Genomic DNA, 55,588 nt, shown 5'->3' with positions numbered 1-55,588 from the left:
CCCGAGGTTTGTATGGTCTGCTTTCTCTGCTTTGCGTCGTTCCGCTTCTTCATACGTCATATGATACGGAATGCGCTCATCATGTTTATAGACAGCATCGGCACCTTGCTGAATGAAACGTTTTGATTTATTTCGTTTGCCCACACGACATTCCCCCTTGTTCGCCGCTTGTGACGCATATGGCGTCGATGATAGTTTGTTCATGCTTACGTTAAAATACGTGAGGGAATTTTTTATAACTTTAATAATGATTGCAAATAAATAGCGATGCCATCTTCTTCATTTGTTTTTGTCACATCGTCTGCGATCGCTTTTAACGGTTCAATCGCATTGCCCATCGCGATGCCTAACCCGGCCCATTTTAACATCTCAATATCGTTATCTTCATCGCCGAAAGCGATGACGCGCTCGCGCGGAATGCCGTAGTACGAAGCAATTTTTTCAAGACCGACCGCTTTATGAATGCCGGTTCGGACGATTTCAATGACGTGCCACGGGTCTGTCCAACTGCGATGGTCGATGACGTTCGCATGCACTTCCGATAAATATGTGCGAATGCGACCGACGTTTTGTTCGTCAGATAAAATTAAAATGCTTGTCGGTTCTTTGCGTAAAATGTTGCGCAAGTTTCCGATATACACATTCGGATTTCCTAAATTAAACAAATCAAGCAACTGCTCGTCGTGCTCGTGAAAATAAACATCGTCCATCACTTCGGCTAAAATGTTGCGCACGTTATATTTTCTGCTTACTTCAACAATTTCTCTCACCGTTTCTAACTGAAGTGGCGTATGATACATTCCCCAACTGTCATCTTTCGGATGATGAACGAACGCACCGTTAAAATTGACGATCGGTGTCGTTAACTGCAATTGTTCATAATACATTTTACTTGCGCGATACGGTCGCCCTGTCGCAATGACGACGATATGTCCCGCTTGTTTTGCTTTTTGAATGACGTCATATGTACGATCAGAAATCGTTTTATTCTCTTTTAATAACGTCCCATCTAAGTCGATTGCAATTAAATGTTTGTCCATTGTTTGTTCCCCTTTTCGTTAAAATCATACGTTATTAGTGTATCGTTTTTCCAAAATATCTGTCTATATGGTAAGATAATGTTAAAACATAAAATGGGAGATGAGAACATGGTGTCCATTATTCGCGAGTCCATCGCAAACATTCCTTGCTTGCACGTTGTAAAAGAAGATGATACCCATCATATGCGTCCACTTGTCATTTTTATTCATGGATTTACGAGCGCAAAAGAACATAATCTTCATTTCGGCTATTTGCTTGCCGAAGCTGGATATCGCGTCGTGTTGCCGGATGCGCTTTATCATGGAGAACGCCCAAATCCGCTTTCTGACGATGAACTCCATTTGTCGTTTTGGGACATTGTGTTAACGACCATTCGTGAATTAGAAGAGATCAAAAATGAACTAGTCGAGCGAAAACTTGCCGATCCTAATCGTATTGGCGTTGTTGGGACATCGATGGGAGGCATCGTGACGTTTGGCGCGTTAACGCAATATGACTGGATTCGCGTCGCTGGTTCGCTCATGGGCAGCCCGTGCTATCAAACGTTTTTTGATTTGCAATTGCAGTTTGCCGAACGAAAAGGAATAACGTTACCGCTCTCTAAACAGCAACTTGAAACGTTGCGCGACACATTAACGGCATACGATTTATCATTGCAACCTGAAAAATTAAATGGCCGCCCGCTTTTCATTTGGCACGGAAAACAAGATGACGTCGTTCCATTTGATTATACATACGCCTTTTATAAACAAATTGAGCCGTTTCATGAGCCACTTACGATGTTAATTGATGAACATGCAGGGCATAAAGTGACGCGCGAGGCGTTTTTACAAACGGTTCAATGGTTTGTCAAACATTTATAAAAATGTGTGATAAGCGTCACAAAAAAAGAAGGAAAGTAATGATACAATCGAAGATGAAGGAGGGAATATGATGGTTATTCCAAAACAACATGGCGCTTGGGCGATGTTACTTATTCCGTTTTTATTCGGCATCGATATCGGTCAAGCGACGTGGCTTCATCTTCCACTTTTTATCGCATGGTTTTTTCTTTATTTAGCGACATATATATGGACGTTAATTGTAAAAAAGCAAGCGAACGCTCGTCATAAAAAATGGTTTGCAACATATATGGTGATGGCGCTTATTTTTGTCGCGTTACCGCTTGCTTACAAGCCATCGCTGATCTATTTCGGTTTAGCTATCATTCCGTTTTTTATTGTAAATATGTATTTTGCGAAAAAGAAAAAAGAGCGCTCGTTTACAAACGATGTCGCTGCCATTATCAACTTTTCTATTGGCGGACTTGGCAGTTATTACATCGGTACAGGGAATATCGATGAAAAAGCGTGGTTTTTATTTATTGCTTCTGTCTTATTTTTCATCGGAAGCACATTTTATGTGAAAACGATGATTCGTGAAAAAAACAATCCACGCTATAAGTGGGCATCATGGTTGTTCCATATCATCATCATTGTCGCATGTGTGTCAACGGGAAACAGTTGGCTTGCGCTTGCGTATGTGCCAAGTGTTATGCGGGCGATTTATTTTTACGGAAAAGCGATGTCGATTAAAAAAGTAGGGATTTACGAAATTGTAAATGCTGTTTATTTTGCGCTTGTTGTGATGATCGTTTATTAAGCCGACAAATGTGTCGGCTTATTTCATGTTGCATATATCAATGGGGCAGCCTTCACAGCGAATTTCATCTTTTAAAAACTGCACATCGTGAATCGTTATTTTTCCTTTCGTGGCCGAAATGACGCCGCGTTCTTTTAATTCTTTCAACAGGCGGCTAACGACTTCGCGTGCACTACCGCAAAAGTTAGCGAGCTCTTGATTAGTCATTGGGAAATCAATCAACATACCGTCTTCTGTTTCTACGCCATAGCTATTTGCTAACCGAATAAGTGTAGAATAAAGCGCCCCTTTTTTTCCGTGCAAAATTAAATCCCGTATTTTCGTTTGCATTCGTTGCAATTGCAAATGAATCCATTGCATAAATTGCAACGCAAATGCATGATCTGTCAACAATTTTTCTTCGACTTGTTGTTTGTTGATGACGGCTAACGTTCCTGCTTCCATCATTTTTGCACTGATGGTACATGTGCACGTCAACTGGAACGGAACGATCTCCCCAAACGCATCGCCCTGCTCACAAATCCGAAGCAACAGTTCGCGCCCTTCCTCGGTCGTTTTGCTTAATTGTACTTTTCCTTTGCATACAATATATAGCTCGTTTGTCGTTTCCCCTTCGCGAAAAATATATTCTCCTTTTTGTATGTCGATCATATGGTGAGGGAGGGAAAGAAGCTCGGATAAGGAGATCGGTTGAATTGTCATATGCTTAACCACCTTTTATTGCGATCTAATTCCATTAAAAAGAAAAATACATATGGCGTCAATAAAGGAAATGGAAAAATAAAAAAATATTTAAATATACATTTGATTTTATTTTTATGCAGTATTATAATGATAACTAAATTTATAAAATATACAGAAAGTGGGGAACGGTTTGATGAAAGTCTCCATTATTGGAGCGACAGGCTATGGGGGCATTGAGCTCATTCGCTTATTACAGCATCATCCGTACATGCATGTCGCTTCTATCCATTCATCTTCACAAAGCGGTGTTTCGCTACATGATGTATATCCGCATATCGAGGAGCGTTTCGTCTTGCGCGATATCCGAATCGACGAAATGGAAGGAGAACTCGTTTTTTTAGCGACGCCACCTGGCGTATCGAGCGAATGGACGCCAAAATTGCTTGCGGCGGGATATAAAGTCATTGATTTATCTGGAGACTTTCGTTTGCGCGATGGAAGCGTATATGCAAAGTGGTATAAAAAAACGCCACCGAGCGAAGAAATGCTCAAACAGGCGGTATACGGTTTAACGGAATGGAATCGCGAGCGCATTGCAAACGCCAGTTTAATCGCCAATCCCGGCTGTTATCCGACAGCGACGTTGCTCGGATTAGCGCCGCTTGTCATTCAAAAATGGATCGTGCCTCATTCTGTTATCGTTGATGCGAAATCAGGTGTATCAGGTGCAGGACGTGGGGTGTCGCTTGGCGTTCATTTTGCGGAAACGAATGAAAACGTAAAAATATACAAAGTAAATACACATCAACATATTCCGGAAATTGAACAAATGTTACGTGATTGGAACGAACAAATGGGGCCGATGACGTTTAGCACGCATTTAATCCCGATGACGCGCGGCATTATGGCGACGATATATGCGGAAGCGGCATGCATCGTATCGCTTGATAGAATGATAGAGTTATATAAAGAAACGTATAAACATTGCCCGTTCGTGCGTGTTCGGGAAGCAGGGTCTTTCCCATGCACGAAAGACGTGTACGGTTCAAACTATTGCGATATTGGAGTCAGTTACGATGAACGAACGAATCGCATCACGGTTGTGAGCGTGATCGACAACTTAGTGAAAGGGGCGGCGGGGCAAGCCGTTCAAAACGCCAATGTGATGCTTGGATTAGAGGAACAAACCGGACTAACATCGATGCCGATGTATCCGTAAATGGGGTGGAGAAGATGAAGTTGATCGAAGAAAAAGTGAAATATGTCGCAGATGGAACGATTGTCACACCAAAAGGATTTCAAGCTGCTGGTGTGCATGCAGGGTTACGCTATACGAAAAAAGATTTAGGGGTAATCGTTTGCGACGTGCCGGCATCGTGTGCGGCCGTTTACACGCAAAACGTGTTTCAAGCCGCACCGCTTCAAGTGACGAAACAAAGCATTGCGGTCGAACAAAAGCTTCAAGCGGTCATTGTCAACAGCGCATATGCGAACGCATGTACAGGGGAACAAGGGTTAAAAGACGCATACGAAATGCGAAAGTTGTGCGCGGAGGCGTTTGGGCTTCCAGAACATCTCGTTGCTGTTGCATCGACAGGAGTGATCGGTGAATGTTTACCGATGGAAAACATTCGCGCGAGCATCCCAAAATTGAAACCGACGGCACAATTAGATGGAGCGGTTGATTTTCAAACAGCGATTTTAACGACGGATCTCGTCATGAAAAAAACGTGTTATGAAACGGTCATAGACGGTCAAGTCGTGACGGTTGCAGGAGCGGCAAAAGGATCGGGAATGATTCATCCAAATATGGCAACGATGCTTGCTTTTATTACGACGGATGCCAATATTCCGTCAGATGTGTTACAACATGCTCTTCGCTCGATTACAAATGTGTCGTTTAACCAAATTACTGTTGACGGAGAAACGTCGACGAACGATATGGTCATCGTCATGGCGAGCGGATTGGCAGGAAACGACCCGCTTTCTCCTCAACATCCGGATTGGGAAAACTTTTATGAAGCGCTTCGCCAAACGTGCGAACATTTAGCGAAACAAATTGCGCGCGACGGTGAAGGAGCAACGAAATTAATTGAAGCGCGCGTCAAAGGAGCGCGAACGGACGAAGAAGCAAAATGGGCAGCGAAACATATTGTCGGTTCCAACTTAGTGAAAACAGCAGTGTACGGAGCGGACGCAAACTGGGGACGCATTATTGGTGCAATTGGACATAGCGGAGCATTCATAAACCCGAATTGCGTGGACGTATGGATCGGTTCGATTCAAATGTTAAAACAAAGTCAACCGGTGCCATTTTCGGAAGAAGAAGCGAAAGCGGCTTTAATGGAAGATGTTGTCGTCATTACGGTCGATTTACATCTCGGTGAAGGAGAAGGCATCGCGTGGGGCTGTGATTTAACGTACGACTACATTAAAATTAATGCAAGTTATCGCACGTAAGGAGGGGATTTATGTGATTGTCATCAAATGCGGGGGCAGCGTGCTTCATGAGTTATCCCCATCGTTTTTTACAAGCGTGCAACAATTAAGAAACAGCGGGCTTGATGTTGTCATCGTGCATGGCGGAGGACCAGATATTGGACAGTTGTTACATGCGCTCAACATTCCGTCTGAATTTGTAAACGGATTGCGAAAAACGACAAAAGACGTGTTAGACGTTGTCGAAATGGTATTAAACGGAAAGGTGAACAAAACGCTCGTCTCGCTGTTACAAGCAAACGACATTCGCGCCGTCGGTTTGTCCGGTGTCGATGATTGTTTGTTGCAAGCGAAACCAATCGACGTACAAACGCTCGGTTATGTAGGAGAAGTCGTACACGTTCATGCGAAGCTTGTGCATACGTTGTTGCGTCACGGATACGTGCCCGTCATCGCACCGATCGGAATAGATGAGCATGGCCAGACGTATAACATTAACGCAGATACAGCAGCGGCGGCGATTGCACAGGCGCTTTCAGCTGACAAACTCGTTTTTGTGACAGACGTCGCTGGCATTTTAAACAACGGAGAAGTTGTCAAAGAAGCAACCGCTCATATGATTGAAGCGATGATTGCAGATGGAACGATTTCAGGAGGAATGATTCCGAAAGTGAAAGCGGCTCTTCATGCGCTCAACTCGGTCAATGAAGTCGCTATTGTGAGCGGAAAAGTCCCATTTTATAAAGAAGGAACGTGGCATGGAACGATGATGAAGAAAGAGGTGTACGTATGATTTTCCCAACGTATCAACGGTTTCCGATTACGGTTGCTAAAGCGGAAGGAACGAAACTCATCGCCACAGACGGAAAACAATATCTTGACTTTGTCTCAGGCATTGCCGTTTGCAATCTCGGTCACCGTCATCCTGCGGTGCAGCAAGCGCTTGAAGCGCAACTAAACGAAGTATGGCACGTGTCGAATTTATTTCATCTTCCGATTCAAGAACAAGTCGCTTCCCTCCTTGTTCAACATTGTGTTGGCGATGCGGTGTTTTTTTGCAATAGCGGGGCGGAAGCGAACGAGGCGGCAATCAAGCTTGCCCGCAAACATACGGGACGTTCTAAAATCATTACGTGCGAACAGTCGTTTCACGGTCGAACGTTTGCGACGATGACAGCGACCGGGCAAGCGAAAATTCACGATGGATTCGGCCCGTTGTTGCCGACGTTTACGTACGTGCCGTTTAATGATATCGCTGCGTTAGAACGAGAAATGGATGAAACGGTGGCAGCTGTCATGGTTGAAGTCGTGCAAGGCGAAGGCGGTGTTGTTGTCGGAGAAAAGTCATTTTTACAGGCAGCCGAGCAGCTTTGCCAAACGTACGGAGCATTGTTGATCGTCGATGAAGTGCAAACAGGCATCGGACGAACAGGTACGTTGTTTGCTTATGAGCAGTTCGATCTTTCCCCTGATATCATTACCGTCGCAAAAGGATTAGGAAGCGGCTTTCCTGTCGGGGCGATGATCGGAAAGAAACATGTCGTATCGACGTTTAGCGCAGGGGTGCACGGTTCTACGTTTGGCGGCAACGCCTTAGCGATGGCAGCGGCGAAAGCGACGCTTGAAATAATTACTCAACCGCCGTTTTTACAAGAAGTGCAGGAGAAAGGAATGTATTTTAAGAATAAATTAGCCGACCAATTAAAAGACGTTCATATCGTGCAAGAAGTACGCGGTTTAGGGCTCATGATCGGCATCGCATGTAGTGAACCTGTTGCGAATATATTGCCGCATATTCATGAGCGTCGGCTTCTTGCCTTAGCAGCGGGTGCGAACGTCATTCGTTTATTGCCACCGTTAATTGTCACGAAACAAGAGTTGGATGAAGCAGCCGACATATTACAAGAAGCGTTAACATCATATGAACGCGATTTTTTATACGTATAAATGAATAAAAATTCTATTTGTTTAATAAACATTCGTTTGGGGTGTTGAAATGGAAGCGTATTTACATTTGCAAAACGGCAAAACGTTTATGGGGAAATTGGAAACAACACGGACGGGAGATGTTGCGGGAGAAGTTGTCTTTTTTACAGGAATGACAGGGTATCAAGAAGTGTTAACAGATCCGTCATATAAAAATCAAATCATTGTTTTTACGTATCCGCTTATTGGAAATTACGGGATTAACGAAGTCGATTTTGAAAGCAAACAGCCGCATGTAAAGGCGGTCATCGTTTATGAAGCGGAGGAGACAGGGTATCATTACGAGGCGACGTACAGTTTGAAACAATATTTGCAAAAATGGAACGTTCCGCTTCTCACCCATGTCGATACGCGAGCGGTTGTAAAACAAATTCGTGAACATGGGGCGATGCCTGCCGTCATTTCAACAAGTCGGCAAGCGAGCGTGCATATGGAGGAACAAGCGCCTGTTCCGCTCGTGAGCACATCGGACATACAAACGTACGGAAACGGTCATATGCACGTTGTTTTATTTGATTTTGGCTACAAAAAATCAATCGTTCAGTCGTTAATTGAGCAGGGATGTCGCGTGACCGTCGTTCCGTACAATACGACGTTACAAACGGTCGAACAACTTGAGCCAGACGGAGTATTATTATCGAACGGACCGGGGGATCCGAAACAATTGTCCCGTTATTTGCCAAATATTTTAGCGGTCATCGAACGGCATCCAACGCTTGCGATTTGCCTTGGGCATCAACTCGTGTCGCTCGCTTACGGCGGGGATACGGAAAAATTGCCGTTTGGGCATCGCGGAGCAAATCAGCCGGTATATGATGCGAAAACGAAAAAAGTGTTTATGACTTCGCAAAACCACGGTTATGTGGTGAAGGCAGAAAGTTTAGCGCATACGCCGCTTTCCGTTCGCTTTATTAACGTGAACGACGGTTCGGTGGAAGGTGTCGCTCATGAAACGAAACCGATTTTATGTGTGCAATATCATCCGGAAGCGCATCCGGGGCCAAATGATACGCAATTTATTTTTGCAGAATTTGTCGACATGATGAAAGCAGCAAGAAAGGAGCAAGTGTATGCCTAAAGATTCAACGCTTCGTTCGATTCTTGTCATCGGTTCGGGACCGATTGTCATCGGGCAAGCAGCGGAGTTTGACTATTCAGGAACGCAAGGTTGTCTAGCATTAAAAGAAGAAGGATATCGCGTCATTTTGGCAAACAACAACCCCGCGACAATTATGACGGATGAAGTGCATGCGGATGCGGTATATTTTGAGCCGCTGACGGTAGAAAGTATGGAAAAAATTATTGCAAAAGAGCGACCCGATGGGCTATTAGCGACGCTTGGCGGACAGACGGGACTGAATTTAGCGTTCGCTTTACATGAGCAAGGTATTTTACAAAAGTATAATGTCCGCTTGCTCGGCACACCGATTGAATCGATTAAACGTGGCGAAGACCGTGAAGCGTTTCGGGCGTTAATGTATGAATTAAACGAGCCGGTGCCAGAAAGCGAAATTGTGACGACAGTTGAAGAAGCTGTGCAATTTGCGAAACGAATCGGGTTTCCGATCATCGTTCGCCCAGCGTATACGCTCGGGGGAACGGGCGGCGGCATTGCACAGACGATGGAGGAGCTTGTCGACATCGTTACAAAAGGATTGCAAGAAAGCCCGATCACGCAATGTTTAGTGGAACGGAGTGTCGCGGGATTTAAAGAAATTGAGTATGAAGTGATGCGCGACCATACGAATACGTGCATTACGATTTGTAATATGGAAAATATCGATCCGGTTGGCATTCATACCGGTGATTCGATCGTCGTTGCTCCGTCCCAAACGTTGACAGATGTCGAATATCACATGTTGCGCTCAGCTGCCATTAAAATTATTTCGGCGCTCGGTGTTGTCGGAGGATGCAACATTCAATTTGCGCTCGATCCAAAAAGTAAAAAGTATTATTTAATTGAAGTGAATCCGCGCGTGAGCCGATCATCCGCTCTCGCATCAAAAGCGACAGGGTATCCAATCGCAAGAATGGCGGCAAAATTAGCGGTCGGTTATACGCTTGCGGAACTAGTGAATCCAGTGACAGGACATACGTATGCGAGCTTTGAGCCTGCACTCGATTATGTTGTCGTGAAATTTCCGCGCTTTCCGTTTGACAAATTTTCGTTTGCCGATCGTCGCCTCGGCACGCAAATGAAAGCGACAGGAGAGGTAATGGCGATCGACCGTAATTTCGAGCGTGCGTTACAAAAGGCACTTCATTCGCTTGAGTTAGATCATATCGGTTTATATTCACCAGCGCTTGCGAAACAGCCGACGAAGGTGTTAGTAGATATCGTCAAAGCGGGAGACGATCGCCACTTTTTCGCTATACTCGAGCTGCTTCGCCGCGGTATAGCGACAGAACAAATACACGAATGGACGAAAATCGACTTATATTTTTTAACTCGTTTTGCTCAGCTTATTGCGCTTGAACAACAAGCGAAAGAAACGACGCTTCATTCGATTGATGAACAAACGTTTCGCATGCTAAAAGAAAAAGGATTTTCCGATGCGTATTTAGCTTATATATGGAACGTGGATGAAAAAGATGTGCGAGAAAAAAGAAAAGCATATGGCATCGTTCCATCTTATAAAATGGTCGATACGTGTGCTGCTGAATTTTCGGCTGAAACATCGTATTATTATTCGACATATTTTGGCGAAAGTGAAGTGCAAACGAGCGACAAGCCGAAAATGCTTATTCTCGGATCGGGTCCCATTCGCATTGGGCAAGGGATCGAGTTTGATTACAGTTCCGTCCATTGCGTGTACGCTTTGCAACAAGCGGGTTATGAAGCCATTTTAATCAATAACAATCCAGAAACGGTAAGCACCGATTTTACAGTGGCAGATCGTTTATATTTTGAACCGCTCACCGTTGAAGATGTATTAAATGTCGCAGAAGCGGAAAACGTTGAAGCGGTCATCGTGCAATTTGGCGGTCAAACGGCTATTAACTTAGCGAACAAGCTTGAATCGTACGGCGTGTCAATCATCGGCATGAATAGTGAGATCATTGACCAACTAGAAGATCGGGAACGTTTTTATGCGCTCCTCCAGTCGCTTGCCATTCCGCATGTAAAAGGAACGATGGCAAACGACAAAGCAGAATTAATGGAAAAAGTGGAACGTATCGGTTATCCGCTTTTGCTTCGCCCATCGTACGTCATTGGCGGACGTGGAATGCATATCGTTTATGATGAACAACAGCTTGCTTCACTAATCCAACAAGAAATGGTATATCCGGTGTTAATTGATGAATATGTACGCGCAAAAGAAGGAGAGATTGATGCCATTTGCGACGGATATGACATGTTCGTTCCGACAATGATTGAACATGTCGAAAAAACAGGTGTTCATTCTGGCGATAGTTATGCATTATTGCCTGCTCAATCGTTTACGGAAGAAGAAAAAGCGAAAATGATTGATTATACGAAACGAATCACAAAAAAGCTTCATTTCAAAGGGTTAATGAACGTTCAATTTATCGTGCGAGACGGCGAAGTGTACGTATTAGAGGTGAATCCGCGAGCAAGTCGTACCGTTCCGATCGTAAGTAAAGTGACAGGTGTGCCGATGGTTCAACATGCGACAAACGTATTGCTTGGGAAATATTTGTCGGAAGACGTCAAACAATCGGTTTCTATTCCGTACGTTGTCTTAAAATATCCGGTGTTTTCGACATATAAGTTACCGGGGGTTGATCCGCTCGTTGGACCGGAAATGAAATCGACAGGGGAAGGAATTAGCATTGCAAAAACAGTGCAAGAAGCGGCATATAAAGCGTTTTATCCATATCTTGTGAAGAAAAAAGGAGCGTATGAAATATATGTCGATGCACGAGATGAGGCGAAAACGTTGAGTGGGCAAGCGCAACAACAAGGATTAACAATCGTCACAGATGAGCCTTTCGAACAATGGGTGGCGAAAAAAGAAGCGCTCGCATTTGTTAGTTTCATGCGTGATGAACAAAGTGCGCAGCGAAGAAAACAAGCACTCGCTCGCCATGTGCTCGTATTGACGGAAGAAGAAACGGCTCAATTGTTTTTACAAGCGTGTTCTGTCCAAGATTTTTCTGTTTGTTCGATTCAAGATTGGTTAAAAACAATAGGTGAAGTGGTGAGAAAATGAATACGACAGTACCCATTCAATTAAAAGGAAAAGATTTTTTAACATTAGCGGACTATTCGAAGGAAGAAATCGAATATTTGCTTCATTTGGCGCTTGAATTAAAGGAGAAGCAACAAAACGGTGAACGGTACACGCCGCTAAGCGGCAAAACGCTCGCGATGATTTTTGAAAAGCCGTCCACGAGAACGCGCGTCTCATTTGAAGTCGGCATGGTTCAATTAGGCGGTCATGCACTTCATTTAAGTAGCCGCGATTTGCAAATTGGACGTGGAGAAACGATTGCAGATACGGCGCGCGTATTATCGGAATATGTTGATGCGATTATGATTCGCACATTCGAGCATGAAAAAGTAGAGGAGCTTGCCCATTATGCGACGATTCCTGTCATTAATGGGTTGACCGATGACGATCACCCGTGTCAAGCGCTTGCTGATTTATTGACGATTTATGAAGTGAAAGGAAAACTTCAAGGGCTAAAGCTTGCCTACATCGGTGACGGAAACAATATGGCACATGCGTTAATGCTTGCGGCGGCAAAAGTCGGCATGCATTGTGCAGTCGCTTCACCGAAAGGATATGAACCGAAAGAAGCGGTTGTCAAAGAAGCGAAAAGCATCGCAAACGAAAGCGGAGCGACAATCGTTGTAACAAACGATCCGTATGAAGCGATTGCGGATGCAGACGTTGTATACACAGACGTCTGGGCAAGCATGGGGCAAGAGTCGGAAGCGAACGAACGGATGCACGTCTTTGCGCCGTTTCAAGTCAATGAAACGCTCGTTCAACAAGCGAAAAGCGATTTTATGTTTTTACATTGCTTGCCCGCTCACCGCGGCGAAGAAGTGACAGAAGGGGTGATTGATGGAGTGCGTTCATACATTTTCCAACAAGCCGGCAACCGCCTTCATGCACAAAAAGCATTGCTCGTTTCGTTGCTGTAGCATTTGGATATCGATCCGTTATTTCTCATCATCGTTTTGAAACAAAACGGACATATTATGAAATGATCAGACGATGAGGAGGGATACGGATGGGACAAAGCCGACATTTTCGCCCCGGACAAAAAGCGCCAAACAACGGGATATATATTGAAATTGGCGAGACAGGCGACCAAGTGAAAAATCCGAAAAAATTAAAACTAAAAGCAGGTGACCGTTTCCCAGAAACGTCGAATCATAATCGTATATGGACGTACTTTCCAAAACCGTAAGCCATCCTTGCATAAGGGTGGCTTTCTCGTTATAATACGTAATAGATAAAGGTCAAAAAAAGTCAAAGTCAAAGGGGTGAGAACGATGCAAATGACAGAAAAAGTGCAAGAAGCACTTATGCGAGCACAATCGTTGGCCATAGAAAAACAACATCAAGAAGTGGACGTTGAACACGTTTGTGTGGCGCTTCTCGAACAAGAAGATGGGCTGGCTCGGCGCATATGCGAAAAAGTGACCGTTTCCGTCGCATCGTTGTTAGATGAATGGCATAAACAGCTAAACAAAAAGCCACAAGTCATTTCAAGTTCAGAGGCAGGAAAAATATATGTAACAAGTCGTTTGCAACAATGGCTTGTGCGCGCAGAACAAGAGGCAAAACAAATGAAAGATGAATATATATCCGCTGAACATCTGTTGCTTACGCTTGTTGACGATAAAGAAGCGAAACAAATATTGTCGCGCTATGGCATTGACCGAGAAAAGCTAATGCAAACGATTATGGGAATAAGGGGGAATCAACGCGTGGTTAGTCCAAATCCAGAAGCGACATATGAAGCGTTGCAAAAATACGGTCGCGATTTAGTCGCAGAAGTGAAAGCGGGGAAAATTGATCCGGTCATCGGCCGCGATAGCGAAATTCGTCGTGTCATTCGCATTTTATCGCGCAAGACGAAAAACAATCCTGTTTTAATCGGAGAGCCGGGCGTCGGTAAAACGGCGATCGTCGAAGGGCTCGCGCAACGCATCGTCCGAAAAGACGTGCCAGAAGGATTAAAAGATAAAACGATCTTTGCACTTGATATGAGCGCACTCATTGCCGGTGCGAAGTTTCGCGGAGAATTTGAGGAACGGTTAAAAGCGGTATTAAATGAAGTAAAGAAAAGCGAAGGACGCATCATTTTATTTATTGACGAACTGCATACGATCGTCGGGGCAGGGCGGACGGATGGGGCGCTCGATGCTGGAAATATGCTAAAGCCGATGCTTGCGCGCGGAGAATTGCATTGTATCGGGGCAACGACGCTTGATGAATATCGCCAATATATTGAAAAAGACCCTGCGCTCGAACGCCGTTTCCAACAAGTGCTCGTAGAAGAGCCGACGGTCGAAGATACGATTTCGATTTTGCGCGGCTTAAAAGAGCGATTCGAAATTCATCACGGCGTGAACATTCATGACGGTGCGCTCGTTGCGGCGGCGACGTTGTCCGATCGTTACATTTCTGATCGCTTTTTGCCTGATAAAGCGATTGACCTTGTTGATGAAGCGTGCGCGATGATTCGAACGGAAATCGATTCAATGCCGACAGAGTTAGATGAAGTGATGCGAAAAATGATGCAGCTTGAAATTGAAGAAGCAGCGCTCAAAAAAGAACAAGATGAAGCGAGCAAACAACGGTTACATGCGTTATCGCAAGAGCTCGCGAATTTGCGTGAAAAAGCAAATGCGATGAAAGCGCAATGGGAAAAAGAAAAAGAAGCGATTCAACATGTGCGCGCGTTGCGTGAGCAGTTAGAAAAAGCGAAGCGCGAGTTAGAAGAAGCGGAAAACAATTACGATTTAAATAAAGCGGCAGAATTGCGCCACGGACGCATTCCGCAACTCGAAAAACAATTAAAACAGCTAGAAGAAACAGAAAAAGAGCGGCGGTTGTTGCGCGAGGAAGTAACGGAGGAAGAAATCGCGACAATCGTGTCAAAATGGACGGGCATTCCGGTGACAAAACTTGTTGAAGGTGAACGCGAAAAGTTGTTGCGGTTAACCGACATTTTACATGAGCGCGTCATCGGGCAAGACGAGGCGGTACAATTCGTGAGCGATGCAGTGTTGCGCGCACGCGCAGGCATGAAAGATCCGAATCGCCCGATCGGTTCATTTCTTTTCCTCGGTCCGACAGGTGTCGGAAAAACAGAATTGGCGAAGGCGTTAGCGGAAGCGCTTTTCGATAGCGAAGAACAGATCATTCGCATCGATATGTCGGAATATATGGAGAAACACGCAGTTTCTCGTTTAATCGGGGCGCCTCCAGGATATGTTGGCTACGAAGAAGGTGGGCAGCTGACGGAGGCGGTGCGCAGAAAGCCGTATGCGGTCATTTTGCTTGATGAAATCGAAAAAGCGCATCCCGAAGTGTTTAACATTTTACTACAAATGTTAGATGACGGTCGCATGACGGATTCGCAAGGAAGAACGGTCGATTTTAAAAATACGGTCGTCATTATGACGTCCAATATTGGCTCGCATACGTTGTTAGAAGCGGTCGATGCGCACGGAGACATAAACGAAGAAGCACGTGAACAAGTGTTGAAACAATTGCGAGCGCATTTTAGACCAGAGTTTTTAAACCGCATCGACGATATTGTATTATTTAAACCGTTGACCGTACGTGAAGTAAAAGGTATTGTCGAGAAGTTTATCAAACAATTAGAAGAACGGCTAGCGGAGCGTCATATGACAGTAACGTTGACGGACGAGGCGAAAACGTACATTGCGACACACGGGTTTGACCATGTATACGGCGTGCGCCCATTAAAACGATTCATTCAAAAACATATTGAAACGAAGCTTGCTCGTGAAATCATTGCCGGACGTATTGGAGACTACGACACCGTCACGATTGATATCGAAGGCGACGAATTGGTCGTAAAAAAAGGATAAACGGACGTATGCCGTTTATCCTTTTTTAATGATGCACAGGGTCGTTTGGAATGAGTTGTGCAATCAATAAAATGAGAACGGTTGCAATGACTGCCAACGTTGTGCCTGTTTCGAAATGGTACGCCGAGCCGATCATCGAGCTGACGACGTATGTCACCATGTTCACTAATAGAAACGTCCAGAAAAACGTCCAAAAAATACGCATGCAACTCCCTCCTTTACACTCTTTTTTATCTTAACATAAATGGCGAAGAGACGAAAACGAAAAATTGCCACGCCTAGTACACGAAAAAGAAAATCGCATACGATATATTGTACAATGATGTGCTTAAGGTGGACGATTATGACAGAGAAACAACGATTTTTCCAATTTAGCGAGCAATGGTGTGCGATCCATGTTCCAGATCGACCGAACGGATTCGGTTTACTTCTTTTAGGGGACGTCTCTCATTTTGTTGATGATAAAACGAGCTTATGGATGCAACATGTTGGAAAAAACAAGTTGTTGCACGAACTATTACAACATGGATATACGATTTTTTATTCGCATTTATACGGTGCCAATTGGGGAAGTCCAAAAGCGGTGAAACTGGCGAAACAACTCATTCATTACGTGTTGAAAACGGAAATTTTAAATGAACGTATTTACGTGTTGGCAGAAGGAATGGGGGCGCTTGTCGCCTTGCAATTAATGAACGATTTGCGCGATCACATACGCGCGATTGCGCTATTAAATCCTTGTTTATCTTTACAGGCACAACTGCAATACGAAAAAGAGCATAAGTTTTTTTATAAGCGGATGTTACGTCAATTAAAGCAAGCGTACGGAACAACGGAAGAGGAATTGGATCTCCCTCCTTATGCTCCGACTGTACCAATGAAAATTTGGCAAGTGTCAGGAGTGAATCCATATCCTCCAACGATTCATGCAAGAGCGTATGCGCAAGCGTTTGGCGTGCCTGTTTCATATCATTTGCCTGAAAAAACATATACGTTTGCGCAAGCCATTCATGCGTTTTATGAACAATATAGCGATGTATAGTCCCCATACCCATGGGGATTTTTTCTTTACCGATAGGAAAGGAAGCAAGTAAAATAAAAAATGAGACCGAAAAAGGAGTGTTGCATGTTGATGAGGCGATATACGTATTTTATTTTTGCACTACTTTTTATTTTATCTTCTTGCGCTCCTGCAAAATTATCATCGGGGAATGTACAAAAAGTTGGTTTGCTCGTTTCGGATACGATCGATGATCAAGTATGGGGGACGAAAGGGTATAAAGGTTTGCTTCGCATTCAAGCGAAGTTTGGTGCTGAAGTGTTTTATCGAGAAGGTGTGAACTCGAAAGCGGCTACAAAACAGGCGGTAAAAGAGTTTCATCAAAAAGGCGTCAAGTTAATTTTCGGGCACGGAAACGAATATGGAGAATATTTTGATGACATCGCGGAAGAATACCCGAACATACATTTTGTATTTTTTAACGGAGAGGCGAAAAAGAAAAATGTAACGAGCTTCAATTTTGCTGGGCATGCGATGGGGTTTTTTGGAGGGATGGTCGCAGGGCATATGACGAAAACGAATAAAATTGGTGTCATTGCCGCATTTGAATGGCAGCCGGAAGTAGACGGCTTTTTCGAAGGGGCGTTGTATGAAAACAAAAACGTCCATGTCGATGTGGAATATGTACAAAGTTGGGATGACATTGATACAGCTATAGCCATTGCCGAACAAATGATTGCTGAAGGGGTGGATGTCATATATCCAGCTGGCGATAAATTTAGCGTTCTAGTAATTGAAAAGATGAAAGAACACGGACTTTATGCGATTGGTTACGTAACGGATCAAGCAGATTTAGGAGAACGAACGGTACTGACGAGCACCGTTCAACATGTCGATGCGCTATATGAGCTTGTTGCGAAAAAATTTATCGATGGCGAATTAACGTCTGGAACGACATATGTCGATTTTCAAGACGGTGTCGTCGAACTCGGAACGTTTAGCCCGCTTGTCGATAAGCCTTTCCGACAAAAAATAAAAAAAGCGATTGAACGATATAAAGCAACAGGAAAATTGCCGAATGAGTAGGGGGGAGGGTGTGAATGAAAGAGGAATTAAAAAAGAAAATTGATGGTTTCTTTATCCAACTTTTTGAGGTGTTAGATGGGATAAACAACGACCAGCAAGAAGAAGAGGCTTTGCAATATGTGGAATGGATGTTGAAAAAAGCTCAATTGCGCTATAAAGAAAAAAACAAAAAGCATAATTTCCCCATTCTATATCGTCGAATTTACTGGGCGCACTTAGGAGTCAATGTTGGACATGAAGAAGACAAGCATCGTCCTGTTTTAATTATTCGCTCAGAAAAAAATTCTCCGTTATGTGCGGTCGTTCCTTTAACGACGCAAAGGCTGAATGATGGATTTTGGTATCATATTGATTTAGAAGGGTTAAACAACACCGCTTTAGTGGAACATTTCCGTGTCATTTCAAAAGATCGAATCGATCGCCCATTGCGTAAAAGAGGAGATTTTGCAACAGTCTCAAATAAAGACATGGATAAAATTTTAACAGAGATTAAACGACTTTATACTACTTCCCCTGCTTTGAGAAAGTAATCGTACATAGATGAAAACTTGACATACATGTTACAAAACCATTATAATGAGAATACATTACATGTTCGTAACGGTTTGTTACGTGTATCATTACGCATTCCGAGAGACAGCCTAGTTCGGTTGTCTCTCGTTTTTTATTCCCCCATTATTTAGAAAAAATGCTTATGCAAATATTTAACGAATGTGCATATACTATATATACATTACGCAATCCGCAGTTTAACGCTGCGTATATGATGACGCATGCGGGCTTGAAAATAAGCCCGCATTTTTTTATTGCATGAAACGAAAAAAGAAAGTAAAATTAGTACCAAGTAATAAAGTTTGATAATAAAAGGAGACGATATTTCCGTGAGTGCAGGAATTATTGGAATTGGACGATATTTGCCGGAACGTATTGTGACGAATAAAGAATTAGAACAACGAATGGATACGTCCGATGAATGGATTCGGACGCGCACAGGCATTGAAGAGCGGCGCATTGCTTCAGAAGATATCGATACGTCCGATATGGCTTACATGGCAGCAAAGCGGGCGCTTGATGATGCAGGCATTTCTCCTGAACAAATTGATTTCATTTTAGTGGCGACGGTGACGCCAGATCGCGCCTTTCCATCTGTCGCATGCATGTTGCAAGAAAAGCTCGGGGCGGTGCATGCAGCGGCACTTGACGTGAGCGCGGCATGTGCAGGGTTTATGTATGCGATGGTAACCGCGAAACAATTTATTGAAACGAATACGTACAAATACGTGCTTGTCGTGGGGGTAGAAAAGTTATCAAAAATCGTCGATTGGAGCGATCGAAATACAGCGGTGTTGTTTGGAGACGGCGCAGGAGCAGTTGTCATGGGGAAAGTTGCAGAAGGGCGCGGCATCGTATCGTTTGAACTTGGGGCAGACGGTACGGGGGGAAAATATTTATATCAAGACGACCATATTGTCATGAACGGCCGGGAAGTGTTTAAGTTTGCGGTGCGCCAAATGGGCGAGTCATGCATTCGTGTGCTAGAAAAAGCAGGATTGACGAAAGCGGACGTTGATTTTTTAATTCCGCATCAGGCGAACATTCGCATTATGGAGGCGGCGCGCGAACGGCTCGAACTTCCTGTTGATCGTATGTCGATTACCGTGAATAAATACGGAAATACATCCGCTGCATCCATTCCGATTTCACTTGTTGAAGAAGTGGAAGCTGGACGCATTCAAGATGATGACCTCATCATCATGGTCGGCTTTGGCGGTGGATTAACGTGGGGCGCTATTGCATTGCGCTGGGGCAAATAACGATGGTATGATGAAACAAAGGAGTGATGAGTGGTGAAAAAAAGACGAGTCGTCGTCACGGGATTAGGGGCTGTCACACCGTTAGGAAATGATGTTGAAACGACATGGAAAAACATCGTTGCTGGACAATCCGGCATCGGTCCGCTCACACGATTAAATGCGGACGATTTTCCTGCGAAAGTAGCAGCGGAAGTGAAAGATTTTCAAGTGGAACAATTTATCGATAAAAAAGAAGCGCGCAAAATGGACCGATTTACGCAATATGCGGTCGCCGCTTCCATGATGGCCGTAAAAGATGCGAATTTACAAATTACAGAGGAAAACGCGCCACGCATTGGCGTATGGATCGGTTCGGGCATCGGCGGGATGGAAACGTACGAAGAACAGCTGAAGACGTTTTTAGAAAAAGGATATCGTCGCGTCAGCCCGTTTTTTGTTCCGATGATGATTCCGGATATGGCGGCAGGGCAAGTGTCGATTATGCTTGGGGCGAAAGGAATGAACTCATGTACGGTCACCGCTTGTGCGACAGGAACGAACTCGATTGGCGATGCGTTTAAAGTCATTGAACGTGGCGATGCCGATGTGATGATTACAGGCGGAACAGAAGCGCCAATTACGCATATGGCGCTTGCAGGATTTAGCGCCGCAAAAGCGCTCTCGTTTAATCCGGACCCAAAAACAGCGTGTCGTCCGTTCGATCAACATCGCGATGGATTTATTATGGGCGAAGGGGCTGGCATTATTATTTTAGAAGAACTAGAACATGCGTTAAAACGAGGTGCGCGCATTTATGCGGAAATCGTTGGCTACGGTGCGACAGGCGATGCGTATCATATTACCGCTCCAGCACCTGGCGGGGAAGGCGGCGTGCGTGCGATGCGTCAAGCGCTCCATGATGCAAATATGCAGCCTGAGGAAATCGACTACATTAACGCGCACGGCACGAGCACAGAGTATAACGATAAATATGAAACGATGGCGATTAAAGAAGTATTTGGTGAGCACGCATACAAACTAGCCGTCAGCTCGACGAAATCGATGACGGGACATTTGCTTGGTGCAGCGGGTGCAATCGAAGCCATTTTCTCCGTTTTATCGATTCACGATGGCGTCATTCCGCCAACGATTAATTACGAAACACCAGACCCAGAATGCGACTTAGATTACGTGCCGAATGTGGCACGGAAACAAAATGTGCGTGCGGTATTAAGCAACTCGCTCGGCTTCGGTGGACATAATGCAACGATTATTTTCAAAAAATATGAAGGATGAGGTTCGCCTCATCCTTTTTCACATTTTCCTTTCGTTTATCGTACAATGCGATAACGAAGGGAGGGAATGTCATGGGAGTAATAAATACGAAAGATTGGTTTATAGATGATCGATGGCGAAAAAAAATAAAAGAAGATGTGCAACGTCACTTATTTGCGCACGGCATGGCGCGGCGCAACCAACATGATACGATGAAACAGCTCGCAGAAAAAAACGTATGGGCGTTTGTCGCAAAAAAGTTTACAGAACTCCAAAAAGAGTGGGATGGCCCAGATGTGCCTATATTTATTTTCCCTGCTGATGCTACAAACCGTTCGCTGCAACGTGAATTTGGTGGAAAATCAGGCGTCGCTTTTCGCGATCAACTATTTTTATTTTTGCTTCCTCACGTATCGAACGAACATATTTATGCCCTCCTCATTCACGAATATAACCACGTTTGTCGTTTGCATGCTGATCCGAAAGATGAGCGCGACTATACGCTTCTTGATCGGATCGTGATGGAAGGATTAGCAGAACATGCGGTGTACGAGCGGCTCGGAAGCGAATATGTCGCAACATGGACGACATATTATACAGAGGAACAACTAACGCCATGGATGAAAAAATGGATAATCCCAAACCTCTCTACTCGACCAGACGATGCTCGTTATCGTTCGCTTTTATACGGTTCTGCCTTTTATCCGCGCATGCTCGGCTATGCGGTCGGATATGCGGTTGTGAAGCAGGCGCTAGAAAAAAAGACGATGATAGAGCTACTTTCGATGAAAGCTGAAGAAATTTTTTTTACGTAACGCATCGTTTGCATGCTTGTTCATACATATAGTAGTGGACAAGGGGGACTGACGAATGCGTTTCTTTTTTTATTTGCTTGGGTTTGGGATGTCGGTCATTGGTGGAACGACGATGATTGCGTATTTAAACATTATGGCATCGCGTTCAGATTGGAAAGAATATCTCATGTTTATTAGCACAAAAGTGGAATGCTACTTCTTGCCGATCGGTTTGTTTATGACGTGGCTAAGCATTTTTTTCCCATTTCACGATGATGGTTAAATTTAGGGTGAAATGGAATAAAATGAACGACCTCTGACCATACTGTGAACAAATCGTTTGAAGTGAGGGGTTATGCATGTTATATCTTCACGATGTTTGGGTGAATTGGTTTGAAGGAGAAGAAAACGGATATAACGTTTGTCACTTTTATGAGTGGAGAAAAGATGATGCCATTGAGCTGTTAGATCAAGTGCCAGTATTGAAAGTGAGCCCACAACTGTTTCACTACTTAGAAAATAGCTTATCAGAGATTCCGAAAGCTTTGCTTGAAGATGTGTATCAAAAAGCGTACGTGCGCAAAAATCATGAGCGCATCCAGCTTGATTATTGTTTTATTGCCACAGATGGCTATGGCATCGTTGCGATTGATACGATTGGCTATCATATTCCGATTCGAAAAAGTCGGCTCATTCCACGGCAAGAACAGCTCGTTTATGAGATGATGAAAGAGCAAGATGTGCGCATATATCCGTTTCAACAAAGCGAAAAAGAATATCATATTTTATCGCCCCATCCTGCGCTCATGAGCGGATTGACGCGCAAAGAGCGGCAATTGAAGCAACTGTTATTTATGGCGCTTGATCAATTGTACGGAACGAAAAATGTTGCTGAAGTGCGCTATTGGTATACGGAGTGGGCGCCAGAAAAGTATGCATACATTCAACAAATGTCGTTTGAAGAAGCGTGGAACGGCTTGTATGAAGAAGCGAAATACGGATGGTCAGAGCGTCATGTGCATTTATGCGAACGGCTCGTGAAAGGACAACCGTTTTTTGAAAAACTGTGGGAAATGGAACAAGAGCCGAAAGTGAATTAAAAACTCAGCCCGCGTGGAGCTGAGTTTTTTATCGTCTTTTTCTTCCTAAACCGATGGCGTTTTCCATTTTCTTTAACATTTTGCTTGCGACGCGGTTTGCTTTTTCGGCACCTTCGTCTAAAATGTCATCTAGTTTCGAGCTTTCCATGAGCTCATAATATTTTTCTTGAATTGGCGTTAATGCGTCAATAATGACTTGGGCGACATCGGCTTTAAACTCCCCGTACCCTTTCCCGGCATAACGTTCTTCTAACTGTTCAATCGGTTTGTTCGCTAAAATGGAGTAAATGGTCAATAAATTGGATACGCCCGGTTTATTTTCTTTATCGTAACGAATGATGCCTTCGGAGTCCGTCACGGCACTTTTTACTTTTTTCTCGATCGTTTTTGCATCGTCAAGCAACGTAATGTACGATTTTTGGTTCGGATCAGATTTGCTCATTTTTTTCGTCGGGTCAGTGAGCGACATAATGCGGGCGCCGATTTTCGGAATGCGCGCTTCTGGGATCGTGAAAATGTCCCCGTATCGTTTATTAAACCGCTCCGCTAAATCGCGCGTGAGCTCAATGTGTTGTTTTTGATCTTCACCGACAGGGACGATGTCTGTCGAATAAAGTAAAATATCAGCTGCCATAAGCGGCGGATACGTTAACAACCCAGCGCTGACCGCTTCTTTTCCAGCCGATTTGTCTTTAAATTGCGTCATGCGCTCTAATTCACCAATGTAGGCAATGCATTGTAAAATCCAGCCCGCTTGCGCATGCGCAGGTACTTCCGATTGAATAAATAACGTCGATTTGTTTGGATCGATGCCGACCGCTAAATAAAAAGCAGCTAAACTGCGAATGTTTTTCCGAAGCGCCAGCCGATCTTGCGGAACGGTAATCGCATGTTGATCGACGATACAAAAATAGCAGTTGTAATCGTCTTGCAGTTCAACAAATTGTTTCATTGCTCCAATATAGTTGCCGAGCGTAATGACACCGCTTGGTTGAATGCCAGAAAAAATCGTCTTCATGAAATCACTCCTTTTTTTATTTTTCCAAATAAAAAAGGCTCTATCATCTTTAGGGACGATAGAACCGTGGTGCCACCCTAGTTATTGTCTTGAGACAATCACTTTGCCCATGCGTATGCATGGCGCCTTTGTAACGTAAGGCAAACGTTCAAGCCTACTTTTTTCAACTTGAATGCTCGAAAGCCCATTCCATACAACTAGCGGCTTGTTCGCACCGTCCACAAGCTCTCTGAACGCCTCGTCATATGTACTATTCTTTGTCATCGCATCGGTTTTTGAAAACATTATATGTTCTTCCATTTCGATTGTCAATTCATGTATGAAAAAATGAGCGTTGCGCATGTGACGATGAGTCCGGCAAAAAAAAGCGTCGCTCCCCATTGTTTTTTTGACGCGTCGTCGCGTTGTTCATCAGTCATGTATCGTTCAACAGGAGAACGAAACAATCGTTTAAAACTAGAGATGGTGATATCGAAAAATCCTTTTTCATATATGAAGCGAAATCCGCCAATAATAACGAGTGGTTGTGCGAGCAAAAAAGAAGTATTAATAAATGTTAACCATTTGTTTGCAGAAAAAAGTGCAATCGTTAGCGCAGCTAAAAACACGTAAACACTTGTCATGACTGTATTTTTCACCATTCCTCCACCTTTCGCACTTAATCGCTGTAAAGTATTATACTAAAAAAAGTGTAAATTTTCTATTTACAAACGAATAAAAAACAAATAAAATAGTCATCAAGCTGATTTTATCAAATTTGTGAACAAGCCTAACATTTATTTAAAATGTTAGAAAATTTAAAAAAGTTTCAAAAAAATCTTTTCAAGTATACTAATTCGTTATATAATGTCCTTGTGTTTCAAATCTTCTGATAAATCAGAAGATGGAAATAAATACAAATTAATAAAGATGAGGGGGAAACTCGCATGAAGAAAAAGTTATCGATCTTTTTCGTGCTTCTTCTCGTCGCTTCCATGGTGCTAGCAGCGTGTGGCGGCAAAAAAGAAGAAGACAAGACAGCCAATGAAGGCGAAAAGCCGGCTCAAGAAGCGCCAGCGAAAGAGCAAGTATTAAACTTGCTTGAAACATCAGAAATTCCTTCATTAGACTCTACGTTAGCAACTGACAGCGTATCATTCCGCGTCATGAACAACGTATTTGAAGGTCTATATCGTTTAGACCAAAACAACGAGCCAACGCCAGGAATGGCTGAAAGCTATGAAGTAAGCGAAGATGGAAAAGTATACACATTCAAGCTTCGCGATGCGAAATGGTCAAATGGTGAGCCTGTAACGGCAAACGATTTCGTATATGCATGGAGAAAGGCGCTTGACCCAAACACAGGTGCTGAGTATGCGTACATTATGTACGACATTAAAAACGCTGAAGAAGTAAACACAGGAAAAGTGCCTGTTGACCAATTAGGCGTGAAAGCAGTTGACGAAAAAACGTTACAAGTTGAATTGAAAAACCCAATTCCATATTTCTTAAGCTTATTAGCGTTCCCAACATTCTATCCACAAAACGAGAAATTTGTGAAAGAACAAGGGGATAAATACGGTCTTGAAGCAAACACAACTCTTTACAACGGTCCGTTCGTATTAAGCGAGTGGAAACATGAGCAAAGCTTCCAATTAAAGAAAAACGAGCAATATTGGGATGCACAAACTGTAAAACTTGAAACAATTAACTTCAACATTGTTAAAGACGTTGCGACTGGCGTAAACTTATATGAAACAAACAAAGCAGACCGCGTTGGTTTAAGCGCAGAGTTTGTTGATAAGTACAGCAGCGACAAAAACTTTAAAACAAAATCAGAGCCTGTATTGTTCTTCATCCGCATGAATCAAAAGAACGAAGTGTTGAAAAACGTCAACGCTCGTAAAGCGATCGCAATGGGCTTCGACAAAGAAGCGATGGTTGCGACAATTTTAAATAACGGTTCAAAAGCAGCGAACTATTTCGTTCCAGAAGGATTCGTTACTGGTCCAAACGGAAAAGATTTCCGTGAAGAAAACGGCGATTTAGTGAAATTTAACGCAGAAGAAGCGAAAAAATATTGGGAACAAGCGAAAAAAGAGCTTGGCAAAGACAAAGTTACGCTTGAGTTGTTAAACTACGACTCTGAAAGCGCGAAGAAAATTGGTGAGTTCTTAAAAGAGCAACTTGAAACAAACTTACCAGGTTTAACAGTTAACATTAAGCAACAACCATTTAAGCAAAAACTTGATCTTGAAAGCAAAATGCAATATGAGTTATCATTTGCTGGTTGGGGTCCAGACTATCAAGACCCAATGACATTCATCGATATGTTTGTCACAAACGGTGCTCATAACCAAACAGGTTGGTCAAATGCTGAGTACGACAAGCTTGTACAAGATGCGAAAACAACGCTTCTTTCTGACTTACAAGCTCGTTGGGATGCGATGGTAAAAGCTGAGAAAATCTTGTTAGATGAAGCAGTCATCGCGCCAATGTATCAACGTGGTGCAGCATACCTTGAGCGTGAATACGTCAAAGGTATTGTTGATCATCCATTCGGTCCAGACAACAGCTACAAGTGGGCATATATCGAGTAATCGAAAAGAAAGGAGAGTATATGTGCGACAAGCATATACTCTCCTTTTGCCTGCTAATCCGGAAAATTTCAAAAAGTTTTTAATTTTGTAAGGAGGTGTGCAATATGGCACGATATACGTTACAACGTTTTATTTACATGTTGATTACGTTGTTCATTATCGCAACGGCAACGTTCTTTTTAATGAAGCTTCTCCCAGGTTCCCCTCTCCAAAATCAAGAGAAGTTATCGCCAGAACAACAACAAATCATTTTAGAAAAATATGGATTAAATGATCCGGTGCCAGTGCAATACATTCGCTATTTAGGCAACTTAGCGAAAGGAGATTTAGGAGTTTCTTTCCAATATGACAATCGCCCAGTGACACAATTAATTAGTGATCGCATTGGTCCGTCTGCACAACTTGGTTTTCAAGCGCTTGTATTTGGAACAATTGTCGGTATTTTACTTGGTGTCATTGCTGCTGTTCGTCACAATACAGCAATTGACTATACGGCTACGATATTAGCTGTTTTAGGTATTTCCATTCCATCATTCGTATTTGGTGGATTATTACAATATTATATCGGTGTAAAATTAAAACTTCTTCCTGTAGCGTTTTGGGAAGGTTTTGAGTACACCATTATGCCAACATTAGCATTATCGGTATTCGTTATTGCAAGCATCGCTCGTTTTATGCGTACGGAAATGTTAGAAGTGCTCGGTTCAGATTACATTTTAACAGCCCGTGCGAAAGGAATTAGCGGGTTTGGGGTTATTTTTAAACACGGATTAAGAAACGCAATGATTCCAATTATTACAATTCTTGGTCCGATGGCTGTTAACTTAATGACAGGAACGTTAGTGATTGAGCAAATTTTCGCTGTCCCTGGATTAGGGGAACAGTTCGTTCGTTCGATTAACTTGAACGATTACCCTGTGATTATGGGTACGACCATTTTCTATAGTGCGTTATTTATTCTCGTTATTTTTATTGTGGACTTGCTTTACGGTTTAATTGATCCGCGAATTCGTTTAGCGGGAGGGAAAAAATGATGACTGAAAAACAACTATCTCCTGAATTGTTTGAATTAGCGACTGAACGTCAAGGTGATATGGAAAAAATTAATCGTCCAAGCTTAACGTTTTTCCAAGATGCTTGGATTCGTTTGCGCAAAAATAAAGGAGCCGTTTTCGGATTAGTGATGATTATCGTCATTACATTGATGGCCATTTTTGCGCCAATATTTAGTGACCATACGTATAAAGAACAAAATTTAAAACATGCGAAATTACCACCGCGCATTCCGGTGTTGGAAAATATAGATTGGCTTCCGTTTAACGGAAAAGATATGAACGGAATTAATGTGTACGAAAAACGTGGTGTGAAGGAATATTATTGGTTCGGAACAGACGATCTTGGACGTGACTTATGGACACGTACATGGTACGGTGCCCGCATTTCGTTATATATCGGTGTATTAGCAGCAGCGATTGACTTGTTAATCGGGATTGCATATGGTGGGATTTCCGGATTTTACGGCGGCCGTGTCGATAATGTGATGCAGCGAATTATTGAAGTGTTAGTTGGTATTCCGAACTTAATCGTTGTCATCTTATTTATTCTCGTATTTGAACCGGGAATTATTTCGATTACTGTTGCAATGGTTATTACTGGATGGGTAACGATGGCGCGTATTGTACGTGGACAAATTTTAAAATTGAAAAATATGGAATATGTTTTAGCTGCTCGTACGCTTGGTGCATCTGACTCTCGAATTATTGCGAAACATTTATTGCCAAACGTCGTTGGTCCAATCATTATTACGACGATGTTTACGATTCCGAGTGCGATTTTTACAGAGGCGTTTTTAAGCTTTATCGGACTTGGTATTCGTCCACCTCAAGCGTCGCTCGGTTCACTCGTCAACGACGGTTACAAATCGATCCAAACGTTCCCTCACTTAATGATGATTCCTGCGTTTGTGATCAGCTTGCTCATTTTAAGCTTTAACTTATTAGCAGATGGATTGCGCGATGCGCTCGATCCGAAAATGCGTAAATAACGGATGAAAGGGGTGGAATGATGGAAAAGGTACTAGAGGTAAAAGATTTGCACATTTCTTTTGACGTGTACGGTGGTGAAGTACAAGCTGTACGCGGCGTATCATTTGATTTATATAAAGGCGAGACGCTTGCGATTGTTGGGGAGTCTGGTTCAGGAAAATCGGTCACATCGAAAGCGCTTATGCGTTTGTTGCCGATGCCGCCTGCGAGAATTAAACAAGGGCAAATTTTACTAGAAGGCCGCGACCTTACAAAACTTTCAGAAAAAGAGATGCAACGTGTACGTGGTGCGGAAATTTCAATGATTTTCCAAGACCCGATGACAGCATTAAATCCAACGATGACAATCGGAAAACAAATTACAGAAGTGTTGTTAAAACATCAACAAATGTCCAAAGAGGAGGCGAAGGAGCGCGCCATTGAATTGCTTGACCTTGTTGGCATTAAAGAGCCAGCGCTTCGTTTTAAACAATATCCGCATCAATTATCAGGCGGTATGCGTCAACGGGTCGTCATTGCGATCGCGCTTGCGTGCAATCCGAAAGTGTTAATTGCCGATGAGCCGACGACAGCGTTAGACGTAACGATTCAGGCGCAAATTTTGGAACTCATTAAAGACATTCAGAAAAAGACAGGAACGTCGATTATTTTCATTACGCATGACTTAGGTGTGGTGGCAAATGTGGCGGATCGCGTCGCGGTCATGTATGCTGGAAAAATTGTTGAAAAAGGAACGGTCGATGAAATTTTCTACAATCCGAAACACCCGTATACGTGGGGATTGCTTGCATCGATGCCAAGTTTAGAACATGGGGATGAGGAATTGTACTCGATTCCGGGAACGCCTCCAGATTTATTAAATCCGCCAAAAGGTGATGCGTTTGCACCACGTAATGCATATGCGTTAAAAATCGACTATGAAATGGAACCGCCAATGTTTCAAGTGTCAGATACGCACTATGCGGCAACGTGGTTGCTTCACCCGAATGCACCGAAAGTCGAACCTCCGAAAGTCGTTCGTGAACGGATGAAAAAATTCGTTACACTAACGAACAACAAAGGAGGGAATAAGCAATGAGCGAAAAACAAAAACTCGTTGAAGTGAAAAACTTAAAACAATATTTTAAAGTCGGGAAAGGTCAAGTCGTTAAGGCGGTTGACGATGTGACGTTCGACATTTATAAAGGCGAAACGCTCGGTCTCGTTGGGGAGTCAGGATGCGGTAAGTCAACGACAGGCCGTACGATTATCGGTTTATATGAAGCAACAGATGGTGAAGTGTTGTTTAACGGGTTGAGCGTTCATCGGAAAAAGTCAGCGAAAGAAGCGAAAGAATTAAAACGGAAAATGCAAATGATTTTCCAAGACCCGTATGCGTCATTAAACCCACGTATGACGGTTGCAGATATTATTGCGGAAGGAATCGATATTCATGGGTTAGCGTCGTCGAGAGAAGAGCGTATGAATCGCGTGTACGAGCTGCTTGAGACGGTCGGATTAAACCGTGAACATGCGAACCGTTATCCGCATGAGTTTTCTGGCGGTCAGCGTCAACGGATCGGCATTGCGCGCGCGCTTGCGGTTGAGCCAGAGTTTATTATTGCCGATGAGCCAATTTCTGCGTTAGACGTATCGATTCAAGCGCAAGTCGTCAACTTAATGAAAAAGTTGCAGCGTGAAAAAGGATTAACGTATTTATTTATCGCGCACGATTTGTCGATGGTCAAATATATTAGCGACCGAATTGGCGTCATGTATTTCGGAAAAATGGTTGAACTTGCGGATGCGGAAGAGTTGTATCGCAACCCAATTCATCCATATACGAAATCGCTTCTTTCAGCGATTCCGCATCCAGACCCAGAAACAGAACGGACGCGTAAACGCATCATTTACGATCCGTCGCAACATAACTATAAAGAAGGCGAAGACGTGCGCATGCGCGAAATTACGCCAGGTCATTTCGTTTACTGCTCCGAAGCAGAGTACGAAAAATATAAAGCGATGTACAGCTAATCTCTCGAACGAGAGATTAGCTTTTTTCATTTGATGCACTAAAGTATTATATAATATTTTGATTCGTTTGACTATTTTGTTTTTAAAAAAAGCCTCGAGATTTATCTCGAAGCTTTTTTTCCGCCGACTGTTTTCCAGCCGGTTTGAATATGTTCACTCATCGATGTATGTAATCGTTTTTTTCGCCCGCCAAATATGTTTTCACCAATGCCGTTTAAAATGACGCCCATAAGTGCGGTGATGCCGATCACTAAAATGGCGACGATCGTAAAGTCGATAAAAAATTGCGCCATGCGTTTTCCCCCTTTGTTTGCCATGTCTATTTTTATTGTAGAGAAAATTTGAAATGTAAGCAATAAAAAATGAAACCATTTATATCGGACAACCGTATAATATGTTGGGCAAAATTGAAAAAAAGTGTATCTTTCTAAACTTTTTTGTTGTATAATGTACGTTGTAGAGTTTTTTAAAGTCATTTTAAAATAAGATGTGTTTTAATACAGAAAGCGAATAAAACAACCCATAAGGGAGTGATTCATATATGGTGATCGTATATTCATCGCCAAGTTGTACGTCTTGCCGAAAAGCAAAAGCGTGGTTAGAAGAACATAACATTCCGTATAAAGAGCGCAACATTTTTGCCGAGCCGTTAACGATTGAAGAAATTAAAAGCATTTTGCGGATGACCGAAAACGGAACGGACGAAATTATTTCAACGAGATCGAAAATTTTTCAAAAGTTAAACATTCAAGTCGACTCGTTGCCACTGCAAGATTTGTATGAAATTATTCGTCAACATCCAGGCTTGTTGCGCCGTCCGATCATTATGGACGAAAAGCGCCTGCAAGTTGGTTACAACGAAGATGAAATTCGCCGCTTTTTACCGAGAAAAGTGCGGACGTATCAATTGCGTCAAGCACAACAGCTTGTCAACAACAAAGGCTTAGCGTAAATGCTAAGCCTTTTATAGTAGCGGCGAAAGAAGGCGGGCGGTAGATTCCGCAATGCGCATCCAAAGCGGTCGGCGTTTGAACTGATTCATATCAATTTTTGATGAATGCTCGAAGTCGTTTATAAAATCGTTGACAAGCGTTCGTACGCTTGGCGTTTGATATAAAAACGCATTTACCTCAAAATTTAAATGAAAGCTGCGCATATCCATGTTCGCTGTGCCGATTGAAGCGAGTTCGCCGTCTACGACGATAATTTTGCTGTGCATAAATCCTTTTTCATATTCGTAAATGGTCGCTCCTGCTTCGAGTAGTTCAGGAAAATAAGAGCGAGAAGCGTAAAACACAATTTTTTTATCCGGGCGCTTCGGCACGAGAAGCCGCACATCAATACCGCTTAATGCCGCAACCTTTAACGCCGTTAAAATATCTTCATCTGGAATGAAATACGGCGAGGCGATCCAAATCGAGTGCTGTGCTGATGTAATCATTGCAAAAAATAAATGTTTAATGACTTCCCATTTCGTATCTGGTCCACCAGCGACAAGCTGAACGCCTCCGATTGCATCATCAACGGTCGGAGCGTTTAAATAGTTCAGCGTCAATAATTGTTGACCGGTCATGTAATACCAATCTTGTAAAAAAATCAGTTGCAACGTACGAACGGCTTCGCCGGAAACGAGTAAATGCGTATCGCGCCAAAAGCCGAAATATTCGTTTTTCCCTAAATATTCATCGCCAATATTTAACCCGCCAACGAAACCGACTTTCCCATCAATGACGATAATTTTACGATGATTGCGAAAGTTGATTGTATTGTTTAAAAACGGCAAACGAACAGGGGAGAATGGGATCATATCGACGCCTGCTTCGCGCATCTCATGTATGTACGTTTTCGATAGCTTCCAACTTCCGACCGCATCGTATAAAAAGCGGACGTGTACGCCTTTTTTTACCTTGTCGATTAATATTTGTTTTAGTCGTTGACCGATGTCATCGTCGCGCACGATGTAGTATTCAAGATGAATGTGGTGCTCTGCTTTTTCTAACTCCGCAAAAATAGCAGCGAACGTTTCTTCTCCGTTTGTTAACACGCGCGTTTTTGTCGCGGTTGAAATCGATTCTTTCGTCATCCGTCTCGCTAGTTGTAACAACGGCTGTTGATGCGGTTTCATATATAATTTTCGTTCATGATTCGCGTCATTTCGTTCTAGTTTGCGAAATGTTTGTTCATCAAGCAACGCCTTTTTTCGAAAAAGTCGTTTTTTGCGATAGTTTTGACCGAGTAAAAAATAAAAAATAAAGCCGATGAGTGGGAAGCTGCTAAATAAAACGAGCCATGTGAGCGTTTTCGTCGGATGGCGATTTTCTAAAAAGATGACAAATGAAATAAAAATCACTGACAATGTGACAAATAAGCTGAACGTTCCGAGCAGCCAGCCTTCCCAATAATCTTTTGTCGCTACTAAAAAGCCAATGAAAGCAAGTATAAATAGTACAACTTTTAACGCATTTCTCATTTGTTGTTCACCTGACCTTGCGAGAAAAAAGCCGATTTCAATTAGTTGAAATCGGCGTTATGAGTTTGGAAAGTGCTTTGCGATCATCGTTAGCGCTTGTTCTGCGATGACGATTTTCCCGTATTCCTCAAGGCGATGAATCGTCATTTGAGAATCTTGCCCGTATTCAAGCAATATGCTTAACATATTATCAATGTCGCGATCGGCATCTTTTTCTGTAAATTCGACGTATAAGTAGTAGTCGTTTTCAAATGCGAATAGCTTATTGTTTAATGTTGAAAAATCGCGACGATGGGCAAGAGCGATGACGTCTTCAATGTTTTTAAAGCGGATGACGAACTGGAGCGGATTATCAGGTTCTGGCGTCGACGACGATTTAATAATGTTAAAATGTTGGTCTAATATATGTTCAATTTTTTCATCGACAGGTAAGTCTTTAAATCGTTCATCGAGAATAGGCAACTCCAGTTTGCTTCCGTCTTTTGAAATTTGGGCTTTCGTGACGAACACTTCCAATCCTTTTTCAAGCGCATGCACTTGAATCCAAAGCGGTCCTTCTAAATAAATTTCCACTTCTTGATGAATTTCGTCCATCATTTCCCAAAACAATTCTTCGCTCCGCTCGCGATTGTACCAAATTTCTTCGCGATTAAAGCCACGTTCTTCAATATCTCCGTACGATATATATAGCTTCAACGTATATTCATTGATGCGTTCGATTTCCATGTCCCTCATCTCCCTTCTACGATTATCCATTCAGGAAGGGAATTTACCCCTGAGCGTTCGCCCATCATTCCACATCTTGTACTTCTATTGTATGACAAAATGTGAAAGAAGGGAAATAAAAAACGCCTAATTCAATAAATTTAGTTGTTCCCCTATTTTTTGTATTTGTTGCAGGAAAAAAGACGATTTTGGTAGAAAAAATGTGTGGAGAAAGGGGAGGTTGCATGTTTGTCGCATTATTGAAAAATGGAGAAACATGTTCGTTATTAGATGATTGGACGGTTGAACAGCTACATGTATTGCGAGCGACGCAGTCGTTTTTTTGTCCTGTTTGTTTTAGACGTGTGCAATTGAAAATTGGAAAAAAACGAATGTCGCATTTTGCGCATGAAACGAAATGTACGATTGAAACGGAGCGAGAAACATTCGCCCATTTACAAGGGAAACAACAGTTGTATGAATGGCTAATGAATGAGAACATAGAAGCGGAAGTGGAAAAGTATTTACCGCATATTCAACAACGTCCAGATGTATTTGTTCGGCATGAAAAAAAGATGTATGCAGTTGAATATCAATGTTCGGTCATTCCATCTTCTTTATTTGTAAAACGAACGAACGCATACGTCAACGCCCATATTGTCCCGATTTGGCTGCTTCATTCGTCACATATGCGGCGCTTTGGTTTGTTTTTTCAACTATCCTCATTTTCGTGGCTTTTTTTCAATTGTTACGAGATGATTCCGTTTTATTGTCCTCAACGTCGCGAAGTATCGTTTCTTCATCATCTCATTCCGCTATCAAAAACGATAACATACGGAGAATGGACGACAATTCCGCTCGATACGATGTCCTTTTCTTTTTTCCAACAAGCGCCTCAACGAAAACATGATGCCTTGTTTGATGCATGGCAAATGAAAAAGAAACAATGGCGGCTGTCTCCATTGTACTATCGAACGAATCGCGCCTTTTGTCGCATCGTGTATGAAGCGCATATGACCCCGTCGTTATTTCCGCATGAAGCAGGCATCCCCCTTCGCCATTCGTATTGGTTTGAGACGCCGCCGTTTGTTTGGCAAACGTATATGTTGCTTGAAATGATGAATATTCCGCCTCATCTGACGTTTTCGTTTCATCAATTATATGAACGAATGCAATATTTCATTCGTCAAAATTTGATTCATATTCGCCGATTGCCACTTATGACAAAAAGCCACTATTCGTACGCGCTCATGGACTATTTACATGCGCTCGTTTCGCTTCGATTGTTGAAAAAAGTAGGAAAAAGTACGTTTCAGCGCATTCGGTCATGGTCGCTTCCGCACAACATGGAAGAAGCGATTCGTGGAGATGAGCAACTATTGCGACGAATTGTAAGCAAAAAAGAGGATTTTTTCACAAAACGAGAATAATATATAAGTAAACATTTTGATGTAAGAGGTGATGAACATGGCAAAAACGTTGCCGACACGTAAAGACGTTCCTGTAGAGTATACGTGGCGTCTTGAAGATATTTTCGCGACAGATGAACAGTGGGAACAAGAATTTCAAGCTATTCACGCATTGCTTCCGAAATTTTCGGAGTATAAAGGAAGATTAGGGGAAAGTGCACAAACGTTATATGAAGCGTTGCAATATCGCGACCATGTGTTGTTACGACTTGGGAAATTATATGCGTATGCGCATATGCGCCATGATGAAGATACAGCGAATGCCTTTTACCAAGCGCTTGAAACGCGAGCGGAAAGTTTATATGCTGAAGCTGGTCAAGTGATGGCGTTTATCGTACCAGAAATTTTAGCGCTGGATGAACAAGTGTTGCGCTCCTTCTTACAACAATACGAACCGCTTCGGCTGTATGAGCACGAATTAGATGAAATGAACCGCCAACGTCCGCACGTGTTATCGGAAAAAGAAGAAGCGTTACTTGCGCAAGCGGCGGAAGTAATGAACGCATCAAGCAATACGTTTGGGGCGTTAAATAATGCCGATTTACGTTTTCCGACGATTACAGATGAAAACGGAGAAGAAGTGGAAGTGACGCACGGCCGTTACATTCGTTTTCTCGAAAGCGAAGACCGCCGCGTTCGCCGCGATGCATTTAAAGCGGTATACGATACATATCGCAAATATGAAAACACGTTTGCAAGCACGTTAAGTGGGGCGGTGAAGCGCAATACGTTTTTTGCGCGCGTTCGCAACTATCGCTCGGCGCGCGAGGCTGCATTAAGTAAAAATCAAATTCCTGAAGCGGTGTACGACAATTTAATTGAAACGATTCATCGTTATTTGCCGCTTTTGCATCGTTACGTTCAATTGCGCAAGCGGGTGCTTGGATTAGATGAGCTACATATGTACGATTTATATACGCCGCTTGTGAAACAAGCTGATATGAAAGTGACGTATGAAGAAGCGAAAGACATATTGTTAAAAGGGCTTACGCCACTAGGTGATGAATATATTTCGATTGTCAAAGAAGGATTTGATAATCGTTGGGTCGATGTGCAAGAAACGCGCGGCAAAAGAAGCGGAGCGTATTCGTCTGGTTCGTATGGGACGAATCCGTACATTTTAATGAACTGGCAAGATAATGTGAACAACTTATTTACGCTTGCGCATGAGTTTGGTCATTCGGTGCATAGTTACTATACGCGCAAATATCAACCATATCCGTACGGAAACTACTCGATTTTCGTCGCTGAAGTCGCATCAACGTGCAACGAGGCGCTATTGAACGATTATTTATTACAAACGATCGACGATGAGAAAAAGCGGTTATATTTATTAAACCATTATTTAGAAACATTCCGTGGCACTGTGTTTCGTCAAACGATGTTTGCGGAGTTTGAACATATGATTCATGAGATGGTGCAAAACGGTGAAGCGCTGACGGCCCAAGTATTGACGGAAACATATTATGAGCTAAACAAAACATATTTCGGCGACGGCATTGTGATCGATGAGGAAATTGGTTTAGAATGGGCGCGCATTCCGCATTTTTATTACAACTATTATGTGTATCAATATGCGACAGGATTTAGCGCAGCGACCGCATTAAGCAAACAAATTTTAGAAGAAGGCGCGCCAGCTGTCGAGCGATACATTGCGTTTTTAAAAGCAGGAAGCTCGGATTATCCGATTGAAGTGTTGAAAAAAGCAGGGGTCGATATGACATCTCCAGAGCCAATCGAACAAGCATGTCAAGTGTTTGAACAAAAACTCCAACAACTGGAGCAACTATTATAAAAGGCGACTGTGCGTCGCCTTTTCTTAATGAAATCCGCGAAAACGATGGCGGTTGTTGAGGTAAGTAAAAAATGAGAAGAAAGAAAGAAATAAAAAAGGAATGGATATGAATAACGGAAATAACCGCATTAATGCAAAAAAGTGAATAATGAGTGCAACAACGATCCAAACGATATGTACAATGAACATCAAATCCCCCCTTTATTTATTCATAGTAAGCAAGGGAGAAAATAATTATGACAAATTTGTGAACAAGTAAACAAAATACTTGTCAAGACATGAGGTCATTTGTTAATATATAAACGTGAAGTGAATCACAATCAAACAAACTTATACCCCTTTGTTTGACCGTGAAAAATTTCTCCCATCCCCTTTGTTGTCTTTATGACAAAGAAAAAGGACTCGGCATCCCCCGAGTCCTTTTTCTTTATCCGATCCAGCGCCAAAATGAGCCGATTTTCTCCACTTTTTGTTTTAAACGTAACTTTTTTAATTCACATTCAGCTTTGCTGTGCGGGATGTTGTACACCATCGCAATATCATCGGTTGTAACGAACTGAGCGTGATGTAAAAACTGTTCAATTGGTGGGAGCGGAGACGGTTGAGGGTAGCGTCCGAGCATTTCATGGATTAAATCGACATATACGTCGTACGGATAACAGCCCGAAATTTTAATGCCTTCATCTTCAATATTTTCGTTAAAAAAGACGAGCGTTGGAACTTCGCGAACGTCCATTTCCGCACGAATTTTTAAATCGCATTGAAGCGCTTTGACCGCACTTGGCGAAGACAAATCATTTATAAATTCTTGCACATCTAAACCGGCATCGATCGCGCATTGAATAAGCGTGTTTGTCTCTGTAATCGTTTTACCTTGAATAAATACAATGTCTTGTAGTTGACGTAAAAAGCGAATACTTGCTTGTCGTCCTTGCAATTCTGCTGCTTTCACAGCGAGCGAGGCAACATATGGAATCGGCAACGGTGTTTCAAGAAACACTCGGTCTTCACAAGCGATGCCAATGCGCGATGCATGTCGATCAATTCGTTTATAGCTAACTCCATTGAGTCGATCGAGTTGACCGGTTAAGACGTGACGTAACGTAAAATATTGTCCGTATTCGATCCATAATTTTTTTAAAACAGGTTCAAGCGCCCAACAGTCCGGGCAAAGAGGATCGACAAATAAATAAATTTCTAGTTGTTTTGCCGTTCCTTCTTGCTTACCATTCACCTTCATACTCCTTTCGCTCGTCCTCTGGTGTATTAATCATATGTTGAGCAGTTAAAATGAGCCGTTGATACAATTCATCACGAACACGTCCTTTTAGTCCGATAGCATCCATCGCCTCATGCATACACGCCAGCCATGCTTTTGCGCGCGTTGGCGTAATTGGAAAAGGCAAATGGCGCGCACGCAACATTGGATGTCCGTGTTCTGCTGTATAAAGCGGTGGACCACCTAAATATTGCGTTAAAAATTGTTTTTGTTTCCGTGCTGTTTCCGTTAAATCGTTTGGGAAAATAGGCGCCAAGTCAGGATGTTTCGCCACTCGTTCATAAAAAGCATCAACGAGTTTTGAGACAACTTGTTCGCCTCCAATCGCTTCGTAAGGGGATTGAAACATATGAAAAACTCCTTTGCCGAAATATATCAATATTGTAACAATGACTTTGTTTCATCTCAAACGATGTGACTTGTGGAATAGTACGTTTGCATCACTTTTTTTACATAGTTTATCGTTTCACGAAATGGCGGAATGCCCCCATGTTTATCGACATTGCCTGGCCCTGCGTTATAGGCGGCAAGCGCAAGAGCGATATTGCCGTCATACCGATCGAGAAGCTGGCGTAAATATTTTGCCCCGCCTTCAATGTTTTGCTGTGGGTCGAAGGCGTCTTGTACCCCTAACATGCGTGCTGTGCTCGGCATTAACTGCATCAGCCCCATCGCACCGACGCGGCTTTTTGCTTGCGGATTAAAATTGGACTCATGACGAATGACCGCGTAAATGAGTTTCGGATCGACATCGTATTTCGTTGCGGCTTCGTCAATCCATTGATGAAACGTTTTCGTATTCATCGGTGCGCTCGTTTCATTTGTTTTATATGTTGGCGCGTTCGTTTCGTCACTTGTCATCATAGGGAGAGACGGACGTATCGTTTCCGTCTCTTCGTTTGATTCCGTTGTCAACAGCTCGCGAAACAGATCGTGAAACGAGGTTGTCGCTCCTTCTTGTTTTCCTTGTAAATGTTGCAACGCTTGCAGTTCTAAAAGCAATTTGATTTGTTGCACGTTCATAGCGATCGCTCCGTTCCGTATTTAGCTTCGTAAAATCGTTCAATTTTATTTTTCGTTTTTCGTTTCGGGATGTGAAGCGATTCGAGCAGGTGTGTAAACGTTTTTTCGCCTTCTGCTCGATCGCTCGCTTCGTATTCGATTTCATAGTCAGCAACGTTCATATATTCACTATAGTCCAATACGAGCGTGCCGTTTTGATACGGTCGTTCAACGCGGCGAGTTGTTAGCGCACCGAAGCAGACGATTGCTGTTGGATCAATATGAAGCGACTGCAATATGTTTGCCATGTCGCCTTGAAGTGACGTTGCACCTGAAATAAGTGCTGTCGCAGTTTCGTTCGTTAACGGTTCATGTGTTTCTAACAGCCCATCTTCATACGGTTGTTTTAATGTTAATGTATATGTGCCATTTTTGAAACGAATGCGCAATGCGCTTTTTTGTTGCTTCAATTGAAAATCAGGCGTGTCAAAATAATAATTTTGTTGCACGTCCCATTCCTCATCGCGCACCGCAAACGCACGTGTGAAACGAGCAAATTCTTCAGCCGTCAACATATTTTTAAATTCAATTTCAAGTTCGTGTTTCATGTTTTCTTCTCCTTACATCATTCTACTTTTTATTATCAACATGTACACGAAAAAGTGCAACTAGTGAACATCGCTAGGTGAAATGTGGTAAAATAAAGGCGAACATCATGAACGACGGAGGAACAAACATGAAAATATACGTACATACAGCAGAAAAAAAAGAAAATGGATGGTATGTCACATGCGAGGCGTCGCTTCAAGGATTAAAACCAAAACGACATATGCTTGTTGATTCTGATGCGTGTGCGTTTGTATACATATTAGAAGCGAGCGATGCATTCGTTTATGTCATCATGCCAAAAGAAGTATGGGGAGCGATCAAAGAAGCGCTCCGTACAAACGAGCCGATGTTTCTTGTCGGAAGCGATGCAACGATCGAGTTAGAAGGCATTCATGAGGAAGTGGCGTACTTAATTGAAAATATTAAAGGAAATGCAAACTACGGTGAAGAAATGGAACAGGCGGTAACGGCATTTTTCGCATAAGTAGGTGGTTGGATGGAAAAACATTGGGAGTTTTTTTTAGCGCCGTATAAGCAGGCGGTTGAAGAGTTGAAAGTTAAGCTAAAAGGGATGCGCGCTCAATTTGAAATGCAAGGGGTGCACTCTCCGATCGAATTTGTGACAGGGAGAGTGAAGCCAATTGCAAGCATTTTAGATAAAGCGCAAAAGAAAAATATTCCGCTCGATCAATTAGAAGAACAAATGCAAGATATTGCAGGATTGCGTATGATGTGTCAGTTTGTCGATGACATTCAAACGGTTGTAGAACTGTTGCGCAAGCGTAACGATTTTACGATCGTCGAGGAACGTGATTATATTACGCAAAAAAAAGAGAGCGGTTATCGCTCGTATCATGTCGTCATTCGTTATCCGGTGCAAATGATTTATGGTGAGAAAAACATTTTAGTCGAAATTCAAATTCGAACGCTTGCGATGAATTTTTGGGCGACGATTGAACATTCGCTAAACTATAAATATAGCGGCAAGTTTCCTGAAGATATTCGACAACGATTGCAACGGGCAGCGGAAGCGGCATATTTGTTAGACGAGGAAATGTCGAAAATTCGTTTTGAAATTCAAGAGGCGCAAGTGGCGTTTTCGCGCAAGCAAGAAGTAAAAGATAACGAGGGGTGAGGCGTGTGAAATTTGCGGTCATATCTAAAGGGGATGCGATATCAAACGAATGTATGTATAAAATTCGTACATATTTAACCGATTTTCGTTTAACGTATGATGAAGATGAGCCGGATATCGTCATTTCAGTCGGAGGGGATGGGACGTTGTTGTATGCGTTTCATCGTTATCGTAGCCGGCTCGTGCAAACAGCGTTTGTCGGGGTACATACGGGGCATTTGGGATTTTATGCCGATTGGGTGCCTGATGAAATTGAAAAGCTCGTCATCGCCATTGCGAAAACGCCGTATCAAGTCGTAGAATATCCGCTTCTTGAAGTAACGATTCGATATGTGCGCGGCGGACGCGAGGCAAAATATTTAGCGCTCAATGAATGTACAGTAAAAAGCGTAAGCGGCACGCTTGTGATGGATGTTGAAATTCGCGGAGAATTGTTTGAAACGTTTCGCGGCGATGGCTTATGCATTTCGACGCCATCGGGAAGTACGGCATACAATAAAGCGCTTGGAGGCGCCATTTTACATCCGTCGTTAGAGGCGATTCAAGTCGCAGAAATGGCTTCCATTAACAACCGTGTGTTTCGTACAATCGGCTCGCCGCTTATTTTGCCCGCGCATCATACGTGCATGTTAAAGCCGGTCAATGACGTCGATTTTCAAATTACGATCGACCATTTATCGCTATTGCATAAAGATGTGAAATCGATTCAATGCCGCGTCGCCGATGAAAAAATTCGTTTCGCTCGCTTCCGTCCGTTCCCGTTTTGGAAGCGTGTACGAGAATCATTTATTCAGTAGAAAGGGATTTGTATGTTTCAACTTCGTTGGATCGTCACACAACAACAAGATGGGATGCTCGTTCGTGAATTTTTAAAACAACAACATATTTCAAAAACAGCGCTCACCGATATTAAATTTCAAGGGGGGCGGATCGAAGTGAACGATGTGCCTGTGACCGTTCGTTACGTGCTAAAAGCAGGGGACGAAGTGTGCGTGTCGTTTCCACCAGAACAAAAAGGGGGACATATGGTCGCTGAGCCGATTCCGCTTGCGGTCGTGTATGAAGATGATTATGTGATCGTCATCAATAAGCCTCCGCACATGTCAACCATTCCGTCGCGCGAACATCCGCATGGGACGCTTGCGAATGCGTTATTGTATCATTACGAACAACAACAGTTACAAACGACGGTGCATGTCGTTACACGGCTTGACCGCGATACGTCCGGGCTTGTGCTTGTGGCGAAGCATCGCCATGTGCATCATTTATTAAGTGAACAACAAAAACAAGGTCGAGTGAAACGGCGCTACGAAGCGATTTGCCACGGATATGTCACCCCGCTTGTCGGAACGATTGATGCGTCAATTGGACGAAAAGGAGACAGCATCATTGAGCGGGAGGTGCGACCAGACGGTCAGCGGGCCGTGACGCACTACGCCGTGTTACGATATAAAAACGAGATGACGCATGTGTCGATTCAATTAGAAACGGGGCGTACGCATCAAATTCGCGTTCATTTTTCTCATATCGGTCATCCGCTCGTTGGCGATGATTTATATGGGGGATTGCGGGAACATATCGACCGCCAAGCGTTACATAGTTGTGAGCTGACGTTTTTTCATCCGTTTTTTGAAAAAACGATGACGTTTCATGCGCCGCTCCCTGACGACATCGCCCGTTTGCTTTAATCAAACGGGCGAAACTTTTCAGCGACATACGGCATCGTTGATGGAACAGAAACCGTCTCCATTTCCGGATAGCGAAGCGCTGTGAGTTGTCCACCGAATACGCAGCCGGTGTCGATGTTGACGGTGTTGTTTAGCCAGCGCGGCTCTTTGACGGGCGTATGTCCGTATACGATAAGCGCATCGCCTCGGTAATGTTTTGCCCAATCTCGGCGCACAGGGGAGCCGTCCGGATGTTTTTCACCTGTAATATCGCCGTATAACACAAACGTTTTTACTTTTTGATTCGATTTGCCAATATAGTCCCCTCGAATGCCGGCGTGGGCGATCACAAGTTTTCCATCGTCTAAGACGGCATAAAGCGGGGCGTTTTCGTACAGCTTCATAAATTGCGTACGAATGCGTGTTTTTGTTTTTTCATCCGCTTGTTCCCATTCGTCAACCGTCGTTTCAAGTCCGTGTGTCACTTGCACATTTCGACCGAGAAAAAAACGATACAATTTGTCGCAATGATTGCCTGGGACGTACACCGCTTTGTTTTGTTGAACGAGCGAGATGACCGTATCAATGACGCGCAATGACTGCGGACCACGATCGGCTAAATCGCCAACGAAAGCAAGCTTTCGTCCGTTCGGATGAATCGGGATATCGTGTTCCCAAACGTAGCCAAGCTTTTTTGTTAATAACATGAATTCGTGAAAACAACCATGAATATCGCCAATAATGTCGTACATTTTTCCTCCTTTCTACAAAAATAGCCGCATGCAAGCGGCTATCATTGTTCAGCAGAAAACATAAATTTTTGTGTGCGGGAGCGGACGTTTAAGACAAGTCCAATAGCAAGCATGTATGTGGCAAGCGAGCTTCCTCCGTAGCTGATGAATGGAAGCGGAAGACCGGTAATCGGTAGTAACCCGATCGTCATGCCGACGTTTTGAAACACTTGAAACGTAATCATGCCGATGACGCCTGCGCATAAATAACTCCCGAATGGGTCGTGGCATTCTAGCGCAATTTGAATCATGCGGTAAATTAATAAGAAAAAGAGCGACACGACAATGCTTGCACCAATAAAGCCAAATTGCTCCCCGATAATGCTAAAAATAAAGTCAGTATGCGACTCTGGCAAATAGACATCCAAGTTTTTATACCCTTTTCCGTATAACTCCCCTGAACCGATTGCAAGAAGCGATTTAATGAGCTGAAATCCTTGTTCGCTCGCATATTCATACGGATTCAGCCAGCCGTAAAAACGGTTTAATTGGTATTGTTGAATTTTTAATACATCTGGGAAATATAAAAACGCCACGATAAACGATGTCACTCCCACAACGGCGAGACTAGCAATGACTGCGATGATGCGCAAGCGAATGCCGGAGACGAGAATGAGCGAGCCAGCAATCGCCATAAACACCATCGACATGCCCATATCAGGCTGACGGGCAAGTAAAAAAAGCGGCGGAAGTAACGACAAAGCGATTTTTCCGAGCAGTTTCAAATCGTCTTGCAACGTCGGGTCATGGTATTTTTCGCGATGGTTGACGATGATGCGGCTAATGACGATAATCATAAAAATTTTCATGAGCTCAGACGGTTGAAAGTTTCCGCCCGGCAGGCTGTACCAGCTCGTTGCCCCTTTAATCGTTAATGTACCCGGGACGTTTAGTTCTAATCCAAGTAAAAGAATCATCCCGAATCCATATAAATACCAGGCGATTTTAAACAACCGATCGTAATCGACAAGCATCGTTACGGCAATGACGACAGCACCGATCCCATACCACATGAGTTGCTTTTGCGCAAAGTTAATATGTTGCAGTTTAGCAGGGAGCGTCTCGCGCGCGCTTTCGATGGCGATGGCGCTCACGATCGCAATTAAAAATAAAATAAACAGTAAATGATAATCTATTTTCGATTGGACGGTTTTTTCATTTTCCATTGTTGTTCCCCCTGTGTTTCATCGTGCATTCTCATTTTACATCGTTGCTTGCAAGTTGGCAAAGATTCGCGCATAATAAAAAAAGCGATTTTTGTCGAGAGGAGGGGTATCATGTTACAGGCGTTATATGATGAAAAAATGGAAGCGTTTCGCGAGCAATTTTTAAAATGGCATCCGTATGATCGGGCGAAGTTTTACGTTGAACAAAGCCCAGAAGTGAGAAAGCGCATGTACGAATATTTGTCGCCAGCAGAAATGGCGGAAATTTTTGACCATCTCGACATTGAAGAAGATGAATATAAAATTTATTTATCGGAAATGGATCCGTTATTTGTGGCGCAAATGCTCGCGCACATGTATGCCGACAATGCGGCGGACGTATTAAATGAACTTGATAAAAAAGAAGTGGCGAATTATTTAACGATTATGGATGATGAAGCGGCGAAAGATATTCAAGGGCTGCTTCATTATAAAGAATATACGGCCGGAAGCATTATGACAACGGAATATATCGCCATTCACGCCAATCAAACGGTGCGTTCGGCGATGCAAATTTTAAAAAGAGAAGCGGCGAATGCGGAAACGATTTATTATTTGTACGTCATTAACGAACAGCGTCAGCTCGTTGGGGTGTTGTCGCTTCGAGAGCTGTTGACGTCGGATGATGATGAAATGATTGCCGATATTATGAATGATCGGGTCGTTTCTGTGTTTGTTGATGAAGACCAAGAAGATGTGGCGCGCAAAATGCAAAACTACGACTTTTTGGCGCTTCCTGTCGTCGATGCAAACAATCATTTACTTGGGATTATTACCGTCGATGACATTGTCGATGTCATTTCGGAAGAAGCGACAGACGACTATTCGAAACTTGCCGGGGTTCCTGATGTTGATATTCAATACACCCCATTCGAAGCGGCGAAGAAACGATTGCCATGGCTCATTATTTTATTATTTTTAGGGATGATGACAGCAAATTTAATTAGCCGTTTTGAAGATACGTTAGAAAAAGTTGCGATTTTAGCCGTATTTATCCCGCTTATTGCAGGGATGTCAGGAAATACAGGGACGCAGTCGTTGGCGGTCGCGGTGCGTCGCTTGGCGATGGGGGATTTGGGGAAAGAAGGAAAGTGGAGGATGCTTGCGCGCGAGGCGTTAACGGGGCTTTTAATTGGATTATCGTGCGGCGTCGTCATTACGATTGTCGTATATATATGGAAGCAGCAGTTTTTCTTAGGTGTGCTCGTCGGATTAGCGCTATTTGCGACGCTAACAGTCGCGACAGTTGCTGGGGCGCTCATCCCGCTTTTTATGCATAAATTGCGCATCGACCCTGCCGTTGCTTCTGGTCCGTTTATTACGACAATTAACGATTTAATTAGCATTCTTATTTATTTTGGCTTAGCGACGATGTTTATGGATTATTTATTATAAATTCCCTATTTGAAAGTAGGGAATTTTTTGTTATAATCATATTAATACTAGGTTCTAATAACAAATCATAATTTAAGGGGATGAACGAATATGCAATTATCGTTACAAGGAAAGACATATGTCGTGATGGGTGTGGCAAATAAACGAAGCATCGCTTGGGGCATTGCGCGTGCGCTTCATGCGGCAGGAGCGCGATTAATTTTTACATATGCTGGCGAGCGTTTTGAAAATGAAGTAAAAAAATTAGTGGCGACGTTAGAAGATGACAGAGCGCTTGTCTTGCCTTGCGATGTGACGAAAGATGAAGAAATTGCCTCATGCTTTGCGCAAATCAAAGAGCAAGTGGGCGTCATTCACGGTGTGGCGCATTGTATCGCATTTGCGAATAAAGAACATTTAGAAGGCGAGTATATGAACGTCGATCGCGAAGGATTTTTACTTGCGCACAACATTAGCGCCTATTCGTTAACAGCGGTGGCGAAAGCGGCGAAAGAGCTAATGACAGAAGGCGGCAGCATCGTCACATTAACGTATTTAGGCGGCGAGCGCGTCGTGCAAAACTACAACGTCATGGGTGTCGCAAAAGCGTCGTTAGAAGCGAGCGTGAAATATTTGGCGAACGACCTAGGAAAATACGGCATTCGCGTCAACGCCATTTCCGCAGGTCCAATTCGCACGTTATCTGCCAAAGGTGTCGGCGACTTTAATTCGATTTTAAAAGAAATCGAAGAGCGTGCACCGCTGCGCCGCACAACGACACAAGAAGAAGTAGGCGATACGGCACTATTTTTATTTAGCGACTTATCGCGCGGCGTGACTGGAGAAATTATCCACGTCGACTCTGGCTATCACATTTTAGCGCGATAATTTGAAAGCTGTTTGGCATTTGCCGAACAGCTTTTTTCAGTAAGGGGGAATTGGAAAAAACTAGAGATCAAAGCAATGAACCACTGTTTCTATGAAACTTCGACAAATTTTGGGCGGTGAAAGGAAACGAAAAAATATTGTACGTACTTTAATACGTGTTATAATAAAATCAAGGGGAGAGGGAAATGAAGAGTTATTCTTCAAAACAATTAATTAAAATGATACAACAGGACGGATGGTACATAGTAAGAACGAGTGGCAGCCATCATCAGTTTAAACATCCTAGTAAACCTGGTTTAGTGACCATCCCCCATCCTAAGAAAGACCTACCAGCAAAAACGGTAAAAAGTATACTCAAGCAGGCCGGACTACTCTAAACCTGTACGAAAAGGAGGTTAATACCTAATGAATAAAAAAGATCGTTACATTTATCCAGCTATTTTCGATTACGGTAGTGATGGAATATCTGTTGAGTTTCCCGATCTTCCTGGTTGCTTTACTTGTGGAGATACGGAAGAGGAAGCATTTCAAATGGCAAAAGAAGCGATGGCATTGCATCTATATGGCTTGGAACAGGAAAATGAAGAAATCCCTCAACCTTCAAAAGTGTCAGAAATTCAAACAGAAAAACACCAAGTCGTTGTGTTCGTCGAAGTGTGGATGCCACCCTTCCGTCACGAAATGGAGAATAAAGCCGTGAAAAAGACATTAACCATTCCGAAATGGTTAGATGACCTTGCCAAACAATATAATGTGAACTATTCACAAATTCTTCAAGAAGCATTAAAAAAACATTTGGGAGCTACTGACCGATAAGGTGTAAACACAAAAGCCTCATCCGTACATGAAGAAAAAATTCTCCAGGGACTAAATGAAGCATGTTTTAGCACGCTAATTTGAAAGCTGTTTGGCATCGACCAAACAGCTTTTATTATGGCATGCCCTTCTCTTTTTGCGCATATAGTAGTCGTAAAAAGGAGGGGTGTGGGAATGAAAAAACGTGTGGAAAATGCGCCGTTGTTGTATATCGTTCAGCCGAATTTAGGTCCGAAAACGTGTTATATGCAACAGACGTTTCGAACGAAAAAAGAAAAACCGTCGTATCCGCCGCCGTCATTTGCGAATTTTCGCGAGATGGATACGACTGAGCGTATTGAATTTTTGGCGACGCTTCCGAATGAACTACGACCGGTGACGTGTGAATTGAAAACGAAAAACCGCACGTATGAAGGTGTTATTCAAACATACGATAAGAAAAAAGTCGTTTTTGCATTAAGCGATGAAGAAAAAACGATCACGATACCGATCGAACATATTGTATCGGTATCGCTTATTGGCAAATCGTAATATATACACGCTCAAGCTGCTCGGCTGTGTTTGCGAAGGAAAACATCGTTTCCGCTCGTTTTCGTCCTTCGTAAGCAAGTGCGAGCGCTTTTTCTTTGTCGTGCAATAATTCGTTAATGGTGCGGGCGAACGCTTTAGGCGACGCATAGTCGTCAATGACGAGCCCGTTTTCGTGATGTTCGATCACTTCGCTATTTCCGCCGCGGTTTGTCGTAATGATTGGAACACCTGCCGCCATCGCTTCGTAATGCACGCGGGCGAGCGGCTCGTGCCATTGCGAACTGCAAACGAACACATCGCCCATCGTGAATACGTGTGGAATATGTTCAGACGGAATGTAGTTTGTAAATTGAATGCGGTCTTTGTAAGGTTTTGCTAGTTGGTGAAGGAAGCGAACGTATTCGTTTGGGCGGTTGTCGCTAAACCATTTGCCTCCGACGATGACGAGTTTTGCTTTTGGGTGGTGGGCTAATACGTGATTCATGCTTTCAATGAGTACATGTACGCCTTTTGTTCGGCTTAATCGCCCGATAAATAAAATGACGTCATCTTCTTGAGCAATAAAACGTTGGCGCATGGTGGTGCGCATTTGTTTTCCTTCGTCTGTCCATGGCGGCATGTAGCGCGTCGCATCGACGCCGGAGTAGACGACTTGAATTTTATCTTCTGGCACATCGTATCGTTTTGTGACGGTTCGTTTCATATATTCACTTACCGTTGTGATCGCATCTACTTCCGCAATCACTCGTTCGGCAACGTCACGTTTCATTTTCATCGGTGAAAACATATCGTTATGCAAACTTGTGACGAAACGGCTATTTGGTGCTGCTTGTTTGTAAAATAATACGTTTGCGGGACGGTTAAAAACATGAATGACGTCAAACGTGCGCTTTTTTAGTTCGTTTACGATATGTTGTTCGTACTGTTCTTTTGGCACGCGCACGTACTCGTTGCCATCACGTATTTCGTACATCGGAAGCGAAGGGTCAGTAATCGAAAAAATAGTAAGCGAATGTTTAACGGCAAAGATGGGGGCGATGCCATCAATCATGAGTTGAATGGCGCCCCCTTTTATTGCTGGAGACGGCAATTTTTCCGTACAAATGAATGCGATGCGCATAACTACCTCCCATAAAGCGAGCGAATATATTCGACTTCACGACGCAACCCTTCTCGTAATGGCACGTTCGGGGCGTAGGCAAGCATGTTTTCTGCTTTCGAAATGTCCGCCCACGTATGTTTCGGCTCGCCGATCGCTTGATTCATATATTGTTTGTTTGCTCGTTTCCCGATCATTTCTTCAAGTATGGCGATGACGTCGTTAATAGATGCACGCTCTTTTCCACCAATGTTAAACGTTTCGCCAATCGCTTTGTCGTTGCCAAGCACAGCAAGCGTGCCATTGACGCAGTCGGAAATGTACGTAAAGTCGCGCGTTTGTGTGCCGTCTCCGAAAATCGTGATTGGCTCATCAAACAACATTTGGCGAATAAAGCGATGAAACGCCATATCAGGTCGCTGGCGTGGTCCGTACACAGTAAAATAACGTAAAATCGTCATCGGCACGCCAAACTCCGAGCCATATACGTGGCATAAATGTTCGCCAGCAAGCTTCGTGATGCCGTACGGTGAAAGAGGAGTCGGAGTCATGTTTTCATGCACGCGCCCATGTTTTTCCCCATAGACGGATGAGGTGGACGTATAAATAAACTGTTTTGGTCGATGTTGTTTACACGCTTCAAGCAACCGTTGCGTTGCTAATATGTTATTTGTCGTATATAAGTCAAATGACGTTCCCCAGCTTGTGCGTACGCCCGGCATGCCAGCCAAATGATAAATGACGTCGACTTGTTTGACGATGTCGTCAAGCGGCAACGACAAAAGATCGCCTTCGAGCCATGTAAAACGGTCATGTTTTTTTAACGTGTCGATCGTTTTTTCTTTCCATTGTTTTGGCGTCGGACCGGTGAAACAGTCGATGCCGATGACGTGATGGTGCTGTAGCAATGCTTCACATACGTGCGAGCCGATAAAGCCAGCTGCTCCTGTGACAAGTATGTTCATCTGCGCCCCACCCCGATATAGTGTAGTCCTGCGTTCATGATCGCCTCACGAGGCAAGCTATTTCGTCCGTCGATGACGGCGTTTCCGTTCATCATTTGTTTCACTTCTTCCCAGTTTAATTGTTTATACGCATCCCAATCGGTCGCAACGATGAGCGCATCGGCTTGTTGAATGGCTTCGTGTATCGTTTTTGCTTGTTTTACAGCGACATCGTTTGGAACGACAGCTTTCGGATCATGGGCGATGACATCGGCGCCATGTGCGTGCAATTTTTTAATGAGTGAAACGGCAGGCGATTCGCGAATATCATCTGTATTTGGTTTAAAAGCGATGCCAAGGACGGCAATGCGTTTGCCTGAGAGTTCTCCTAATGTTCGTTTCATTTTTTGAATGTACCAATTGAGTTGCGTATCGTTAATCGTTTTTGTCGCTTCTAACATGTACGGACGCACCATTTGTTCATATGCCATTTGTATGAGAGCTGTCACATCTTTCGGAAAACAAGAGCCACCGTAACCAATATCCGCTTGTAAAAAATGCGAGCCGATTCTTCCGTCAAGCCCGATGCCTGTCGCGACATCGGTGACATCGACGTCATATGTTTCACAAAGGCGTGCCATTTCGTTAATAAAGGAAATTTTTGTTGCTAGAAAGGCGTTGGCGGCATATTTTATCATTTCTGCGCCACTTAAACTTGTCACGACGTATGGTGCATGAATGCCGGCATATAATGTTTGCATGACCGAAAGGGAGCGATCGTCATCGTCACGTAAGCCGATGACGATACGGTCGGGATGTAACGAATCGTAAATGGCAGAGCCTTCGCGTAAAAATTCAGGGTTCGAGACGATGCGCACATGTTTTCCTTCGTTTTTTAGTCGGTCGTATATCCGTTCGTTCGTTCCGATCGGAACGGTGCTTTTCATGACGATCGTTTGATGATCGCTTACATGTGGGATAAGCATGTCAATGGCGCGATTGACGTACGAGACGTCTGGTTTTCCTTTTAAATCTGGCGGTGTGCCGACGCAAATAAAAATGACGTCTGCTTCTTGTATATGTTTTTGTTCATTGTGATGAAAAAAAAGCCGACTTTGATAGTCGGTTAACAACTCAGCTAAACCCGGCTCGTAAATCGGAACATTCCCGCGCTGTAAGGCGGCAATTTTTTGTTCATTTTCATCGATGCAATGAACGGTATGCCCAAGTTTGGCGAGAACAGCAGCTGTTGTTAATCCGACATAACCGGCACCAATTATACAAACGTTCATACGTTCACTTCCTTTATTCGTCTTCGTCTTCTATTTTTTTCGTTCCAATTGTTGTTGTTTGTTCGGTTGCTGCAACGAGCGCTTCGGTTGGAAACTCTACTGCGACGATGTCGCGGCAGTTGATCGTAACGGATTTCCCGCCGTTTTCATAAAATGGATCGATGATGATGGTCAATGTTTTCGATGTTGTGTCTAGTTGAACGAGCTGAGCGTTATAATACGTTTCATTTTTCGTATGCACGTGCATTTCTGTCCCTGTTGGAAGTGTCGTTAACGTTGCGCATATATGTTGTATGTGGCGTTGGCGAGCTAAAAAATGTTTGCTGAAAAAAATGTTATACATCGTTTCACATCCTTTTTCGTGAAATCACTCATTGCATTATATGTGGAACAAAGAAAGAGGAATGGGCGAAAGTACTACATGTTTTTTACATCATCAACATAAAGTGAAGCGAGGAGGAGAAAGAATGGATGTTTTTCACTTTTTTTTGTTATGCATCGCTTCATTTCGTTTGACGCGCTTACTTGTGTACGACCGCATTACATCGTTTTTACGCGCGCCGTTTCATGATGAGTTCGAACAAGATGGAGAAACGTATATTGTCGTGAAAGGAACGGGGCTAAAAAAATGGATTGGGGAGCTGTTAAGCTGCCATTGGTGTACAGGTATATGGTGTACAGCAGGGTTGTATGTCGGAACAGTTTATGCGCCAATCATGTTTATGCCACTTGTGTCGGTATTAGCGATTGCAGGGGGGGCGGCACTCATTGAAACGATTGTTCAAAAATGGAGCCAATAAAAAAAGCGGGCGGACGCCTGCTTATTTATTAATAACGATATGATTAAAAGACGATACCCCTTGTTTCAGCTGGCGAAAATAAACGAACCCCTCGACGACAACCGTTTGTATGACGCGCAATTCAAATGACGGAAAGCGCAGTTGTTCATTTGGTAAAAGCGTCGTTTCATCGATTGGTTTTAACCAATATTCCCCTTCTTTCATTTTTTCGCGCCAATTGTCGACCGCAAACGTCCAGCCACCTTCTTCTTGTACATGACGAAATGAAAATTTTCCGCTTAATTGCGCGTGATGTGCAGGGCGAAGACGAAGGCAAATGATCGGATCGTTAAGCGGTGTATTACCAATATTTTCGATAACGAAATCGCCGATGACCGTCGTCGGCTCTTCTTTCTCCTCTGAAATCATGACCGCATACGCAAAATAAGCATGGGCACGTACGATATCTTGTTTCATTTCTTTTTTTCGCTTTTTTTCTTCTTCAAGCGCCACTTCGTAAAAAAGAAGTTGTTGTTTCAGATGTTCGATCGTTCGTTCGTATTCGTCCATTTGTTCTAGCTGTTTTTGGACGTATTGATTGCGTAATTGCTCTCGTTTTAGTTCGGTTTCGGCAAGCTGCAATAGTTGTTTATATTTTGCCACTTCCGAGCGATAATGAATAATTTTTTGTTGCAGTTGAATATGTTGGTTGTTCATCTCCTCCCCCCTATAAACATTCTGGATATCCTTTCCAACCATTTGGGATCATATGGCTTGGTTGAACGATAAACATCGCGCAAATGAAAAATACGATCCATATTTTTTTCGTCAATTTATGCCATCCTCTCCTTTTGTTGTTTCAATATTCATTTTATTTTATCATATGTCATATATACCAAAATAAAGGTGTGATTGAATGAGAACATCTTTTTCTATTTTGACTACAATCGTATTTTTATTTTTTGTTCCATATGCAGCAAGTGAAAAAACAGGTGTGCCATATATGGAATGGACGTTTCTCGTCGGTGTGATGGCCACAAGTTTTCTTTTTTATATACATGGAAGTGGATATATGTGGAATAGGTCTTCAGAAGAAGTGAAAAATACGTGCTATCGTTCTTATTCCTTTTGGATTGCTTGCACATATACGGTAATCAGCTACATGTTGAACATATGAAAGAAGCAGGCTGTATGTGAGCCTGCTTCTTTCATTAATGTGCTGGGAATACTTCTGGGCATTGCGGTGGGAATTTGTCTGTTGGGCAAAGTGTTGCTTCTAAAATTTCTTCGCGCGGTTGGCAGAAGCGTGCTTCGACTTCGATTTTTACGTCTGCTTCCATTTGCACTTCTAAGCATAATGTAATGGATACATCAAGCTGTGAGAAGTTGTCAGTGCAAATTAAACTTGCGTCACATTCGAAAAACGAAATGTGGCAATCGAGCGTCGTTCCTTCTGGTGCGCATAAGATAAATGTTTGTGCCGTCGCAAATGGGATTGGAGAAGATTCGCAAACGACGTGACCGTTCGCATTGACAACTTGCACGACAACGTGACCTTTCACAAGCACTTTTACTTTTTGTAATGTGACTGTATCACCTGATGGAAGTGTGACGTGAACAGGTTGACGTCCATTTGGTTGTAAAATTTCTTGGCAAATGAGGGCGTTGTTGTCGACTGTACGATCAATGCGATTGCCTTCATCGTCTGTTAAGAAGCAGCGAATTGAGAAATCGCCAGCACTTAAACCGTTTGATGAGAAAAATTCGCAAACTGATTGCCCATGGCGTGGACATTTGCTTTCAGGAAAAATATGTTCCAAATCCCCATTTGAAAAACTGCGCAACGGCACATCGACTTGACGAGTAACCCAGTCATACACTTTGCGTGTTTTAATACATACTTTTTCTTTACGCTCTTTATGATGCGTCATGCCTCGTTCCTCCTATTTCAGTTTTTCCCGTCGCATGTATCGGGACTACTGTATAGTATGAGAAAGGTAGGTAAGTGTGCAGGGATAAGTGCGGAATTTTTTTGTCATAAATGAGCGTCTGTTTGAATTGTTATGTAGTAGAAAGGGGTGGGCATATGCAAAATGAGCTAGACATGTTGCGGGCGGAAAATGTGTTGTTAAAAGAGTTAGCGGAGTTAAGCGAGCAGCGTTATCGGGAAGTGAAACGGTTAAAAAAAGAAAACGAAGAGCTAAAAAAGCAAATTGAACAACTGACGAAGCAATTATTTGGGCAAGGAACAGATTCATGGTTTATGCATACGGTCAGGCGCCAACAGGCGTTAAAACAAGGTGGACAGCTGCCGCTTTCGACACCATTTTCATTTGCAGAAAAAAAGAAATAGGGAAAACGCATAGTCGTTCGCTCCATCTTTTTCATATGCTATTGTATCTTACATGTGTGGAGGGTTTGCCAATGGAAAAGAAAAAGCCAATTGTTCTCGGTGGATCGCAAGCAGCGAAAGTATATACGTCTTCACAAGCACCTGTAAAAAAAACAGGCGGTTGTGGATGTGGAAAGAAATTGAAGAAACAATAGCATGGGAGAGAAGAGGATGGAGCGTTTTAAAAATTACGGGCTATGGTTAGCGATCGGTTCGTTTATTCCGCTTTTATTACAGACGTTTGGGGTCGACTTAGATTTAGGAAAATACGAGCAGTTATGGAATGCGTTTTTAAGCATTTTAGTGATGGCAGGCATTTTAAACAATCCGTCGCTTGGGAATGGATTTCGTGATAAACAGTAGCTCCTTTTAGGGGCTATTTTTTTGTATAACTTTGTCATATGAGCGCATGCTATTGTGTGAAAAAGGAAAAGGAGGTTGTCATCATGACCGTTGCCAGTTCTGTCAAACAAACGTTAGCGGGGCTAAAATCAGCGCAGGCAAGTTTTGAAACGTTCGCCTTGCAAACAGAAAATGAAAAAGCGAAGCAATTGTATCAACAAGCAGCACAACAAACGCAAGCTATTGTTGATTTATTATCTCCACGCCTGCAAGAAATTGAACAAGAAGAGCCACAATATAAACAATAAGTGAATCGGGTGTCCAATAAGGGCGCCCTTTCGTTACATGAAGGTAGTGTCAAAAAATCTATGAAAAGTCCTTTTTTAAATTCCTTTTTAAGGCATTTAAAGGGGAGGATGGGATCGGATTCGCCCTTGACCAACACTCGCCAAAGGAGAGAAACGGT

General features: G+C 43.1%; 63 protein-coding genes, 1 pseudogene and 1 other annotated feature (1 of these 65 cut by a window edge). Of the genes and pseudogenes, 42 read left to right on the top strand and 22 right to left on the bottom strand.

The window, feature by feature from the left end; genetic code table 11:
- Both CS060_RS14035 and CS060_RS02355 read right to left on the bottom strand, forming a co-directional pair.
- Window positions 1–144, bottom strand: the 5' portion of a protein-coding gene (locus CS060_RS14035; protein ID WP_009361918.1) for a hypothetical protein. Its footprint begins 9 nt before the window's first position; only the first 144 of its 153 coding nucleotides appear in the window; it begins with the start codon at window positions 142–144; its stop codon lies off the left edge, out of view.
- An 89-nt stretch (window positions 145–233) separates the two neighbouring features.
- Window positions 234–1,040 (bottom strand): Cof-type HAD-IIB family hydrolase, encoded by an 807-nt coding sequence (locus CS060_RS02355; RefSeq protein WP_035046105.1) that lies wholly within the window; start codon window positions 1,038–1,040, stop codon window positions 234–236.
- Window positions 1,041–1,148: 108 nt separating this feature from the next.
- On the opposite strand from CS060_RS02355, the gene CS060_RS02350 reads away from it, so the two are divergent.
- Window positions 1,149–1,904 (top strand): alpha/beta fold hydrolase, encoded by a 756-nt coding sequence (locus tag CS060_RS02350; RefSeq protein ID WP_180271043.1) that lies wholly within the window; start codon window positions 1,149–1,151, stop codon window positions 1,902–1,904.
- Window positions 1,905–1,974: 70 nt separating this feature from the next.
- Window positions 1,975–2,682 carry a YwiC-like family protein gene (locus CS060_RS02345; RefSeq protein ID WP_099668654.1) on the top strand — a complete coding sequence of 236 codons (708 nt, stop codon included), beginning with the start codon at window positions 1,975–1,977 and terminating at the stop codon, window positions 2,680–2,682.
- Between the two features lie 18 nt (window positions 2,683–2,700).
- On the opposite strand, the gene CS060_RS02340 is transcribed toward CS060_RS02345, so the two are convergent.
- Window positions 2,701–3,384, bottom strand: coding sequence for a Crp/Fnr family transcriptional regulator (locus CS060_RS02340; protein ID WP_035046107.1), 684 nt, complete (start codon window positions 3,382–3,384; stop codon window positions 2,701–2,703).
- Window positions 3,385–3,559: 175 nt separating this feature from the next.
- On the opposite strand from CS060_RS02340, the gene argC reads away from it, so the two are divergent.
- The 9 genes from argC (at window position 3,560) to clpB (ending at window position 15,835) form a co-directional block, all read left to right on the top strand.
- Window positions 3,560–4,585, top strand: a complete 1,026-nt coding sequence (gene argC, locus CS060_RS02335; protein ID WP_035046109.1) for an N-acetyl-gamma-glutamyl-phosphate reductase — start codon at window positions 3,560–3,562, stop codon at window positions 4,583–4,585.
- A 14-nt stretch (window positions 4,586–4,599) separates the two neighbouring features.
- On the top strand, window positions 4,600–5,826 hold the full coding sequence (gene argJ, locus CS060_RS02330; RefSeq protein ID WP_035046112.1) for a bifunctional ornithine acetyltransferase/N-acetylglutamate synthase: 1,227 nt from the start codon (window positions 4,600–4,602) through the stop codon (window positions 5,824–5,826).
- Window positions 5,807–6,598: an acetylglutamate kinase gene (gene argB, locus CS060_RS02325; protein ID WP_052025481.1), complete on the top strand. Its 792-nt coding sequence runs from the start codon at window positions 5,807–5,809 to the stop codon at window positions 6,596–6,598. The genes argJ and argB overlap by 20 nt, the downstream gene beginning before the upstream one ends.
- The gene (gene argD, locus CS060_RS02320; RefSeq protein WP_035046116.1) at window positions 6,595–7,752 is read left to right on the top strand and encodes an acetylornithine transaminase; all 1,158 of its coding nucleotides are present in this window, start codon (window positions 6,595–6,597) and stop codon (window positions 7,750–7,752) included. Before argB ends, argD begins: the two co-directional genes overlap by 4 nt.
- A gap of 49 nt (window positions 7,753–7,801) precedes the next feature.
- A complete protein-coding gene (locus CS060_RS02315) occupies window positions 7,802–8,869 on the top strand; it encodes a carbamoyl phosphate synthase small subunit (RefSeq protein WP_035046118.1) in 1,068 nt (355 codons plus the stop codon).
- A complete protein-coding gene (gene carB / locus CS060_RS02310; RefSeq protein ID WP_035046120.1) occupies window positions 8,862–11,966 on the top strand; it encodes a carbamoyl-phosphate synthase (glutamine-hydrolyzing) large subunit in 3,105 nt (1,034 codons plus the stop codon). The genes CS060_RS02315 and carB overlap by 8 nt, the downstream gene beginning before the upstream one ends.
- Window positions 11,963–12,907, top strand: a complete 945-nt coding sequence (argF, locus tag CS060_RS02305; RefSeq protein WP_035046122.1) for an ornithine carbamoyltransferase — start codon at window positions 11,963–11,965, stop codon at window positions 12,905–12,907. The genes carB and argF overlap by 4 nt, the downstream gene beginning before the upstream one ends.
- A gap of 89 nt (window positions 12,908–12,996) precedes the next feature.
- Window positions 12,997–13,176 (top strand): YjzC family protein, encoded by a 180-nt coding sequence (locus CS060_RS02300; protein WP_003395421.1) that lies wholly within the window; start codon window positions 12,997–12,999, stop codon window positions 13,174–13,176.
- A gap of 85 nt (window positions 13,177–13,261) precedes the next feature.
- A complete protein-coding gene (gene clpB, locus CS060_RS02295; protein ID WP_035046124.1) occupies window positions 13,262–15,835 on the top strand; it encodes an ATP-dependent chaperone ClpB in 2,574 nt (857 codons plus the stop codon).
- 25 nt (window positions 15,836–15,860) lie between these two features.
- Here clpB and CS060_RS02290 read toward each other — a convergent pair whose 3' ends face one another.
- Entirely contained in the window at window positions 15,861–16,040 is a 180-nt protein-coding gene (locus CS060_RS02290; RefSeq protein WP_021094754.1) for a YjzD family protein, read from the bottom strand.
- A gap of 138 nt (window positions 16,041–16,178) precedes the next feature.
- On the opposite strand from CS060_RS02290, the gene CS060_RS02285 reads away from it, so the two are divergent.
- From CS060_RS02285 to CS060_RS02250, 8 genes are all read left to right on the top strand, one after another.
- Window positions 16,179–16,877 (top strand): alpha/beta fold hydrolase, encoded by a 699-nt coding sequence (locus CS060_RS02285; protein WP_035046126.1) that lies wholly within the window; start codon window positions 16,179–16,181, stop codon window positions 16,875–16,877.
- 84 nt (window positions 16,878–16,961) lie between these two features.
- A complete protein-coding gene (locus CS060_RS02280) occupies window positions 16,962–17,921 on the top strand; it encodes a BMP family ABC transporter substrate-binding protein (RefSeq protein ID WP_099668652.1) in 960 nt (319 codons plus the stop codon).
- Window positions 17,922–17,935: 14 nt separating this feature from the next.
- The gene (locus CS060_RS02275) at window positions 17,936–18,451 is read left to right on the top strand and encodes a type II toxin-antitoxin system PemK/MazF family toxin (RefSeq protein ID WP_035046128.1); all 516 of its coding nucleotides are present in this window, start codon (window positions 17,936–17,938) and stop codon (window positions 18,449–18,451) included.
- A 351-nt stretch (window positions 18,452–18,802) separates the two neighbouring features.
- Entirely contained in the window at window positions 18,803–19,735 is a 933-nt protein-coding gene (locus CS060_RS02270; protein ID WP_035046130.1) for a beta-ketoacyl-ACP synthase III, read from the top strand.
- 33 nt (window positions 19,736–19,768) lie between these two features.
- A complete protein-coding gene (gene fabF, locus CS060_RS02265) occupies window positions 19,769–21,010 on the top strand; it encodes a beta-ketoacyl-ACP synthase II (protein WP_099668674.1) in 1,242 nt (413 codons plus the stop codon).
- A 71-nt stretch (window positions 21,011–21,081) separates the two neighbouring features.
- On the top strand, window positions 21,082–21,804 hold the full coding sequence (locus CS060_RS02260; protein WP_099668651.1) for a DUF2268 domain-containing putative Zn-dependent protease: 723 nt from the start codon (window positions 21,082–21,084) through the stop codon (window positions 21,802–21,804).
- 55 nt (window positions 21,805–21,859) lie between these two features.
- Window positions 21,860–22,066 carry a YuzI family membrane protein gene (locus CS060_RS02255; RefSeq protein ID WP_099668650.1) on the top strand — a complete coding sequence of 69 codons (207 nt, stop codon included), beginning with the start codon at window positions 21,860–21,862 and terminating at the stop codon, window positions 22,064–22,066.
- Window positions 22,067–22,142: 76 nt separating this feature from the next.
- Window positions 22,143–22,883, top strand: a complete 741-nt coding sequence (locus tag CS060_RS02250; RefSeq protein ID WP_035046133.1) for a YjbA family protein — start codon at window positions 22,143–22,145, stop codon at window positions 22,881–22,883.
- A 28-nt stretch (window positions 22,884–22,911) separates the two neighbouring features.
- Here CS060_RS02250 and trpS read toward each other — a convergent pair whose 3' ends face one another.
- Together trpS and CS060_RS02235 are read right to left on the bottom strand one after the other, a co-directional pair.
- Entirely contained in the window at window positions 22,912–23,901 is a 990-nt protein-coding gene (trpS, locus tag CS060_RS02245) for a tryptophan--tRNA ligase (protein WP_035046135.1), read from the bottom strand.
- A gap of 48 nt (window positions 23,902–23,949) precedes the next feature.
- Window positions 23,950–24,174 (bottom strand) — a binding site (T-box leader).
- 35 nt (window positions 24,175–24,209) lie between these two features.
- Complete coding sequence (locus tag CS060_RS02235; RefSeq protein ID WP_231563494.1) at window positions 24,210–24,542, bottom strand: DUF3899 domain-containing protein; 333 nt, start codon at window positions 24,540–24,542, stop codon at window positions 24,210–24,212.
- Between the two features lie 285 nt (window positions 24,543–24,827).
- Here CS060_RS02235 and CS060_RS02230 point away from each other — a divergent pair, with 285 nt between their 5' ends.
- The 5 genes from CS060_RS02230 to CS060_RS02210 all read left to right on the top strand — a co-directional run bounded on the left by CS060_RS02230 (window position 24,828) and on the right by CS060_RS02210 (window position 30,538).
- Window positions 24,828–26,480: a peptide ABC transporter substrate-binding protein gene (locus tag CS060_RS02230; RefSeq protein ID WP_035046139.1), complete on the top strand. Its 1,653-nt coding sequence runs from the start codon at window positions 24,828–24,830 to the stop codon at window positions 26,478–26,480.
- Window positions 26,481–26,584: 104 nt separating this feature from the next.
- The gene (gene opp3b, locus CS060_RS02225) at window positions 26,585–27,514 is read left to right on the top strand and encodes an oligopeptide ABC transporter permease (RefSeq protein ID WP_035046141.1); all 930 of its coding nucleotides are present in this window, start codon (window positions 26,585–26,587) and stop codon (window positions 27,512–27,514) included.
- Window positions 27,511–28,524: an oligopeptide ABC transporter permease gene (gene opp3C / locus CS060_RS02220; protein ID WP_035046143.1), complete on the top strand. Its 1,014-nt coding sequence runs from the start codon at window positions 27,511–27,513 to the stop codon at window positions 28,522–28,524. Before opp3b ends, opp3C begins: the two co-directional genes overlap by 4 nt.
- Window positions 28,525–28,544: 20 nt before the next feature.
- Window positions 28,545–29,603 carry an ABC transporter ATP-binding protein gene (locus CS060_RS02215; protein ID WP_035046145.1) on the top strand — a complete coding sequence of 353 codons (1,059 nt, stop codon included), beginning with the start codon at window positions 28,545–28,547 and terminating at the stop codon, window positions 29,601–29,603.
- Window positions 29,600–30,538 (top strand): ABC transporter ATP-binding protein, encoded by a 939-nt coding sequence (locus CS060_RS02210; RefSeq protein WP_006318803.1) that lies wholly within the window; start codon window positions 29,600–29,602, stop codon window positions 30,536–30,538. Before CS060_RS02215 ends, CS060_RS02210 begins: the two co-directional genes overlap by 4 nt.
- A gap of 101 nt (window positions 30,539–30,639) precedes the next feature.
- Here CS060_RS02210 and CS060_RS02205 read toward each other — a convergent pair whose 3' ends face one another.
- A complete protein-coding gene (locus CS060_RS02205; RefSeq protein WP_035019698.1) occupies window positions 30,640–30,831 on the bottom strand; it encodes a hypothetical protein in 192 nt (63 codons plus the stop codon).
- Window positions 30,832–31,079: 248 nt separating this feature from the next.
- On the opposite strand from CS060_RS02205, the gene spxA reads away from it, so the two are divergent.
- Window positions 31,080–31,490 (top strand): transcriptional regulator SpxA, encoded by a 411-nt coding sequence (gene spxA / locus CS060_RS02200; RefSeq protein WP_006318801.1) that lies wholly within the window; start codon window positions 31,080–31,082, stop codon window positions 31,488–31,490.
- Window positions 31,491–31,502: 12 nt separating this feature from the next.
- On the opposite strand, the gene cls is transcribed toward spxA, so the two are convergent.
- Both cls and mecA read right to left on the bottom strand, forming a co-directional pair.
- Window positions 31,503–33,008 carry a cardiolipin synthase gene (gene cls / locus CS060_RS02195; RefSeq protein ID WP_099668649.1) on the bottom strand — a complete coding sequence of 502 codons (1,506 nt, stop codon included), beginning with the start codon at window positions 33,006–33,008 and terminating at the stop codon, window positions 31,503–31,505.
- 57 nt (window positions 33,009–33,065) lie between these two features.
- Complete coding sequence (gene mecA / locus CS060_RS02190; protein ID WP_035046147.1) at window positions 33,066–33,734, bottom strand: adaptor protein MecA; 669 nt, start codon at window positions 33,732–33,734, stop codon at window positions 33,066–33,068.
- Between the two features lie 224 nt (window positions 33,735–33,958).
- On the opposite strand from mecA, the gene CS060_RS02185 reads away from it, so the two are divergent.
- On the top strand, window positions 33,959–35,143 hold the full coding sequence (locus CS060_RS02185) for a competence protein CoiA (protein WP_099668648.1): 1,185 nt from the start codon (window positions 33,959–33,961) through the stop codon (window positions 35,141–35,143).
- A 37-nt stretch (window positions 35,144–35,180) separates the two neighbouring features.
- Window positions 35,181–36,977, top strand: a complete 1,797-nt coding sequence (pepF, locus tag CS060_RS02180; protein WP_099668647.1) for an oligoendopeptidase F — start codon at window positions 35,181–35,183, stop codon at window positions 36,975–36,977.
- Window positions 36,978–37,001: 24 nt separating this feature from the next.
- Here pepF and CS060_RS14030 read toward each other — a convergent pair whose 3' ends face one another.
- From CS060_RS14030 to CS060_RS02160, 5 genes are all read right to left on the bottom strand, one after another.
- A complete protein-coding gene (locus CS060_RS14030) occupies window positions 37,002–37,166 on the bottom strand; it encodes a hypothetical protein (RefSeq protein WP_035046149.1) in 165 nt (54 codons plus the stop codon).
- Window positions 37,167–37,404: 238 nt separating this feature from the next.
- Window positions 37,405–38,217: a ClpXP adapter SpxH family protein gene (locus CS060_RS02175; RefSeq protein WP_035046151.1), complete on the bottom strand. Its 813-nt coding sequence runs from the start codon at window positions 38,215–38,217 to the stop codon at window positions 37,405–37,407.
- Entirely contained in the window at window positions 38,201–38,605 is a 405-nt protein-coding gene (locus CS060_RS02170) for a globin domain-containing protein (RefSeq protein WP_035046153.1), read from the bottom strand. Before CS060_RS02170 ends, CS060_RS02175 begins: the two co-directional genes overlap by 17 nt.
- 56 nt (window positions 38,606–38,661) lie before the next feature.
- Window positions 38,662–39,279 (bottom strand): lytic transglycosylase domain-containing protein, encoded by a 618-nt coding sequence (locus CS060_RS02165; RefSeq protein ID WP_035046155.1) that lies wholly within the window; start codon window positions 39,277–39,279, stop codon window positions 38,662–38,664.
- Window positions 39,276–39,866 (bottom strand): CYTH domain-containing protein, encoded by a 591-nt coding sequence (locus CS060_RS02160; protein ID WP_035046157.1) that lies wholly within the window; start codon window positions 39,864–39,866, stop codon window positions 39,276–39,278. Before CS060_RS02160 ends, CS060_RS02165 begins: the two co-directional genes overlap by 4 nt.
- A gap of 128 nt (window positions 39,867–39,994) precedes the next feature.
- On the opposite strand from CS060_RS02160, the gene CS060_RS02155 reads away from it, so the two are divergent.
- Genes CS060_RS02155 through CS060_RS02140 form a run of 4 tightly spaced genes read left to right on the top strand, consistent with a single transcriptional unit; the run spans window position 39,995 to window position 42,690 of the window.
- Window positions 39,995–40,351 (top strand): UPF0738 family protein, encoded by a 357-nt coding sequence (locus CS060_RS02155; RefSeq protein ID WP_035046191.1) that lies wholly within the window; start codon window positions 39,995–39,997, stop codon window positions 40,349–40,351.
- 12 nt (window positions 40,352–40,363) lie between these two features.
- On the top strand, window positions 40,364–41,002 hold the full coding sequence (gene yjbM / locus CS060_RS02150) for a GTP diphosphokinase (RefSeq protein WP_099668646.1): 639 nt from the start codon (window positions 40,364–40,366) through the stop codon (window positions 41,000–41,002).
- 5 nt (window positions 41,003–41,007) lie between these two features.
- On the top strand, window positions 41,008–41,799 hold the full coding sequence (locus tag CS060_RS02145; RefSeq protein WP_035046160.1) for an NAD kinase: 792 nt from the start codon (window positions 41,008–41,010) through the stop codon (window positions 41,797–41,799).
- 12 nt (window positions 41,800–41,811) lie between these two features.
- Window positions 41,812–42,690 (top strand): RluA family pseudouridine synthase, encoded by an 879-nt coding sequence (locus CS060_RS02140; protein ID WP_035046161.1) that lies wholly within the window; start codon window positions 41,812–41,814, stop codon window positions 42,688–42,690.
- On the opposite strand, the gene prpE is transcribed toward CS060_RS02140, so the two are convergent.
- Window positions 42,687–43,421, bottom strand: a complete 735-nt coding sequence (prpE, locus tag CS060_RS02135) for a bis(5'-nucleosyl)-tetraphosphatase PrpE (RefSeq protein ID WP_035046163.1) — start codon at window positions 43,419–43,421, stop codon at window positions 42,687–42,689. The genes CS060_RS02140 and prpE overlap by 4 nt on opposite strands.
- Window positions 43,422–43,462: 41 nt before the next feature.
- Window positions 43,463–44,626: an FtsW/RodA/SpoVE family cell cycle protein gene (locus tag CS060_RS02130; protein WP_035046165.1), complete on the bottom strand. Its 1,164-nt coding sequence runs from the start codon at window positions 44,624–44,626 to the stop codon at window positions 43,463–43,465.
- Window positions 44,627–44,737: 111 nt separating this feature from the next.
- Between CS060_RS02130 and mgtE the strand changes: the two genes are divergently transcribed.
- From mgtE to CS060_RS02105, 5 genes are all read left to right on the top strand, one after another.
- Window positions 44,738–46,060 carry a magnesium transporter gene (gene mgtE / locus CS060_RS02125; RefSeq protein WP_052025483.1) on the top strand — a complete coding sequence of 441 codons (1,323 nt, stop codon included), beginning with the start codon at window positions 44,738–44,740 and terminating at the stop codon, window positions 46,058–46,060.
- Window positions 46,061–46,150: 90 nt separating this feature from the next.
- On the top strand, window positions 46,151–46,927 hold the full coding sequence (gene fabI / locus CS060_RS02120) for an enoyl-ACP reductase FabI (protein WP_035046167.1): 777 nt from the start codon (window positions 46,151–46,153) through the stop codon (window positions 46,925–46,927).
- A gap of 185 nt (window positions 46,928–47,112) precedes the next feature.
- Window positions 47,113–47,304 (top strand): type II toxin-antitoxin system HicA family toxin, encoded by a 192-nt coding sequence (locus tag CS060_RS02115; RefSeq protein WP_035046168.1) that lies wholly within the window; start codon window positions 47,113–47,115, stop codon window positions 47,302–47,304.
- Window positions 47,305–47,332: 28 nt separating this feature from the next.
- A complete protein-coding gene (locus CS060_RS02110; protein ID WP_035046170.1) occupies window positions 47,333–47,743 on the top strand; it encodes a type II toxin-antitoxin system HicB family antitoxin in 411 nt (136 codons plus the stop codon).
- A 174-nt stretch (window positions 47,744–47,917) separates the two neighbouring features.
- Complete coding sequence (locus CS060_RS02105; RefSeq protein ID WP_035046172.1) at window positions 47,918–48,274, top strand: CotO family spore coat protein; 357 nt, start codon at window positions 47,918–47,920, stop codon at window positions 48,272–48,274.
- Here the strand turns inward: CS060_RS02105 and CS060_RS02100 are convergent.
- The 4 genes and pseudogenes from CS060_RS02100 to CS060_RS02085 all read right to left on the bottom strand — a co-directional run bounded on the left by CS060_RS02100 (window position 48,258) and on the right by CS060_RS02085 (window position 51,952).
- The gene (locus tag CS060_RS02100; protein ID WP_035046174.1) at window positions 48,258–49,394 is read right to left on the bottom strand and encodes a glycosyltransferase family 4 protein; all 1,137 of its coding nucleotides are present in this window, start codon (window positions 49,392–49,394) and stop codon (window positions 48,258–48,260) included. The genes CS060_RS02105 and CS060_RS02100 overlap by 17 nt on opposite strands.
- A gap of 2 nt (window positions 49,395–49,396) precedes the next feature.
- A complete protein-coding gene (locus CS060_RS02095) occupies window positions 49,397–50,338 on the bottom strand; it encodes an NAD-dependent epimerase/dehydratase family protein (protein ID WP_035046175.1) in 942 nt (313 codons plus the stop codon).
- Window positions 50,335–51,612 (bottom strand): annotated as a pseudogene (locus CS060_RS02090) (UDP-glucose dehydrogenase family protein); the annotation flags it as partial. The gene CS060_RS02095 and the pseudogene CS060_RS02090, both read right to left, overlap by 4 nt.
- 10 nt (window positions 51,613–51,622) lie before the next feature.
- Window positions 51,623–51,952 (bottom strand): hypothetical protein, encoded by a 330-nt coding sequence (locus CS060_RS02085; protein ID WP_035046179.1) that lies wholly within the window; start codon window positions 51,950–51,952, stop codon window positions 51,623–51,625.
- A 124-nt stretch (window positions 51,953–52,076) separates the two neighbouring features.
- On the opposite strand from CS060_RS02085, the gene CS060_RS02080 reads away from it, so the two are divergent.
- On the top strand, window positions 52,077–52,409 hold the full coding sequence (locus CS060_RS02080) for a DUF1360 domain-containing protein (RefSeq protein WP_035046181.1): 333 nt from the start codon (window positions 52,077–52,079) through the stop codon (window positions 52,407–52,409).
- 21 nt (window positions 52,410–52,430) lie between these two features.
- Here the strand turns inward: CS060_RS02080 and CS060_RS02075 are convergent, their stop codons facing one another.
- Window positions 52,431–53,105 (bottom strand): hypothetical protein, encoded by a 675-nt coding sequence (locus CS060_RS02075; protein WP_035046183.1) that lies wholly within the window; start codon window positions 53,103–53,105, stop codon window positions 52,431–52,433.
- Between the two features lie 199 nt (window positions 53,106–53,304).
- Here CS060_RS02075 and CS060_RS02070 point away from each other — a divergent pair, with 199 nt between their 5' ends.
- Window positions 53,305–53,565, top strand: a complete 261-nt coding sequence (locus CS060_RS02070) for a hypothetical protein (protein ID WP_006322818.1) — start codon at window positions 53,305–53,307, stop codon at window positions 53,563–53,565.
- A gap of 34 nt (window positions 53,566–53,599) precedes the next feature.
- On the opposite strand, the gene CS060_RS02065 is transcribed toward CS060_RS02070, so the two are convergent.
- On the bottom strand, window positions 53,600–54,319 hold the full coding sequence (locus tag CS060_RS02065; RefSeq protein WP_035050807.1) for a BMQ_0737 family morphogenetic spore coat protein: 720 nt from the start codon (window positions 54,317–54,319) through the stop codon (window positions 53,600–53,602).
- A gap of 155 nt (window positions 54,320–54,474) precedes the next feature.
- On the opposite strand from CS060_RS02065, the gene CS060_RS02060 reads away from it, so the two are divergent.
- From CS060_RS02060 to CS060_RS02050, 4 genes are all read left to right on the top strand, one after another.
- Window positions 54,475–54,741, top strand: coding sequence for a spore coat protein regulator YlbO (locus tag CS060_RS02060; RefSeq protein ID WP_035050806.1), 267 nt, complete (start codon window positions 54,475–54,477; stop codon window positions 54,739–54,741).
- A 71-nt stretch (window positions 54,742–54,812) separates the two neighbouring features.
- Complete coding sequence (locus CS060_RS14245; RefSeq protein ID WP_255350595.1) at window positions 54,813–54,935, top strand: hypothetical protein; 123 nt, start codon at window positions 54,813–54,815, stop codon at window positions 54,933–54,935.
- 16 nt (window positions 54,936–54,951) lie between these two features.
- Window positions 54,952–55,143: a phage holin family protein gene (locus tag CS060_RS02055; RefSeq protein WP_035050805.1), complete on the top strand. Its 192-nt coding sequence runs from the start codon at window positions 54,952–54,954 to the stop codon at window positions 55,141–55,143.
- A gap of 83 nt (window positions 55,144–55,226) precedes the next feature.
- Window positions 55,227–55,430 (top strand): DUF1657 domain-containing protein, encoded by a 204-nt coding sequence (locus CS060_RS02050; protein WP_003395336.1) that lies wholly within the window; start codon window positions 55,227–55,229, stop codon window positions 55,428–55,430.
- Window positions 55,431–55,588 lie beyond the last annotated feature (158 nt).

Origin of the sequence: Anoxybacillus flavithermus, assembly GCF_002742685.1 — a bacterium.
Taxonomy (GTDB): Bacteria; Bacillota; Bacilli; order Bacillales; family Anoxybacillaceae; genus Anoxybacillus; species Anoxybacillus flavithermus_E.
The sequence above is the reverse complement of the archived record's forward strand: the minus strand, read 5'-3'. Positions and strand labels throughout refer to the sequence as shown.

Excerpts from the sequence above, each read along its gene's own strand:
- mgtE (WP_052025483.1), top strand. The coding sequence starts at position 44,738 with ATGTTACAGGCGTTATATGATGAAAAAATGGAAGCGTTTCGCGAGCAA.
- CS060_RS02185 (WP_099668648.1), top strand. The coding sequence starts at position 33,959 with ATGTTTGTCGCATTATTGAAAAATGGAGAAACATGTTCGTTATTAGAT.
- CS060_RS02055 (WP_035050805.1), top strand. The coding sequence starts at position 54,952 with ATGGAGCGTTTTAAAAATTACGGGCTATGGTTAGCGATCGGTTCGTTT.
- CS060_RS02290 (WP_021094754.1), bottom strand. The coding sequence starts at position 16,040 with ATGCGTATTTTTTGGACGTTTTTCTGGACGTTTCTATTAGTGAACATG.
- CS060_RS02175 (WP_035046151.1), bottom strand. The coding sequence starts at position 38,217 with ATGAAGGTGAATGGTAAGCAAGAAGGAACGGCAAAACAACTAGAAATT.
- CS060_RS02100 (WP_035046174.1), bottom strand. The coding sequence starts at position 49,394 with ATGCGCATCGCATTCATTTGTACGGAAAAATTGCCGTCTCCAGCAATA.
- CS060_RS02050 (WP_003395336.1), top strand. The coding sequence starts at position 55,227 with ATGACCGTTGCCAGTTCTGTCAAACAAACGTTAGCGGGGCTAAAATCA.
- CS060_RS02355 (WP_035046105.1), bottom strand. The coding sequence starts at position 1,040 with ATGGACAAACATTTAATTGCAATCGACTTAGATGGGACGTTATTAAAA.
- CS060_RS02210 (WP_006318803.1), top strand. The coding sequence starts at position 29,600 with ATGAGCGAAAAACAAAAACTCGTTGAAGTGAAAAACTTAAAACAATAT.
- CS060_RS02155 (WP_035046191.1), top strand. The coding sequence starts at position 39,995 with ATGAAAATATACGTACATACAGCAGAAAAAAAAGAAAATGGATGGTAT.
- CS060_RS02350 (WP_180271043.1), top strand. The coding sequence starts at position 1,149 with ATGGTGTCCATTATTCGCGAGTCCATCGCAAACATTCCTTGCTTGCAC.
- CS060_RS02075 (WP_035046183.1), bottom strand. The coding sequence starts at position 53,105 with ATGAACAACCAACATATTCAACTGCAACAAAAAATTATTCATTATCGC.
- CS060_RS02260 (WP_099668651.1), top strand. The coding sequence starts at position 21,082 with ATGGGAGTAATAAATACGAAAGATTGGTTTATAGATGATCGATGGCGA.
- CS060_RS02165 (WP_035046155.1), bottom strand. The coding sequence starts at position 39,279 with ATGAACGTGCAACAAATCAAATTGCTTTTAGAACTGCAAGCGTTGCAA.
- trpS (WP_035046135.1), bottom strand. The coding sequence starts at position 23,901 with ATGAAGACGATTTTTTCTGGCATTCAACCAAGCGGTGTCATTACGCTC.
- prpE (WP_035046163.1), bottom strand. The coding sequence starts at position 43,421 with ATGTACGACATTATTGGCGATATTCATGGTTGTTTTCACGAATTCATG.
- CS060_RS02160 (WP_035046157.1), bottom strand. The coding sequence starts at position 39,866 with ATGAAACACGAACTTGAAATTGAATTTAAAAATATGTTGACGGCTGAA.
- CS060_RS02130 (WP_035046165.1), bottom strand. The coding sequence starts at position 44,626 with ATGGAAAATGAAAAAACCGTCCAATCGAAAATAGATTATCATTTACTG.
- argJ (WP_035046112.1), top strand. The coding sequence starts at position 4,600 with ATGAAGTTGATCGAAGAAAAAGTGAAATATGTCGCAGATGGAACGATT.
- CS060_RS02140 (WP_035046161.1), top strand. The coding sequence starts at position 41,812 with ATGTTTCAACTTCGTTGGATCGTCACACAACAACAAGATGGGATGCTC.
- mecA (WP_035046147.1), bottom strand. The coding sequence starts at position 33,734 with ATGGAAATCGAACGCATCAATGAATATACGTTGAAGCTATATATATCG.
- opp3C (WP_035046143.1), top strand. The coding sequence starts at position 27,511 with ATGATGACTGAAAAACAACTATCTCCTGAATTGTTTGAATTAGCGACT.
- CS060_RS02215 (WP_035046145.1), top strand. The coding sequence starts at position 28,545 with ATGGAAAAGGTACTAGAGGTAAAAGATTTGCACATTTCTTTTGACGTG.
- yjbM (WP_099668646.1), top strand. The coding sequence starts at position 40,364 with ATGGAAAAACATTGGGAGTTTTTTTTAGCGCCGTATAAGCAGGCGGTT.
- carB (WP_035046120.1), top strand. The coding sequence starts at position 8,862 with ATGCCTAAAGATTCAACGCTTCGTTCGATTCTTGTCATCGGTTCGGGA.
- CS060_RS02205 (WP_035019698.1), bottom strand. The coding sequence starts at position 30,831 with ATGGCGCAATTTTTTATCGACTTTACGATCGTCGCCATTTTAGTGATC.
- pepF (WP_099668647.1), top strand. The coding sequence starts at position 35,181 with ATGGCAAAAACGTTGCCGACACGTAAAGACGTTCCTGTAGAGTATACG.
- CS060_RS02060 (WP_035050806.1), top strand. The coding sequence starts at position 54,475 with ATGCAAAATGAGCTAGACATGTTGCGGGCGGAAAATGTGTTGTTAAAA.
- CS060_RS02275 (WP_035046128.1), top strand. The coding sequence starts at position 17,936 with ATGAAAGAGGAATTAAAAAAGAAAATTGATGGTTTCTTTATCCAACTT.
- cls (WP_099668649.1), bottom strand. The coding sequence starts at position 33,008 with ATGAGAAATGCGTTAAAAGTTGTACTATTTATACTTGCTTTCATTGGC.
- CS060_RS02110 (WP_035046170.1), top strand. The coding sequence starts at position 47,333 with ATGAATAAAAAAGATCGTTACATTTATCCAGCTATTTTCGATTACGGT.
- CS060_RS02315 (WP_035046118.1), top strand. The coding sequence starts at position 7,802 with ATGGAAGCGTATTTACATTTGCAAAACGGCAAAACGTTTATGGGGAAA.
- CS060_RS02170 (WP_035046153.1), bottom strand. The coding sequence starts at position 38,605 with ATGTTTCAATCCCCTTACGAAGCGATTGGAGGCGAACAAGTTGTCTCA.
- CS060_RS02300 (WP_003395421.1), top strand. The coding sequence starts at position 12,997 with ATGGGACAAAGCCGACATTTTCGCCCCGGACAAAAAGCGCCAAACAAC.
- argC (WP_035046109.1), top strand. The coding sequence starts at position 3,560 with ATGAAAGTCTCCATTATTGGAGCGACAGGCTATGGGGGCATTGAGCTC.
- CS060_RS02065 (WP_035050807.1), bottom strand. The coding sequence starts at position 54,319 with ATGACGCATCATAAAGAGCGTAAAGAAAAAGTATGTATTAAAACACGC.
- argD (WP_035046116.1), top strand. The coding sequence starts at position 6,595 with ATGATTTTCCCAACGTATCAACGGTTTCCGATTACGGTTGCTAAAGCG.
- opp3b (WP_035046141.1), top strand. The coding sequence starts at position 26,585 with ATGGCACGATATACGTTACAACGTTTTATTTACATGTTGATTACGTTG.
- CS060_RS02080 (WP_035046181.1), top strand. The coding sequence starts at position 52,077 with ATGGATGTTTTTCACTTTTTTTTGTTATGCATCGCTTCATTTCGTTTG.
- CS060_RS02285 (WP_035046126.1), top strand. The coding sequence starts at position 16,179 with ATGACAGAGAAACAACGATTTTTCCAATTTAGCGAGCAATGGTGTGCG.
- clpB (WP_035046124.1), top strand. The coding sequence starts at position 13,262 with ATGCAAATGACAGAAAAAGTGCAAGAAGCACTTATGCGAGCACAATCG.
- CS060_RS02095 (WP_035046175.1), bottom strand. The coding sequence starts at position 50,338 with ATGAACATACTTGTCACAGGAGCAGCTGGCTTTATCGGCTCGCACGTA.
- argF (WP_035046122.1), top strand. The coding sequence starts at position 11,963 with ATGAATACGACAGTACCCATTCAATTAAAAGGAAAAGATTTTTTAACA.
- CS060_RS14030 (WP_035046149.1), bottom strand. The coding sequence starts at position 37,166 with ATGTTCATTGTACATATCGTTTGGATCGTTGTTGCACTCATTATTCAC.
- argB (WP_052025481.1), top strand. The coding sequence starts at position 5,807 with ATGCAAGTTATCGCACGTAAGGAGGGGATTTATGTGATTGTCATCAAA.
- CS060_RS02230 (WP_035046139.1), top strand. The coding sequence starts at position 24,828 with ATGAAGAAAAAGTTATCGATCTTTTTCGTGCTTCTTCTCGTCGCTTCC.
- CS060_RS02105 (WP_035046172.1), top strand. The coding sequence starts at position 47,918 with ATGAAAAAACGTGTGGAAAATGCGCCGTTGTTGTATATCGTTCAGCCG.
- CS060_RS02340 (WP_035046107.1), bottom strand. The coding sequence starts at position 3,384 with ATGACAATTCAACCGATCTCCTTATCCGAGCTTCTTTCCCTCCCTCAC.
- fabI (WP_035046167.1), top strand. The coding sequence starts at position 46,151 with ATGCAATTATCGTTACAAGGAAAGACATATGTCGTGATGGGTGTGGCA.
- CS060_RS02250 (WP_035046133.1), top strand. The coding sequence starts at position 22,143 with ATGTTATATCTTCACGATGTTTGGGTGAATTGGTTTGAAGGAGAAGAA.
- CS060_RS02280 (WP_099668652.1), top strand. The coding sequence starts at position 16,962 with ATGTTGATGAGGCGATATACGTATTTTATTTTTGCACTACTTTTTATT.
- CS060_RS02235 (WP_231563494.1), bottom strand. The coding sequence starts at position 24,542 with ATGGTGAAAAATACAGTCATGACAAGTGTTTACGTGTTTTTAGCTGCG.
- CS060_RS02115 (WP_035046168.1), top strand. The coding sequence starts at position 47,113 with ATGAAGAGTTATTCTTCAAAACAATTAATTAAAATGATACAACAGGAC.
- CS060_RS14245 (WP_255350595.1), top strand. The coding sequence starts at position 54,813 with ATGGAAAAGAAAAAGCCAATTGTTCTCGGTGGATCGCAAGCAGCGAAA.
- spxA (WP_006318801.1), top strand. The coding sequence starts at position 31,080 with ATGGTGATCGTATATTCATCGCCAAGTTGTACGTCTTGCCGAAAAGCA.
- CS060_RS02255 (WP_099668650.1), top strand. The coding sequence starts at position 21,860 with ATGCGTTTCTTTTTTTATTTGCTTGGGTTTGGGATGTCGGTCATTGGT.
- CS060_RS02070 (WP_006322818.1), top strand. The coding sequence starts at position 53,305 with ATGAGAACATCTTTTTCTATTTTGACTACAATCGTATTTTTATTTTTT.
- CS060_RS02085 (WP_035046179.1), bottom strand. The coding sequence starts at position 51,952 with ATGTATAACATTTTTTTCAGCAAACATTTTTTAGCTCGCCAACGCCAC.
- CS060_RS02345 (WP_099668654.1), top strand. The coding sequence starts at position 1,975 with ATGGTTATTCCAAAACAACATGGCGCTTGGGCGATGTTACTTATTCCG.